The sequence below is a fragment of the Ferdinandcohnia salidurans genome (assembly GCF_042680725.1).
GTDB classification, from domain to species: Bacteria; Bacillota; Bacilli; order Bacillales; family Bacillaceae_L; genus Ferdinandcohnia; species Ferdinandcohnia salidurans.
This window is the reverse complement of sequence record NZ_JBHUEK010000024.1, coordinates 1-49,925: the sequence shown is the minus strand read 5'-3', so window position 1 is coordinate 49,925 and position 49,925 is coordinate 1. Positions and strand designations below refer to the sequence as shown.

38 protein-coding genes, 2 pseudogenes and 2 riboswitches are annotated in these 49,925 nt (G+C 38.2%); of the genes and pseudogenes, 30 read left to right on the top strand and 10 right to left on the bottom strand.

Features of this window, described 5'->3' with window-relative positions:
- Window positions 1–109: 109 nt before the first annotated feature.
- Window positions 110–502: a hypothetical protein gene (locus ACFSFW_RS14605; RefSeq protein WP_388039323.1), complete on the top strand. Its 393-nt coding sequence runs from the start codon at window positions 110–112 to the stop codon at window positions 500–502.
- A 574-nt stretch (window positions 503–1,076) separates the two neighbouring features.
- Window positions 1,077–1,892: a lipid II flippase Amj family protein gene (locus tag ACFSFW_RS14600; RefSeq protein WP_388039321.1), complete on the top strand. Its 816-nt coding sequence runs from the start codon at window positions 1,077–1,079 to the stop codon at window positions 1,890–1,892.
- A 62-nt stretch (window positions 1,893–1,954) separates the two neighbouring features.
- Here ACFSFW_RS14600 and ACFSFW_RS14595 read toward each other — a convergent pair whose 3' ends face one another.
- On the bottom strand, window positions 1,955–2,443 hold the full coding sequence (locus ACFSFW_RS14595; RefSeq protein WP_388039320.1) for a hypothetical protein: 489 nt from the start codon (window positions 2,441–2,443) through the stop codon (window positions 1,955–1,957).
- Window positions 2,444–2,523: 80 nt separating this feature from the next.
- On the opposite strand from ACFSFW_RS14595, the gene ACFSFW_RS14590 reads away from it, so the two are divergent.
- Together ACFSFW_RS14590 and ACFSFW_RS14585 are read left to right on the top strand one after the other, a co-directional pair.
- Window positions 2,524–2,820 carry a DUF6414 family protein gene (locus ACFSFW_RS14590; protein WP_388039318.1) on the top strand — a complete coding sequence of 99 codons (297 nt, stop codon included), beginning with the start codon at window positions 2,524–2,526 and terminating at the stop codon, window positions 2,818–2,820.
- A gap of 5 nt (window positions 2,821–2,825) precedes the next feature.
- Window positions 2,826–3,404 (top strand): annotated as a pseudogene (locus tag ACFSFW_RS14585) (DUF6414 family protein); the annotation flags it as partial.
- Window positions 3,405–4,003: 599 nt separating this feature from the next.
- Here ACFSFW_RS14585 and ACFSFW_RS14580 read toward each other — a convergent pair.
- Window positions 4,004–4,600 carry a DedA family protein gene (locus ACFSFW_RS14580; RefSeq protein ID WP_388039314.1) on the bottom strand — a complete coding sequence of 199 codons (597 nt, stop codon included), beginning with the start codon at window positions 4,598–4,600 and terminating at the stop codon, window positions 4,004–4,006.
- Between the two features lie 167 nt (window positions 4,601–4,767).
- Here ACFSFW_RS14580 and ACFSFW_RS14575 point away from each other — a divergent pair, with 167 nt between their 5' ends.
- On the top strand, window positions 4,768–5,346 hold the full coding sequence (locus ACFSFW_RS14575) for a Crp/Fnr family transcriptional regulator (RefSeq protein WP_388039312.1): 579 nt from the start codon (window positions 4,768–4,770) through the stop codon (window positions 5,344–5,346).
- A gap of 309 nt (window positions 5,347–5,655) precedes the next feature.
- On the opposite strand, the gene ACFSFW_RS14570 is transcribed toward ACFSFW_RS14575, so the two are convergent.
- Window positions 5,656–5,835 carry a hypothetical protein gene (locus ACFSFW_RS14570; protein ID WP_388039310.1) on the bottom strand — a complete coding sequence of 60 codons (180 nt, stop codon included), beginning with the start codon at window positions 5,833–5,835 and terminating at the stop codon, window positions 5,656–5,658.
- Window positions 5,836–6,201: 366 nt separating this feature from the next.
- On the opposite strand from ACFSFW_RS14570, the gene ACFSFW_RS14565 reads away from it, so the two are divergent.
- Complete coding sequence (locus tag ACFSFW_RS14565) at window positions 6,202–7,053, top strand: DegV family protein (RefSeq protein ID WP_388039308.1); 852 nt, start codon at window positions 6,202–6,204, stop codon at window positions 7,051–7,053.
- Between the two features lie 139 nt (window positions 7,054–7,192).
- Here ACFSFW_RS14565 and ACFSFW_RS14560 read toward each other — a convergent pair whose 3' ends face one another.
- A complete protein-coding gene (locus ACFSFW_RS14560; protein ID WP_388039306.1) occupies window positions 7,193–8,056 on the bottom strand; it encodes an AraC family transcriptional regulator in 864 nt (287 codons plus the stop codon).
- Window positions 8,057–8,232: 176 nt separating this feature from the next.
- Here ACFSFW_RS14560 and ACFSFW_RS14555 point away from each other — a divergent pair, with 176 nt between their 5' ends.
- The 4 genes from ACFSFW_RS14555 to ACFSFW_RS14540 all read left to right on the top strand — a co-directional run bounded on the left by ACFSFW_RS14555 (window position 8,233) and on the right by ACFSFW_RS14540 (window position 10,311).
- On the top strand, window positions 8,233–8,790 hold the full coding sequence (locus tag ACFSFW_RS14555) for a DUF3990 domain-containing protein (protein ID WP_388039304.1): 558 nt from the start codon (window positions 8,233–8,235) through the stop codon (window positions 8,788–8,790).
- Entirely contained in the window at window positions 8,787–9,041 is a 255-nt protein-coding gene (locus tag ACFSFW_RS14550; protein ID WP_388039302.1) for a hypothetical protein, read from the top strand. Before ACFSFW_RS14555 ends, ACFSFW_RS14550 begins: the two co-directional genes overlap by 4 nt.
- A gap of 293 nt (window positions 9,042–9,334) precedes the next feature.
- Window positions 9,335–9,544, top strand: a complete 210-nt coding sequence (locus ACFSFW_RS14545) for a hypothetical protein (RefSeq protein WP_388039301.1) — start codon at window positions 9,335–9,337, stop codon at window positions 9,542–9,544.
- A gap of 2 nt (window positions 9,545–9,546) precedes the next feature.
- On the top strand, window positions 9,547–10,311 hold the full coding sequence (locus ACFSFW_RS14540; protein ID WP_388039299.1) for an RQC-minor-1 family DNA-binding protein: 765 nt from the start codon (window positions 9,547–9,549) through the stop codon (window positions 10,309–10,311).
- A gap of 101 nt (window positions 10,312–10,412) precedes the next feature.
- Here the strand turns inward: ACFSFW_RS14540 and ACFSFW_RS14535 are convergent, their stop codons facing one another.
- Window positions 10,413–16,337: a lamin tail domain-containing protein gene (locus ACFSFW_RS14535; protein ID WP_388039297.1), complete on the bottom strand. Its 5,925-nt coding sequence runs from the start codon at window positions 16,335–16,337 to the stop codon at window positions 10,413–10,415.
- A 207-nt stretch (window positions 16,338–16,544) separates the two neighbouring features.
- Between ACFSFW_RS14535 and ACFSFW_RS14530 the strand changes: the two genes are divergently transcribed.
- Together ACFSFW_RS14530 and ACFSFW_RS14525 are read left to right on the top strand one after the other, a co-directional pair.
- The gene (locus ACFSFW_RS14530; RefSeq protein ID WP_388039295.1) at window positions 16,545–18,179 is read left to right on the top strand and encodes a thiamine pyrophosphate-binding protein; all 1,635 of its coding nucleotides are present in this window, start codon (window positions 16,545–16,547) and stop codon (window positions 18,177–18,179) included.
- Window positions 18,180–18,285: 106 nt separating this feature from the next.
- A riboswitch (cyclic di-AMP (ydaO/yuaA leader) is annotated at window positions 18,286–18,440 on the top strand.
- Between the two features lie 110 nt (window positions 18,441–18,550).
- On the top strand, window positions 18,551–19,813 hold the full coding sequence (locus ACFSFW_RS14525; protein WP_388039293.1) for a cation:dicarboxylate symporter family transporter: 1,263 nt from the start codon (window positions 18,551–18,553) through the stop codon (window positions 19,811–19,813).
- An 82-nt stretch (window positions 19,814–19,895) separates the two neighbouring features.
- Here the strand turns inward: ACFSFW_RS14525 and ACFSFW_RS14520 are convergent, their stop codons facing one another.
- On the bottom strand, window positions 19,896–21,284 hold the full coding sequence (locus ACFSFW_RS14520; protein ID WP_388039291.1) for a LysM peptidoglycan-binding domain-containing protein: 1,389 nt from the start codon (window positions 21,282–21,284) through the stop codon (window positions 19,896–19,898).
- 196 nt (window positions 21,285–21,480) lie between these two features.
- On the opposite strand from ACFSFW_RS14520, the gene ACFSFW_RS14515 reads away from it, so the two are divergent.
- The 4 genes from ACFSFW_RS14515 (at window position 21,481) to xylE (ending at window position 27,293) form a co-directional block, all read left to right on the top strand.
- Window positions 21,481–22,491 (top strand): sugar-binding protein, encoded by a 1,011-nt coding sequence (locus ACFSFW_RS14515; RefSeq protein ID WP_388039289.1) that lies wholly within the window; start codon window positions 21,481–21,483, stop codon window positions 22,489–22,491.
- Window positions 22,478–23,857, top strand: a complete 1,380-nt coding sequence (locus ACFSFW_RS14510; protein WP_388039287.1) for a sensor histidine kinase — start codon at window positions 22,478–22,480, stop codon at window positions 23,855–23,857. Before ACFSFW_RS14515 ends, ACFSFW_RS14510 begins: the two co-directional genes overlap by 14 nt.
- A gap of 65 nt (window positions 23,858–23,922) precedes the next feature.
- On the top strand, window positions 23,923–25,488 hold the full coding sequence (locus tag ACFSFW_RS14505) for a response regulator (RefSeq protein WP_388039285.1): 1,566 nt from the start codon (window positions 23,923–23,925) through the stop codon (window positions 25,486–25,488).
- Between the two features lie 368 nt (window positions 25,489–25,856).
- Window positions 25,857–27,293 (top strand): D-xylose transporter XylE, encoded by a 1,437-nt coding sequence (gene xylE / locus ACFSFW_RS14500; protein ID WP_388039284.1) that lies wholly within the window; start codon window positions 25,857–25,859, stop codon window positions 27,291–27,293.
- Window positions 27,294–27,412: 119 nt separating this feature from the next.
- Here xylE and ACFSFW_RS14495 read toward each other — a convergent pair whose 3' ends face one another.
- Window positions 27,413–28,093: a phosphoribosylaminoimidazolesuccinocarboxamide synthase gene (locus ACFSFW_RS14495; protein WP_388039282.1), complete on the bottom strand. Its 681-nt coding sequence runs from the start codon at window positions 28,091–28,093 to the stop codon at window positions 27,413–27,415.
- A 325-nt stretch (window positions 28,094–28,418) separates the two neighbouring features.
- Between ACFSFW_RS14495 and ACFSFW_RS14490 the strand changes: the two genes are divergently transcribed.
- Window positions 28,419–30,140 (top strand): sulfate adenylyltransferase, encoded by a 1,722-nt coding sequence (locus ACFSFW_RS14490; RefSeq protein ID WP_388039280.1) that lies wholly within the window; start codon window positions 28,419–28,421, stop codon window positions 30,138–30,140.
- Window positions 30,141–30,193: 53 nt separating this feature from the next.
- On the opposite strand, the gene ACFSFW_RS14485 is transcribed toward ACFSFW_RS14490, so the two are convergent.
- On the bottom strand, window positions 30,194–31,174 hold the full coding sequence (locus ACFSFW_RS14485; protein ID WP_388039278.1) for a diaminopimelate dehydrogenase: 981 nt from the start codon (window positions 31,172–31,174) through the stop codon (window positions 30,194–30,196).
- A gap of 381 nt (window positions 31,175–31,555) precedes the next feature.
- Here ACFSFW_RS14485 and ACFSFW_RS14480 point away from each other — a divergent pair, with 381 nt between their 5' ends.
- From ACFSFW_RS14480 to ACFSFW_RS14450, 7 genes and pseudogenes are all read left to right on the top strand, one after another.
- On the top strand, window positions 31,556–32,683 hold the full coding sequence (locus tag ACFSFW_RS14480; protein WP_388039276.1) for an NAD(P)/FAD-dependent oxidoreductase: 1,128 nt from the start codon (window positions 31,556–31,558) through the stop codon (window positions 32,681–32,683).
- Window positions 32,684–32,848: 165 nt separating this feature from the next.
- Window positions 32,849–34,228, top strand: a pseudogene (locus tag ACFSFW_RS14475) (MATE family efflux transporter).
- Between the two features lie 320 nt (window positions 34,229–34,548).
- A complete protein-coding gene (gene pqqB / locus ACFSFW_RS14470) occupies window positions 34,549–35,484 on the top strand; it encodes a pyrroloquinoline quinone biosynthesis protein PqqB (RefSeq protein ID WP_388039274.1) in 936 nt (311 codons plus the stop codon).
- Between the two features lie 2 nt (window positions 35,485–35,486).
- Entirely contained in the window at window positions 35,487–36,218 is a 732-nt protein-coding gene (pqqC, locus tag ACFSFW_RS14465) for a pyrroloquinoline-quinone synthase PqqC (protein ID WP_388039272.1), read from the top strand.
- 28 nt (window positions 36,219–36,246) lie between these two features.
- Window positions 36,247–36,549: a pyrroloquinoline quinone biosynthesis peptide chaperone PqqD gene (pqqD, locus tag ACFSFW_RS14460; RefSeq protein WP_388039271.1), complete on the top strand. Its 303-nt coding sequence runs from the start codon at window positions 36,247–36,249 to the stop codon at window positions 36,547–36,549.
- Between the two features lies 1 nt (window position 36,550).
- Window positions 36,551–37,651, top strand: a complete 1,101-nt coding sequence (gene pqqE, locus ACFSFW_RS14455; RefSeq protein WP_388039269.1) for a pyrroloquinoline quinone biosynthesis protein PqqE — start codon at window positions 36,551–36,553, stop codon at window positions 37,649–37,651.
- Window positions 37,652–38,682: 1,031 nt separating this feature from the next.
- Window positions 38,683–39,939, top strand: a complete 1,257-nt coding sequence (locus ACFSFW_RS14450) for an MFS transporter (protein ID WP_388039268.1) — start codon at window positions 38,683–38,685, stop codon at window positions 39,937–39,939.
- Window positions 39,940–39,970: 31 nt separating this feature from the next.
- Here ACFSFW_RS14450 and ACFSFW_RS14445 read toward each other — a convergent pair whose 3' ends face one another.
- Together ACFSFW_RS14445 and ACFSFW_RS14440 are read right to left on the bottom strand one after the other, a co-directional pair.
- Window positions 39,971–41,062 (bottom strand): DUF1648 domain-containing protein, encoded by a 1,092-nt coding sequence (locus ACFSFW_RS14445; RefSeq protein WP_388039266.1) that lies wholly within the window; start codon window positions 41,060–41,062, stop codon window positions 39,971–39,973.
- Window positions 41,063–41,064: 2 nt separating this feature from the next.
- Window positions 41,065–41,457: a GntR family transcriptional regulator gene (locus ACFSFW_RS14440; RefSeq protein ID WP_388039264.1), complete on the bottom strand. Its 393-nt coding sequence runs from the start codon at window positions 41,455–41,457 to the stop codon at window positions 41,065–41,067.
- A gap of 111 nt (window positions 41,458–41,568) precedes the next feature.
- A riboswitch (purine riboswitch) is annotated at window positions 41,569–41,670 on the top strand.
- Window positions 41,671–41,774: 104 nt separating this feature from the next.
- Here ACFSFW_RS14440 and ACFSFW_RS14435 point away from each other — a divergent pair.
- The 6 genes from ACFSFW_RS14435 (at window position 41,775) to ACFSFW_RS14410 (ending at window position 49,808) form a co-directional block, all read left to right on the top strand.
- A complete protein-coding gene (locus tag ACFSFW_RS14435) occupies window positions 41,775–43,067 on the top strand; it encodes an NCS2 family permease (protein WP_388039263.1) in 1,293 nt (430 codons plus the stop codon).
- A 126-nt stretch (window positions 43,068–43,193) separates the two neighbouring features.
- A complete protein-coding gene (locus tag ACFSFW_RS14430) occupies window positions 43,194–43,883 on the top strand; it encodes a response regulator transcription factor (protein ID WP_304214956.1) in 690 nt (229 codons plus the stop codon).
- Between the two features lies 1 nt (window position 43,884).
- Window positions 43,885–44,889, top strand: a complete 1,005-nt coding sequence (locus tag ACFSFW_RS14425; RefSeq protein WP_388039262.1) for a sensor histidine kinase — start codon at window positions 43,885–43,887, stop codon at window positions 44,887–44,889.
- A gap of 104 nt (window positions 44,890–44,993) precedes the next feature.
- Complete coding sequence (locus tag ACFSFW_RS14420) at window positions 44,994–45,677, top strand: ABC transporter ATP-binding protein (protein ID WP_099353244.1); 684 nt, start codon at window positions 44,994–44,996, stop codon at window positions 45,675–45,677.
- Window positions 45,674–48,262: an ABC transporter permease gene (locus ACFSFW_RS14415; protein WP_388039260.1), complete on the top strand. Its 2,589-nt coding sequence runs from the start codon at window positions 45,674–45,676 to the stop codon at window positions 48,260–48,262. The genes ACFSFW_RS14420 and ACFSFW_RS14415 overlap by 4 nt, the downstream gene beginning before the upstream one ends.
- A gap of 277 nt (window positions 48,263–48,539) precedes the next feature.
- Window positions 48,540–49,808, top strand: coding sequence for a mechanosensitive ion channel family protein (locus ACFSFW_RS14410; RefSeq protein ID WP_388039258.1), 1,269 nt, complete (start codon window positions 48,540–48,542; stop codon window positions 49,806–49,808).
- Window positions 49,809–49,925: the final 117 nt, after the last annotated feature.

The window sequence follows — 49,925 nt, the reverse complement described above, 5'->3', positions numbered from 1 at the left end:
TTAATGTAAAATTTTTGAATATATATTATTTTTTTACATTCATGCAAGGCCAGTGGGTCAGGCCCTGCCTCTTCTAACATCGCAATACCACAAATGTAACAGTATTGAGTTGAATATTTATGACAAAGAAGAAGAACGGATTGCAAAAGGTGAAGAAATTCAACCATACGAAGAAAATGTGGTAAGATACGAACTGAGACTGAAAAACAGCCACCTGAATGGCATGAAAAGAAAAGATAAAGGAAAAAGCAGACCAAAGGAATTAAGGAGCTACTTTTCGTACCAGTTATGGAATGAGTACATGGAAAAGCACGTTCTACCAATTGTCCACCGAGGCGACTATTATAAGATCGCTAAAGCAGAAAAAAACATTGAAAACAGTCATTTCTCAAAAAAGAAAAAAGATGACCTTCGAGCATTCCTCGTCCAAATCTCCAATGGCAGTATTGATAAGCCTAAGAAACATATGTCTAAACCCACTTATCGAAAATACCCTTCGTGATCTTGAAAGTATCGGAATATCTCCCATTCTCATTCTAAAAAATCTCTCCACCCAAAACCACTCCACATTCCCAAGTTTCTTGAAAAATCCATTCAAACTTTGAATCGACAAAAAGTATTCCAAATGAAAAATCCCTTTTAGAGTTAGGTTCCGAACAAAATAGAAAAAATCTGTACCTAGGGATTCTTGCTGCTAAATCTAAAAATTGTTCATTGTTTCGGTACAATTAAATAAAATGTACAAGTCAGTTGGAATGGTACGGATTAGGAAGGAAGAAGTATTCTGAATATATGCATGAAGTTCATTACACCCACCCTTTTCAATCTAGGGTGGGATTCACATAAAAAATGTTAAAGAAGTATCCTTTACAACAGGACTTATTCGTGTAAAGGGAAAGAAGCATGTTCGTAACTTACGATATTTTGGTTAAGGTAAAGGATTGTATCATGCACAGTCCCAAAAATAATAAAAAGAAAGTTTAGAAAACTACCATACCAAGGAATTGAATAATAGAGAAAAGTGAATGTTATGGTAAAATTAAGGGAATAAATCATATAAAAAAGAAGGTAACAAAATGGAGTTTTTTAATGAGAAACTTTTGTTTATAGCTTTGTTTATTTTTATCATCCATTCGATAGAAACACTAGCTTATGCAGTGAGATTATCAGGAGCAAGAGTTAAGATGATAGCGTCAGCTTTATCACTCTTTAACATAATGGTGATCGTTTCAAGATTAGCGAACATGATGCAACAACCTTTCACTGGTAGTTTAATTGATACTGCTCCAAAAGAGAATGCTCTTGAGTTTGTAGAGATGCAATTTCGAATTCTTATTGGTGCATCTACAGTTGGAACAGTATTTGGGATTATTCTACTCCCTACATTTATAGCGTTATTTTCAAGAGCTATCATCCATTTGTCAGAAGAAAGAGGCTCTGTTCCTACCTTAATGAAAAGGATATTTTCTTTTCATTATATAAAACGTGGTATTACACATTTTAGTCTTCCAAAGTTTTCATATTTGCAGGATATGAAGGTAAAGGATATACCGATAAATCTATTTTTTGTAAATATGATTATAACGGCAATTTATACAATCGGCGTATTATCTGCACTATACGCTGCATTGTTAGCACCAGAAAGAGCCTCTACAGCAATTATGGCATCAGGATTAATAAATGGTATAGCAACAATACTTTTGGTTATCTTTGTAGACCCAAAATTATCAGTAATAGCTGACGATGTGGTTAATCAACGAGGAAGTTACAATAAACTAAAAAATATGTCGTTAATGATGGTTACTTCAAGGTTGTTTGGGACAATACTTGCTCAATTCTTTTTTATCTGGGGGGCAAAATACATAGCTTGGTTTACAAAATTCATAGTTTAAAAGTCTAATACAAATGAGTGCTAAACAATTAGAAAAAGAGCCTATGGTGGGCTCTTTTCTCTTTACCGACTGTATTTGCATTGAAAATCCATTAGAGATTGGCAAATTAAATCTTGGATTTTGTATTGAGGGTAGTATTCCTCACAGAATTTCTTGAATTCTTCATAAAGCTCTGTGTTCATTTTGAGGCTCTTATTTTCATACTTTGCTACTCTACTGTAAATCCTTTCATCAAGCATCAACAATTTATTGGATTGGTACATTTGGAGCAAACCTTTTAAAGTGTCAAAGTGTTCCTTGATAAAGGCTAGTTCGGCTGATTCATCCTTCTGTTCCACTTTTAACCGCTCGTCTTCTGATCTTACGAATGGGTAATACTGTTTGTCCGATTGGTGGTAAAAGTAATCTCCGGCCCTCATTTCTTTTGTAAATGTGCTGTATGGGATACCGAACATCTCAGCTACTTTCTTTAAATCATACTTTTGTAATAGAAGGTTCACTTCTTCTACTCTTTTTGATGGTTTCGTTGTAAAGAATGTGTCTTTGTCCATGTGAACAACTCCTTTCCTTTTATGAAGATATAGTATTATAGATAGAAAGAGTCTTATTATTCCAACGGGGAGGAAATGCAATGAAAGAAACCGAAAAGGAATTTGTTTTGCCTATTACAACCTATCTTAATCAAAAGATTGTTTTTGATTTGTTGGCGGTAATAGAGGATGGATTTGCACAAGTAACTAATCTAAACATCTCAACAACAAAAGGTAGCAAGACAACTGGTAGTGTTGATGGTGAAGGTGGATTTGGGCTTTATGGAGTAAAAACAAAAATTAAAGCTGCATTTGGAAAGGAAAATAATAGTAGGGATGAGAAGAGAGTGCTAATGAAGAAAGAGTACATACCCCAACGTCATTATTTTCAAAGTTAGTATCATTTTTGAATGAAAAAGAATTAATCAAGGATGTATTAAGCAGTGAGGATCTACAACAACTAAAAACAGGTAGTTTCGTAAGGTTCAATAGTGTTTTGGAAAAAAACCCATTAGTTTCATTATTGGATTCAGTTGAACAAATAGGTGTCATGGCAACGAGTTTTCAAGAAAAAAAGGGTAGTAAAAAGAATAACGATCAGGACATTCTTAAACAGATTAAGGTAATGAAGAAAGGCTTGGTGGAAAACGGTATTTTAGATTTAATTTGTACGATAAATACCTCTGAAAATTTAAAGGCCGTAATTCCTGTCTATATGGATTATTTTGTTCATAATAATTTAAATGAAATCATTGATGGGAATTATACAGTTATTGGAAAGGTCGTTAAGGTGGTTAATGACTCAGATGATAATATTAATCTATTCAGAAATACTGGATTCAATTTGTTCAAACAAAATACACTTGATGGCTTGTTTAGAACAATGAATAACGGAGTTGATGAACAACTTGACTTTCCAGATATTGAATCCAAAATCTCTGCACCTTCTTTGTTGGTAATACCTATAGCTGTTTATTCTTGATTCGTAATTCAAATTAAAGGTGAAATCCACTGCTCAAGAATATTTGCTATGGTTTGTCTACACCTAGCACTCTACGCATGTGGTATACGGAAACATAATCTAAACCTAACATAATAAACGATATCTAAATTAGTGGAAGTTTGAAACGAGTTCCGCCTCTTTTTTATAACAATTACTGTAAAGTACAACGATACTACTGAAAGAGTGGCTATTCTACTTTTGCTTGTAGTTTCACTAACAAAAGCAATGGAATTTCCATTTACTAATAATTTAAGTGCATATTGATGCATTGGGTGGTTAGCCGCTAAAATTCTCATGATATTGCTGTACCCTGAAACAAGTATGTGAATCAATATTTTTCTTGGCGTTACTGTGACGGTATATCATAAAAACGGTGGAAATACTATTTTGACTTTAAAATGTCATGAAAACACTTCTCATTAAAAGAGAAGTGTTTTTATTTTATGTGAAAAGCAGTAATATCTGCAAGAATAGACAGATTTTTAGAATCAGTTTACAGGTTTTATAATATTAAGCCACCTTATTTTTAAAACATTAGAAGGCGGCACTAATTTTCCACAAAACAAAAAGTTCGTCATTCACCGCCCCGATTTTCTCCTACGCCATTTTACAAATAAAAAAATCGCAACCACACACAAAATAAGTAAGATCACCTTCATAGATTGTTCAATCCAAGTGAAAACGAGCTGCCATTGGTTACCGAATATATAACCGATTCCGATGAATAGAGATACCCATAAAACGGAACCTGTATAAGCATAAAGTGCAAAAGTTCGAAATGGTACCCGAATAATTCCTGCAAAATAGCTGTTGAACTGTCTGACACCTGGCAAGAAGAAACCAAATAATAGCATTTTGTTGCCATATTTCTCATAGGTTTTTCGTGTTTTCTTAATATGCTTTGGCTTCAGAAACAACCATTTCCCGTATTTTTCGATTAGTGTCATCCCAAACTTGTTCCCGATCCAATAGGTAGTTGTTATACCTACCAAGGAACCAGAGTATGCGGCAGTAAGAGCTGGCAGAAGATGAAGAACATGCTTGTACGATAAATAACCGGTGTATGCAAGTGTTGAGTTGCCAGGTGGAATCGGAGAAGCAATTAATTCTAAAGGTAGGCCGATTAGCAACACGAAATATCCATATTGAGCAAACAAGCGTTCTACAATTCCCATAATCCTTCCTCATTCCTGACTATGCACGAGTCTAATCAATCCGATAAAATTAGCGTTTGTTAACAACAAAACTTTATACGTGAACGACGTCAAAATCGAGATTTTGTTATGGATAAAATGGTACTATTGTCATGAAGTGCCCATAAAAAGAAAATAGAGGTGTTGTTATGAAAGAAATCCTCACTAAATATATGGCTAAATATACATCGCTAACTGAAGCTGAGCAACAAGCTATCCTTGACGCTTTAATGATAGAGAAGTTTGAAAAGGGGAGCTATCTGATTAAACAGGGAGATTCTCCAACGGAGAGATGTTACTTTGTATTGAAAGGGTGTGTCAGACAATATCAAATGGATCAGGATGGAAAAGAGGTGACTACCCATTTTTTTACGGAAGAACAAGCTATTTTGTTATTCAATATGGAAGAACCAGAACAATTATCCAAATTTTCATTAACATGTCTAGAAGAGAGTCTATTGGTTGTGGGTGATGTACTATCTGAACAAGAAATGTATAAGCAATATACGGAGCTTGAAACCATGACTCGGCGCATGATGGAAACCTACCTTGCCCAGGCGCATAATGAATACGCAACATTTATTCGATCTTCTCCAGAAGAACGCTATAAAAATATCATCCAACATCGACCAGACCTTCTCACACGTGTGCCTCAACATCAATTGGCAAGCTACCTCGGTATGACACCAGAGTCCTTAAGTAAAATTAAAAAGCGAATTCAATCATAAACTATCCCATTTCACATACTTCATAACTTAACCTCCAGTCACAGTGACGCCCCGAAACGGCCCGAAGTTTTGTCGAGAGTTTATATGATAAACTTCAATCAACTTTCAAAACTTGTTTTCACTTCTTCCTCACCGGAATCCAAACCTCACTATCCGCGTAATCTTCTTTGTCTTTATCCATCTTTGTGAACGAAAATGAAGGGAAATTGATGACTTCTTAATCGGAAGAGGGAAGCCATTTTAGAATAGGTTTTTACCATGGTATTTTTGTCTTGCTTTTTTTGGGAAAATAGCAACTCGTGTGGAATTTTAAAGTTGCTGATTAATGAGTTGTTGGAGCTTTCTCTCATGCTGGGCAGTTTTGTTTAATAAAAAGTCTACTGTTTCTTTGTTTTCTGTCAACTCAACACGCATTCCTTCTTGTTTCTTACCTAGCCTGTCCAGTCGCTCATCTACACGGGCAAAACCTAAATTCATTTCTGTGTGCATATTGTCCATCTTGGATTCTAGATCGAGTTTTTAACTTTCCAACTTATCGTCTATTTTCTCAGAAAAAAGTTTGAATGCATGCAAGATTTCTTTTAGCATTGTTTCCTGTTCCATCTTAATTCACCTCCCTCTAAATAAATAGTATAAATGATATTTTCGAGCAATGGAAGGTGATTTTAATAGTATCATTCTACTCATAACGGAAACCATTCTTTAGAACTGATTCTCTTCGTTATTATTTTAAAAAGCCACATTGCTTTATTTCTACTTAAAAAAATCTGTAAAGCGCTTACGTATAATGTATAGTTAGTTTAGGTACGATGGTTAACATCTGACCCTTAATGGGAGATGAGAGGGGAATTATAATTGGGTAGAATTATTTTAACTTCGGAAAGTGGCGCGGATTTACCTTTAGAATGGACAAGCAAACACTCTGTTCAAGTGGTTCCGATGCACGTTATCATGGATGAAAAGGATTATTTAGATGGGGCGTTGCCGGTAGAGGATATATATGATTATTATGAGCGAACCAAGAAAATCCCCTCCACAACTGCAACAAATGTTTATGAATATGAGGAATTCTTTAAACAGATAAAAACGAACTTTCCCGATTGTGTCATTATTCATATAGGTTATACGTCTAAGGCATCTTCTTCCTTCCAAAATGCCATTATTGCAACGGAAGAGTTAAATGATATTTTTCTAATTGATGCATTGAACGTTACGGGAGGACTAGCTGCTATTGTGATGTATGCAGTAGATGTAATAGCAAAAGAACCTACGATTGATCCTGAACAGTTAGTCAAAAAAATCGAAGCGATCGTCCCGAAATCCAGACTGGCTTTTGTTCCTGGCAGTCTAGAGTTTTTAAAAGCGGGTGGAAGAGTCAGTAACCTTGCTTATCTCGGAGGAGCTTTGTTGAAAATTAAGCCATGTATTGAATTAATAGATGGAAAACTCACATCTACTAAAAAGTATCGCGGGAATATGAGTACCGTCACGGAAAAACTGATCCAAGATTATTTAAATCAATACGACATTGATAAAGGTCAAATTTTTTTAGTATACTCCCTTGGCCTAGATGAAAAGATTAAGGAAAGAATGACCGATGTCGCAAAAGAACATGGATTTGAACATATCAGTTGGATACAGGCCGGCGCCATGATTTCCACCCATGCTGGACCAGGCGGATTTGGAATTGCGGGCTTGGAAAGATAGAATAAAGTCACAGTGACACCCCGAAGTTTGTCGAAGGTTAATTAATCGGATGGGTGGCCCCCACCTCCCTACAGAAGAGAGGTGGGGAAAATGATAAAAAGCAATATCTATAGCATTTCAATTAATTTTCAGTTAGTTTTCACTTCTTCCTCACCGGAATCCAAACCTCACTATACGCGTAACCTTCTTTGTCTTTATCCATCTTTGTGAACGAAAACGCAGGGACATTGATGACTTCGTAATCGGAAGAGGGAAGCCATTCTGAATAGGTTTTGGCCATGGTTTCTTGTAAAGTAGAAGGAAATGGTCCTTCATTTGGGAAGATTGCCCATGTACATGCTTCGACTGGCACTTTGTCTAATCTGTCACTTACTTGATTTTCAGTAGTTAACACACCGATCATGTGGGTTAGATCTCCCTCTTCTTTTAAGAAATTCTCGTCCGCGTTATAGGATGCATTCACAATTTCATAAGGTTCTATATTTTGAAGGGCATGCATTTCTGCTTTTTGTTCCTCAGTTATGCTTTTAGCTAGTTTTACAATCTCGTTATTTACCCCTTCAAATTGCATAGGTACTCGTTTACTTACACCGACTAGATTAAATGCAGGTTTGTCTTCAATTCTAAACTCCATGGAAGTTCCTCCTTTTACTGTAATGACGAATGAAAGCTTGGGAAACGACTTGCTTATCCCTGTTTTGATGACATCTGAGGGTAAAAAGCCACTCCATTTTTTAAAGGCTCGCGTAAAGCCGTCTACTGACTGATACATATATTTGAAAGCGACATCCGTTACTTTTTTTCCGTTCAATAAATCCTTATTGGCCTCTGACAATCTTCTGTTTTTGATATATTCACTAAGCGTCAATCCTGACATGTAAAAGAAGATCTTTCTGAAGTGATAGTCGGAAACCCCCGCATATTCAGAAATGCTTTCAAGAGTTAGGTCTTCTGTTAGACTATCTTCTATATAATCGATCACCTGGTTTAACTCCTTTAACAAGTTATCCCTCCTTGTCATGTCTATATCATAGCAAAGCAGCTTTATTCCTACTCGACATTTTTAACATGAAATATATCGAATCGAACGTGTATACAAAATATTGGAGGATTATAAAAGAATTTGTCGAAATAGATTACTAATTATGTAAGATTTATACATATTGTGAGGGGATAAGTATGTATGACTATTTAGACAGATTTAAATTATGTTATCATGGCACAACAAGTAACCATGCACATCATATTGTTGATGCAGGAATTGATGTTAATAAGGGGTATAAAGCAGTGGACTTTGGGCAAGGATTTTATACAACAAGTTCATTTGAACAGGCAAAAAAACATGCCCAAAAGCTTTGGAAGGATGCTAAAAATAACTCAATTTCACCAGCTGTTGTTAGACTTGAACTAGATGTGATAAATTTAAAAAAATCAATAAAAAATCACCAGCTTTCTAGCGGAATATTTGAAGTTGACAATGACGATTTTTATTATTTTGTGTATAATTGTCGTAAAGAAGGCCTCAATGATGATGTTTATCATGACCATGATATTGTGGCCGGTCCACTAGCTGACGGAAAACCGAATACATCAGTAAAAAGGCTTAGCCGTGGCTACTATGAGTGGGAGGATTTTATTAGAGATCTCAAGCCTCATGGACCAAATATGGATCAATTGTCTTTTCACACCGTACGTTCTCTTCAATACATTATTAAGAAGGAGGTTCGTGAACTGTGAATAACAAACCAGGAAATATATCTAATTTTGATAGCGCAGATATTGAATACTTTTTAGAAGTGTATGATCGTCTGCTAAAAAGATTTGATAGTGATATTGCGAAAGAAATTCTATCACAGTCATCATTAATAAATCGTCTTAAAGAAGACGCTGAACATGTACATCATCAAGATCCAGAATACTGGGTAGATCTCTCGATAGAGCAGTACGTTACTAACAACAAACTTAATATGAGTACTTTTGTACGCTGATATTCTAAAGATACCTTACTTAATGAAACCTCCCTAGTTACTATTAGGGAGGTTATATTGATTCTAGGTCACAGTGACGCCCCGAAATGCCTCGAAATTTGTCGAATGACTTCTAATCGGAAGAGAGAAGCCATTCTTAGGTTTTTGCCAAGTTGTCTTGTATTGTAGATGGGAAGATACAGCGCTTGATCCAATTCTTTCATTAGTTTTTGCATGTTTGGGAGACATTGATGTATAGATGTGTTGTTCAATGAAAATAAAAGGTAAAAAGATTACGAAAAGGAATGAAAGAAATGGCAACTAAAAAAATGAAATCCGATTGGGCAGAAGCCAAAAAACGTTGTCGGTTGAATCAGGCGGATATTCAGATGGCAAAAGAATTAGGCATGACACCAAAAAGCTTACTAAAAAATATTCCCGCTCCTAATCAACAATGGAAAGCACCAGTGAAAGAATGGATTCGAGATTTATATGAAAAAAAGTTTGGGAGGGTGCTTGGGTAAAGATGGAGCCGCATAAAAAAGAATTGACGGTAAATGAAAAATTAGCGATTTTAAGGGCCGCTGATGAAATAATTGGACAAGGAGGTAGATCACTCCTAGCTAAAATCTTAAAAGGATCACGTGAAAAAAAGGTTCTGGCACTAGATTTGGACCAATGTCCCGTTTATGGTTATTTCAAATCAGAAACAATAGCTGATATTTTGGAAAAAGTAGATTGGATGATTGATTACGACTTTTTGGATATAGAGTACTCTGGAAAGCTCCCAATCATTGTCTATACGAAACGCGGCTGGACTATTGAGTCCAATCAACGAGCGGATGAATTTTTGCAGGAGTGGGGTAGGTGGATAGAAGAGGAAAAGCCTCTACCAGATATGGAGTATTTAAAAGACCGTAATCGAGAAATGATATTTTTATTTTTAGATAGGATAAAAGAGACTGGGGATCCCAAATATATTCCTTTCCTCCAAGCCTGGGAAAAAATAGATTATAAAAAAGTAAGAGCAGAGATTCAAGTAACGATAAAGGCCATTGAATCAAATAATTCGGTCGAACACGCTACTGTACAAAATAGAAAAGTAGAAATTCAAAAAGCATTAATTGGTTCTGCACCGCAAGACTTAAATCTAAAATGCTGGGATTGTGGCGGTCGTTTTACGTTTACGGTTGGGGAACAACAATTCTATAAGCAAAAAGGCTTTGATTTTCCAAAACGATGTGAAGAATGCAGGGATACTCGAAGGTTTGGAGATTTCGTGGATTATTAGGTCACAGTGACGCCCCGAAGTTTGTCGAGGGTTTATAGGATGAAAATAGAAATTCCAATTATAAAAGGCATGGTTCTTTTTCAGAAACCATGCCTCAACTATTATGCCTGAAGTTTACGTTTTCTTATGACAAGTAGCGATCCACCCGCAACTAATAAGATAAATCCTGCTAGTAGCAAGTTATAGATATTGGTTGCTGTAACGGGTAGAGTGTCACCATTCTGCTTTGGTTGTTTATCAGTCTGGTCGTTATTTACGTCTTCAGCATGCTGTTCATTTTGATCTTTGTTTGGTTCGTTATTAGTTTGATCTTGATTATCGCTCTCTGGTTTTTCAGGTAGCTCTGGTTGTTGCTCCTCATCCATTGGTTGTTCGGGTTGCTCAGTTGGTGGCTCCTCAGGATCATTTTCATCCTCTGAGTCTGAACCAGCTGCTTGTTTTGTGAAGGACCAAATGTCAGACACTGTTTTTCCAGTATGATCGTCTTCAACAACCACATACCATGAGTAGAGGTTTCCGTTTGCTAGGCCTTTCCAAATGGTTTCCGCGATTTCGCCACTTTCTACGTCCTCATCTTTGCCGATTTCTGTATCGCTATACACATTTACAGAGAAATAATCGGTCGCAACTTGTTTTTCAACGGCGCTTAAGTCCAGGTTAATGATGAACTCATCTTTTTCAGGATGGGCATCGGTATCATAGTAGTTATAGTCATCTAAATAAGGTGAATACGTATTTACGATAATGCGATGATTGTCCTGATCAAAATGCAAGAGTCTCATGTAGCCTTGGCCACCTTCAGGGCCAGCCTGATAATCGGCAAGCATTTGATACACGGTACGATCTGGTGTGCCGTCGCCGTTATCATCAATTTCATCAATTAAGGTTTGCGCTTCATGATAATGTCCACTCAATACCGCGATGACATTTTCATTTGGAACGACAATCTCGTTATAAAGCTTTTCACCTAGTGGATGTCTTGTTCCAGTTGCAAGTAAGTACTCATGGAAGTTTAGTATCGCCATTTGATCAGGGTGAGCAGCAAGGACGTCATTTACCCATTGAATTCCTTCATCAGTTACACCCCAACCTAGGTACATCATAATATAGTCATTCCCGCCGGCCGATATTAAATCATAATGCCCACGGTTGTTCAGGTAGGAACCGCCATAATAAGGTTTGTTCTCAAAACGATTCTCACCAAAGTAACGATAATAATCAGTGTAATCATTGTTCACTTGATTCACGTCATGATTACCAGCTAGGACGCCATATGGAATATTGTGCTGGTCTAAAACGCCCATATATTGGTCGGCGTAATTCCACTGGCTTTCGTCTGTCGAGACGTTCACTAAATCTCCAGTATGGAAGATATACTCAATCTTCATTTCGTCTTGATTTTCGGCAATCCATTGTGTTTGACGATCAAAGATATGTGGGAAGCTTTCAGTGTAAAATTGAGTATCTGACATCCATACAAACGAATAGTCATACTCGTCCGGTGTGCTTGGGATTTCATCCTGCACGAGAACATTAATTTTACTGTCTTTTACAAATGTATGAACCTCAACATTTCCTGACAGTTCAAAATCTTCTTCTCCAGCAATGCGATAATCGATTAACTCCCAATCACCCTTTTCATGATTCCACGCGTACATGGAAACCTTTCGTCCTTCTAGTGACTTTCCTTTCCAGTTGAGTTCGACAATGTCATTTTCATCAACAGAAGAATCAACCTTTACATCAAAGCGATGATAAGGAAATTGAGTGTGTGAATTGTTCGTTAAATATTGTCCATCCTGCTGTGCAACAAGGGCAATATCTTCTTCCGTAAAGACTTGTTCTCCTGCTGGAACCTGTGTTTGAGGTGGTTCCGTATCAGAAGCGTTTTTATAGCCTCTAATATGCTCAGTTTGACTCACATCATATTTGTAGCCTTGATAGAATGTAACATCGACTTTATCGTTCGTCGGATCTGTGACTTTTACTTTTAAAACCGGGTCACCATTAACGATTGCTCCATCTGCAGGTGAAGAAGCTTCAGGCATTTCAGGATTTTCATTCACAACTGAGAAGTGAACAATGTGTTCTGTTTGATTTCCAACTTTATCAACCGCAGTCATGATTAGTTTGTGTTCTCCAGGTGCTAATTTGGAGGATGCTGTTTCATATGGAAGTGAAATAACCTCACCATCAAGGGTGGTTACGAATGATTCAACACCCGCAATTTCATCGAATGCACTTCCTTCAATTTTAAACGCACCTTTATACTTTTTGTCTTCAATAAGATTTGTTTCAATCGTTGGAGCGGAATTATCCACAATCACCTTTCGTTCAAGGGTTTCATCAGCATCTTGAACGGTGATCAGATGTTCTCCATCCGATACGGTCGTTGTGTCCCATTTCACGGTTTTAGAGAGTGCGTGATTGTTCGTGATTGTAAAATGAAAATCAACGAATGGGTTACCATCATTCATTTTTAATACTTGATCTGGATTGTTGTAGGTTGGGTCTGTTAATACAGTTCCATCCGAGAGCACAAGGCGGACATTTTTTAAGTCATAATCATCGCGATTTTCACTAGATTCTAAGTCAAACGGTGACGCTTTGTTTCCGGAGCGAACCGTGATGGTATTATTTCCTAGAGTTAAGCGATTAGGCTCAATCGGAATACTAAAGGTTTTCCACTGAGTCAACCAATCTTTATCCATTAGGTAGAGCACTTCTTCTCCCATCGTCACCGCATTTTGGAAGTACGTATTCAAGCCATTTACATCTAATGCAAAATACGCAGTTCGCTCCACAGAATGATACGTATCGCTCGTAAGCTCTGTGCCATCTACCATTAGCGAGACGTTGTCAGGTGCATCATCAGCAGATGTTCCTTTAAGAATCACATCGCCAGTCACGATGTCGTCTTCTTTTACATTCAGACGAAGACTCGATTGATCATGGTCGGTTGTAATGTCGACACGATACGTATCACTTGTTTTTTCATTCCTTCCATCTGAAGCGACAAAGTAATAGTCGACAAAGTCTTTCCCAATTAACTCAGGAGAGTAGATGGTTGAATGAAATAAACCACTCGTAGAATCCTGTTGTAAAATTTTCATTTGGTATTCATCTTGGTCCGAAATTTTATAGAAAAGGCGGACCGATTTCACTTCTTGGTCATCGAGTACATTGGCGGCAATTTCAATATTATCTTTTTCCGCTATTTCAGTAACCTCTGTTTGATTGTCAATCACAGGTGCAATTGTATCTACAGGAATTTGCACAGCTTCTCGTGGAACTTGGTGTGCCTCAACGCTTCCAGGAGTTGCATCTTTGATTTCAAGTTTGATTTGCTGTGTCGTCTGATCGGTTGGATACCCGTAGACAATTCCTTTGTCAGCGTAAGTATCATCCACATTCGGTACATCATTATAATAGGCAAGTGCCACTTCTTTATGAGCATTCGTACCGATCACAATCCCACGCATACTGCCATTCGCCATACCGCCTGTATAAATGCGAACGATATTCTCATTTTCTACTAAATTAGAACCATAGTTTTGGTTAAAATCCGCTACAGTTGAATCGCCATTTTGGTCATTGATGATCCAAAAAACGAGTGTTTTTCCGGCTGGTATGGTGACATCTTCCGGAACCGATGGCCATACAACATCTGTACCTGGGTCCGTGCCGTAGCGGTAGTAAATTTTATAATCTTTAAAATTAATATCTTGATTACTATTATTATAGATTTCAATAAACTCATATCCGTCAGCTGAACCAACATTTGTGGTGTCTGGAACAACTTCTGTAACTAATAAATGTGGGAGCGTACTATAATCAATATCAATCTGTTTCACGTTGATACTGTATTCGCTCGTTTTCTCAGCCTGAACCCCATCTGATGCTTCAATATAATAGATGAGATCTGACGTTACACTCGCAGCTGGAATCTCAGCTGAGTATGTGCTCGTGTTCTCCACACTTGGGTTCATTGAGATGGCTGTGAAATTCTCGGCATCCTTTTCTTTATAATGGAGAGTAACCAATGGGATTGCTAGGTTATCCGTTACGTGTGCCTCAATTTTGACGGGTGTATAGGCATCAACCTTGTCTACCTGAGTATGCTCAATCACAGGTGCTTCCGTATCCGTTGGAATTTCTGGGAGTTGCACAGGAACAGCGGGTGCCTGTTTATCCGTAATCACACCTGGTGATGGAGGGGCCATTCCCTGTAATTTTTTCATTACGGTCCCTTGGTCAGGATACTTGTATTGGATAACAGCGCCAGTATTGTCATTGTCACTTCCTAAATAACTCGCGGAAATAACCTCTGCTCCTTGTAGGTCTTTTAAAACCAATGCACGATTGCCGCCGTTCGCAAAGCCAGGAAATGCATCAGTAAACTCGACGACTTGTTCATTTGTTAGCTCAGTACCAAATTGAGCGTTAAAGTCTTCTAATGGTTTATTGCCGTTATTAAACCAGAAAACTAGTTTTTCCTGTGGCTCAATCGTTGTAGCAGGGATTTGGAAAGGGAGCTCTTTTCCTGTATCCGTATAATGATAAATAAATGAATAATTTGTTAACACCTGCGGCTGGTTTGTATTGTTATAGAGCTCAAAGTACTCATAATAATCTGTGCCGCCACCCTCAGAATTTGGAGAAATCTCCGTAATCAAAATAGGTGGAAGTGAATCATAATCAGGCTCCACGATACCTTCGATTGCCACGTCAAAACCATCTTTTTCAGGAAACGTAACCCGATGATTTGTGTCCGTTACTTCGATGTAATAACGTAATGTTTCATTTGTTAACGATTCTTTAGGAATGGTAGCTTGATAGATTTGGCCATCCATTTGCGTCATAGACAACTTCTTAAACTCACCATCCGGTTCCGTTTGATAATAAACAGAAGCTAAAGAATCTTGATGATCGTCAGTAATGGTTGCTGAGATGACAAGGTCTTCTTTTGCACTCGCAGTTGTGATTTGTTCATGAGTAATAATGGGTGCTTGGTTTTCTTCCGCTACAACTTCTTGTTGGGGAACCTGCTCAGCAACAATGGTACCTGGCGTTGGTTGAGCTTTTGTTTCAAGCTTTTCCATCTCCACGCCGGTTACTGGGTATTGGTATTGAACAACTAGTCCATCTCCAATGTCATCTTTTAAGTAATTGGCGACGAGTAGGTCATTTCCAGCATGGTCTTTAATCACGACTGCTCGATTTCCACTATTGTAAAAATTAGGTGGTCCACCAAATTCGACTACATGGTCTTCAGTTAAACTTGTTTGATATCTTTGATTAAAATCAGCAAGTGTTTTCTGCTTTGAATTATGCCAAAACACCATACTTTCTTTTGGTGCTAATGTGGTTGGGGCAAATTGCATATCCACATCGGGTGTGCCACTTACATCTGTATAGCGCAGACTAAACGTGTAGTGGTCCAATACAATCGGTTGATTCGTGTTATTGTAGACCTCAAAATATTCATAATCGTCAGCCCCTAAATTATTAGGCATGATTTCAGTAATCAAAAGAGGCGGGAGTTGTTGATAATCAATCGGTTCCTCTACTTGCTCAATTGTTTGTTCAGTTTCATTACCAGTTGTGTTCTCATCTGGTTGTTCAGGAATAGAAGTTTGTTCCACTTCCTCTTTGTTGGATGTAGAAGTAGGTTCACTTACTTCTGCTTCCGAGTTTTCTTGCGTTTCTTCTTCGCTAGGCTGACTATCCGTTTCTGTAGTTGGAGAAGCAGGGGCTTCCGTCATTTCAGTGTCAGCTTGGTTTTCGTTCGGGAGAGCTTCTTCAGGGAGAGCAGGGGAATCTTGTACATCAGACTCCTTGTTTCCTGAATCTGAAATGGAATCTTCTTGTTTTTGGACTTGATTTTCTGGTTGAACTTGTGAAATAGGAATTTGTGAAGCTTCTTCTGCCATAGCTGACGGAACGGCTAATCCTAAATTCGATACGAGAATAGCTACTGTGGTTGTTACGGCTAACCCTTTTTTTAGATTTGCTTTTTTCCTCATAATGCCTCCTTAAAAATGTAAAGATTTTATGTATTCCACTACAGACTAACGACAAAGTATTGATTTCATTTATCCGAAATGTAAAAAACATGTAAATATTACGAATTTCGGCAAAAGTTGTCATGTGGCTGTCATATTCTGTCCTTGAATATAAAACTCCACTATTTGGAAAGGTAAGGAAAAACAATCAAAGGAGATTTACCTATCGTGAATATACAATCTGGTCAATCAACAAAGGAAACCGTTGCTACACTTATGCTAAAGCAGCTTGAGATGTGGGGAGTTAAAAGGATCTATGGGGTTGTCGGCGATGCCATTATTGGGTTAATGGATGAACTTGCAAAGCAAAATACCATCCAATTTATTGCGGTGAAACATGAATCGGTTGCCGCCATGATGGCTTCAGCTGAGGCGAAGTTAACAGGGAGGCTTGGTGTTTGTCTTGCAACGATGGGACCTGGTTTAGGAAACCTACTCAATGGTCTTGGCGATGCTTATATGGATAAAGCACCTGTACTCGCAATTACTGGACAAGCTCCGACACAAAAAATCGGGACTGACTACAAGCAGTATCTTGATCAACAAGAATTAATCAAACCACTCGCAGAATATACGACCTTGCTTGCGCACCCAGATGCGATTATCGATGTGTTAACAAAAGCGATGAAAACATCACTTGATAAGGGTGCAGTTACTCATCTATCGATTCCTAAAGATCTTTTTGAGATGAATTCAACTGCAAAAGTTCAGAGAGAACCAAAAATGATACAGACTACCACATCTATAGAAGAAAAAGAAATCACAGAAGTTGTGGAAGTAATGAAAACCGCAAAAAAACCAATGATTTTAGCTGGCCTAGGAGCAATACAGGCTGTAAATGAAATAGAGAAATTAGCAGAACTTTGGGGAGCAGGTATCCTTGTAAGCCTAGGTGCAAAAGGGGTCTTTCATCAATCCTGTACGAACTTTTTAGGAGGAATTGGACAAGGCGGAAACCCTCATGCTAAAGAGCTTTTTCAGGAGTCAGATGTTGTTTTATTAGTAGGGAACTTATGGTGGCCGGAAGGATATGTGCCAAAGCAGGCTAAATTGATTCAAATTGATGTTGAGAATGAGAATATCGGGAAAGGTATACCTGTTAAGTTAGGTATTGTAGGTTCAGCTGAAATGCTGGTCCCATTGTTAACGAAAAGTCTTCATAGCGTTTCACAAAATCAAACATGGGTAACAAACATCCAGAAGATAAAAGAAACGTGGGACACACAAAACGAGCAAGAAGGCTTACAATCTTCCCAACCGCTCCATCCATCAAGAATCGTTAGAGCCATTGAAAATACTGTTCAAGACGATGCGATTATTACTCTAGATACGGGGGATGTAACCGTTTGGTTCAATCGCAATTTCCGCTCAACTAATCAACAAATCATCTTTTCAGGAGAGTGGCGAACAATGGGATTTGGTTTGCCTGCCGCTCTTGCAGCCAAACTGTGCTTTCCAGAGAAGCAAGTGGTTGCTGTAGTTGGAGATGGCGGGATCGAGATGACTTTAGCCGATTTATTAACGGCTATCCGATATAACTTAAATATCACAGTCATCATATTCAATAATCATGCGTTACAAATGGAACGCGATAAAATGATAGCCAGCGGAAGCATTCAAAAGGATGTGGACTTAACGAATCCTGACTTTGTAAAAATTGCCGAAGCTTGCTCATGGAAAGGATATTTAATCACAGATGAGAGTGAATTAGAGGATACCCTTGAAAAAGCACTTTTACATAATGGGCCAGCATTGATAGAGGTTGATACTGCACCAATTTTTCACCCGGAAACAAAAGGCTGACCGTGGAAAGCTAGTGTCCCGCCCCCAATCGTTAATGGGGGTGGGACACTTAACTGGAAATGATTCGATAGTTTACTAGAATAATATTTTAGTATAAAATAATTGTAGAGCATTGTTGCTTAATCTTTATCTAGAGCGGGGGACCCAAATTCTTCATGCGGGATTTTTTCCGCTATTGGTGAATTCTTAAATAGAAGGGGCTTATTGTTTCCCATAGTCCTAACCTGAAAGCTAACCTCGTAAGCAATCGAGAGGAAACAGTATGGTAGAATAGTGAATCGGCAACAGCCGGTTTTTTATTACCTTATCTTTCTATATGTTTTCCTTACCTAAGTAATCAGAATCAAATTATTAAGAAGGTGGGGTAATTTATGAAAAAATTCAAGTTAAGTTTGGCTAGTCAAATTTTGATTGGTCTTATTTTAGGTATTATCGTTGGTGGCATTTTCTATGGAAGTGAAACTGCCCAAAGTGTCCTGCAGCCATTCGGAGATCTTTTCTTACGATTAATTAAAATGATTGTCGTGCCGATCGTTCTTTCAAGTATTATCGTTGCGATAGCTGGTGTTGGTGATTTAAAATCAGTCGGCAAGTTAGGTGCTAAATCCCTAACATATTTTATTGGAATGACCTTGGTTGCGATTGCAATCGGCCTTATTTCTGCAAATTTATTCCAACCTGGTGCTGGACTAGTTATGGACCAGTTAGAGCAAAGTGATATCTCAGGTTATGTAGAAACATCAGAAGCGCAAGAAGGAAAATCCATAACCGATACACTACTTCATATTGTTCCTACAAATCCGCTTCAAGCGATGGTTGAAGGAGATATGCTAGCAACTATTTTCTTTGCAGTTGTTTTCGGTCTTGGAATTGCAGCTATAGGTGAAAAAGGAAAACCGGTTTTACGTTTCTTTGAGGGTATGGCAAATGCGATGTTTTATGTGACAAATTTATTTATGAAATATGCCCCGATCGGTGTATTTGCATTAATTGGTGTAACTATTTCAAAATATGGATTTGAATCACTTATTCCATTAGCCAAGTTAGCCGTTACTGTTTATGGAACAATGATTTTCTTTGTAGTAGTTATTTTAGGCCTATTGGCTAAATTTATCGGTTTAAATATATTTAAATTATTGAAGATGATTAAGGAAGAGTTAATCCTTGCTTTTTCAACATCCAGCTCGGAAACCGTACTTCCGAGGATTATGGATAAAATGGAACAGGCAGGAAGTCCAAAGCATATAGCGACTTTCGTTATACCAACAGGTTATTCTTTTAACTTGGATGGGTCTGTTCTATATCAAGCTATAGCGTCTTTATTTATCGCCCAAATGTATGGTATTCACTTAAGCATTGGGGAACAAATCATGCTAATGTTAATATTGATGGTAACATCCAAAGGTATGGCTGGAGTTCCAGGGGTATCCTTCGTAGTGTTATTAGCTACGTTCAGTACAATGGGTTTACCAGCTGAAGGATTGGCATTCATTGCTGGTATTGACCGTATTCTAGATATGGGACGTACCGCGGTTAACGTAGTAGGTAACTCGTTGGCAGCACTAGTTATAGCTAAATGGGAAGGTCAATATAACCCTCCAACTAAAGTTGAAGCTGTTCAACAAGCATCGTAAATATGTGATATTAGTAAGCACATTCCATCAAATAGGAATGTGCTTGTTTTAGGTTTGGGACAAGGGACCTGTCCCTGTGTCCCTAAAAGGCAAATACGTGGTTGCCTATTGTGGTTGAAACGGTACGACTTCTTAGATAGGAGCTCGATGTTTTATCAGGGTTGTAAAAGAATAATGCGCCATTTGTTGGATCTTCACCACTTAGTGCACGTTTTGCAGCTTCTCTATGTTGGTCGTTAGGAGTTGCTGTATGTAACGCACCATTTTCTGCTGGTGTAAATTGATAGTAACCGTAGCTTTTTTCAAACAAGACATCTTTAATAGTATTAGGGAATAAGGGACTATTTACACGATTCACAATTACAGCTCCAACGGCAATCTGTCCTTCTAAAGATTCACCTCTCGCTTCACTGTGTATCATTTTCGCAAGCCATTCGACTTCTTCCTTGTTCACTACTTTCTGTTGTTCAGCGGCGAATGCTGTTCCGCTTTGAACCGGAGCCGGTGTACTTGTAACACCAGAAGGAATCGTCAACGATTGTCCAATCTGCAAACTATCTGAAGAAAGATTATTCGCCTTTTTGATCCCATCCACAGTAGTGCCGTTACGTGTGGCAATGCTATATAACGTATCACCGGAAACAACCTGATGTGTAGATTTATTGTTTTGTGTAGGAGTAAACGCTCCGTCAGAAGGAATCGTCAACGTTTGTCCAATCTGCAACATATCCGAAGAAAGATTATTCGCGCTTTTTATCCCATCCACGGTAGTGCCGTTCCTTGTTGCAATGCTATATAACGTATCACCGGAAACAACCTGATGTGTAGTTGTATTGGTTTGAGTAGGAGCGGACGCACCGCCAGAAGGAATCGTTAACGTTTGTCCAATCTGCAAAATATCCGAAGAAAGATTATTCGCCTTTTTGATCCCATCAACGGAAGTGCCGTTCCTTGTTGCAATGCTATATAACGTATCACCGGAAACAACCTGATAAGTAGTTACATTGGTTTGAGCCGGAATGGCAGTAATGCCAACAGGAATTGTCAATGTTTGTCCAATCTGTAGAGAATCCGAATAAAGATTATTCGCGTTCTTAATTGCATCCACACTTGTTCCATTAGCTTGAGCAATGCTATATAGTGTATCACCCGCTACTACAGTATGGCATAAAGACTTCGTTTGTGGCTTCTTTCCAGTTGCTTCAGCTGCAGAGGCTTGAGTTGCAGGCAAGGTTCCAAGACCTAAGGCGGATAGTAACACTCTGCCTGCCATAATCTTAACGGTTTTAACCTTCAATGCAGGAAATATTCTTTTTACGAAATTAACAGCTTTTCTTTCCATATCAGACTCTTCCACTGGGGATGAGATTCCTAACTCAGCAGAGTACTCGGTTAAGTTTTCATCAAGGTATAAGATTACTTCAAATCCGTCTTTCGTTTCGTTTAGTTTATATCGTGAAAAACTTTCCACCTATTTCACCATCCATTTGTCCTTTTCTACCCTTTACTATCCCCAAGTTCTATCTTTTTACAAATTTAAATCGTGTAATTGGTGAGGAAATAAGAGCAGTGTGATGTTATAAGAACGGATTGAATGCATGAGAATGTCGAAATGTGCTATTTTAATACATAATGATTCTTAGATCGTCTATATTCAAGGGGGCAGCATGAAGAGGGTACGTATGATTTATAGCTTATTACTTATATTTTTTATAACTGCTTTAGGTTTTACCATTTACTTTTATGAACAGGTGCAAACGATTAATCAAGAAATGGAAGAGGTTTATTCCCCAGAAGCATCTTTACCAAAGTATCATTTTGTATTAATAGTGGAGGAGATGGAACATGAGTATTGGCAATTAATTGGTGAAGGAGCAAAGACTGCTGGACAAAAGTATGGTGTAGTAGTGGAGTATATTGGGCCTGAAAGATCAAATACAGAAGAGCAATTGAAACTCTTTGACAAAGCAATTAAATCAAAAGTGGATGGTATTATCGTCCAAGGCCTTAACGAACATTTTACCGACATGATAAACAAAGCGGAGCGTCAAAACATTCCAGTTGTAACGATTGATACGGACTCTCCCGAAAGTATGCGGCATGCTTACATTGGATCAGATAATTACATGGCTGGCCAATTAGCAGGGAAAGCGTTGGTTGAAGATACTAATGGCGTAGCGAATGTCGGTATCATCACAGGTAGTTTGGACAATCCTCATCACCTAGAACGTGTAGAGGGATTTAAAGATGTTGTGGAGCAAGTAGAAGGCATAGAAATTGTAGCGGTTGAAGAGTCAAAGATTACCAGGGTAGAGGTAGAAGAAAAGGCGTACAACATATTAACGGAACATGAAAATATTACTGCCTTTTTTGGAACGAGTTCCTACAATGGGATTGGAATTGTGTCTGCAGCTAATTCTTTACAAAAGGAAAATGATATGTATGTCATTACTTTTGATACAATCGATGAAAATATGGATTTATTAGAGAACGGGGAAATTGAAGCAATTGTGGAACAGCATCCTTTTGAAATGGGATATTTAAGTGTAGAACGAATGGTAGACATTATGAATGGCAAACAGTTTAAAGAAATTACTCATACCAATTCATCCATTATTAATAAATCTACTTTGGATTTTGAAAAAGAAACAACGGTGGTTCCTTATGATAAAAATTAGAACAAAATTACTGATTTATTTTACAACCATCTTACTTTTAATTGTAATTTTGTTTGTTGTTCGTGAGCAGAGTAATCAAAGCATTATGGAACTTCATAATGAGAATGATGAGTATTTGTTTCTATTAAACGAAATTGCGAAAAAGACAAATCAAACATTTGAAACGTTACAAATATACGTATACGAACCGCTACCTGAGAACCTAATTGATTATCAAGAAAGTAAGGAGCAACTCGTAGAACTGCAACAAAGGTTTAAGGATATGGAAAAGGAAAGTATAACGAAAAAAAATTATGTGAATATCATGACCAGTTTTCTAGAACAAACCGATAAGACAGTCATTGCAGTAGAAAAGAAAGATATTGAGGCCTACTCATTATTTATTAGTGAGGCGAATAAAACATCCACCTATATACATGAAGAAACACTTAGTTTGATAAACAATGAGCTAAGCAATTACCAAGCAATAGCTAAGTTATTAGATGAAAAGATTACTTATATGAAAAAGATGGCGATATCGATTCTAATTGTCATTATCCTATTAAGTATCTTATTTGCATTATGGTTTTCCAATGGGATAACTAGCACCATAGAAAGACTTTCTCTAGCAGCTAAAGAAATATCTGCTAGACGCTTTATGGGAGAGGATGTTGTTGTTTCGACAAAGGACGAACTTTGGTTTTTAACAAAGACGTTTAATGAAATGAAGAGGAATATTCTTGAATCAATGAGTGAGATAGAAGAAAAGGCTAAGATGGGGCAATTACTAAAGGAAATGGAATTAAAAAGCTTACAAAACCAAATTAATCCCCACTTTCTTTTTAATACATTAAACACCATTTCTAAAACATCTCTCATCGAAGGAGCGGAGAGAACAAGTGAACTCATTTCTTCAATCTCGACGTTACTCCGATATAATATAAGTAGTCTTGATCGTAAAACAATATTGAAAGATGAAGTTAAAATTGTAAAAGAATATTTTTTCATTCAAAAGACGCGGTTTGGAGATCGAGTGGATTTTATCGAAAACATTGATCCAAATTGCCTTGCAATTCCAATACCTTGTCTTACGCTTCAACCGATTGTGGAAAACGCATTTATTCATGGAATTGAGGATATGGCGGAGGGAGCCAAGATTGAATTACATATTTATGAAGAAGATAATCTGGTGTGCATAGAAGTTAAGGACAATGGGGTAGGAATGGATGAAGCGACACTACAAAGCTTGATGGATCCAAACGACAGCAACGAAGTAACTATGATAAAAGAAGGTACTGGTCATTCAACTGGAATTGGCATGAGAAATGTAATTAACCGTCTTGCGTTGTTTAAAAAAGAGAGTAAAGTTGAGGTGTTTCAAGTATAGGAGAAGGGACTACAGTACGAATTATATTAGTCAAAACGTAAAGAAGAATAAGTGAGGATTTTTTTATGATAAAGGTCATGTTAGTGGATGATGAACAGATTGAAAGAGATGGATTAAAAATAATGCTTAGTAAAAAGCGGGTAAATTTCGAAATTATTGCTGAGGCTAAGAATGGAAAACAAGCAGTTGATTTAGCTATCTTACATAAGCCAGATTTAGTCTTCATGGATATAAAGATGCCTGAGTTTGATGGCTTAGAAGCTATTAAGAGAATCGTTTCTGTTCTTCCGCAAACAAAATTTATTATGGTCTCAGCTTTTGATACATTTGATTATGCTCGAGAAGCAATGAAATTTGGGATTAAAGAGTATTTATTAAAACCTAGTAAAATATCTGAAGTAATCGAGGCTTTTGATCGGATGGTCGAAGAAATCGAAAGTGAGAAGCAAAAAGAAAATGAAACAAAACAAATAAATCGACGACTTGAAAGAGCAAGTTCCTTTATTGAAATAGAATTTATTGTTTCCTTCATTATGGATCACGTTCATGAGTTTAATGAGGAAGATTGGGAAGAATGGCTAGATCTTGAGCATAAACAAGGTTTTGTTGCTGTTTTTACATTCGAATCAGATCATCTGCATGCTAGTCGAGAAGAGAAAAGCCACTGGTATCGAGTGTTGAAAGTAACAATTCATGACGAGTATTCCCATTGTCTTGTCGGTCCTTTGACAGGCTTTCAAGTACCTGTTTTGAGGCTATTAACGGACGAGGATTATAAAAATCATAAAATAAGAGAAGAGTTTGCTCGATCGGTTATCCATCAAGTTCAACATTCGCTTAACGAATGCCACTTATATGTAGGGATAGGGAGTATTATTTCTGATGTTAATCAGTTTTCTATTTCTTATAAGGAAGCAATCGATGCTTTAGAGCTAGCCTATACGCAACCTAGTGCAGCCTATATGGTATTTAATGAGCGGATTAAACAAAGGCGCAAAGAATTAGTTCCTTTTGAAATTGAGAGGGAACTGGTTGATGCTGTGAAAAAAGGTGATAGCCAAAAAGGCTTACACATGTTTGAACTTTATTTTCAGTCTATTCAACAGGCCTCAGACTATCAGGTTAGACCGATCCATAAGGCGATGGAGAACTTTTTTATTGTATTATCGCGTGCCTTAAAAGAGCAAGGATTTGAAGAAGATATAGTGACAGGCTTAGGTCAGTTCGCTACAGCAATGCAGATTAAGGAAGCAGCCAAATCACACCTCCTCATGATTATCGAAAGTTTAGCAGAATATCGTTCGAATGGTGTACAAACATTACTACTAAAAGCTAAAGAATACTTAGACAAAAATTATGCTAAATCAATTTCTCTCGAATCAATTGCTGTAGAAATTGGAATTAGTTCTTATTATTTAAGTAAGTTATTCAAAGAGCGGTTTCATCTTACAGTTATAGAGTATTTGACAGCTACGAGATTAGAAAAGGCAAAAGAGCTATTATTAACACGTATGTCATTAAAAGAAATTGCACTAAGTATAGGTTATAAAGATCCAAATTATTTTAGTAGAGTATTTAAAAAGGAACTCGGAGTGTCTCCAAGTGAGTATCGAACGAAATATCAACCGTAAAAACAACGATAAAAGTCGTTGTTTTTTCTTTTTTAGGCAGGAGAGATTTAGATGAGGGACAGGTTAAAGGTTTTGATAGGTCCAACATAATGTTCAAAAAAACAAGATAGTCTAGAAGTTTACAAGATAGTGAAGATGAAAGCGAAAACATTAATGCGCTTACATGATATTTTATATACATAGAAATCAAATGCTACCTACTTCAAGGTTTATGAAAGCGAAATCATGTTGAGTTTTAGTTCTTCGTTAGGAGGATAGTGATTTGATTGAGGTAGGTTCCTTTTTAAAGAAAGTGTAAGGGTTACCAAAATAGTAATCCTTTCAAGGATGAGAGGGGGAAGAAAGAGGGTAGTCTCTTTCAAAAGGATATGAAAAAAAATAGTAATTTTTCGATTGTTTTAATTACATTAGTAGCCACTCTTGGTGGTTTGTTATTTGGTTATGATACAGCGGTAATTTCAGGAGCTGAAGGAGCGCTGCAAGCTTATTTTACAGACAGTCTCGGGCTGAGTTCACTTGTCCATGGGATCACCGTATCAAGTGCTTTAATTGGCTGCATTATTGGTGGTCTTGTATCCGGTTACTTTGCATCGAATATTGGACGAAAATATTCGCTTGTTGTAGCAGCGGTCTTGTTTATCGTTTCAGCACTTGGATCAGCATATCCTGAATTTTTATTCTTCACAAAAGGTGAGCCTTCGATCGAATTATTGATTACATTTAACATCTATCGAATTATCGGTGGAATAGGCGTTGGTCTTGCTTCAGCTGTTGCACCCATGTATATAGGGGAAATTGCACCACCCAAAATTCGTGGTACATTAGTATCGTTAAATCAGTTCGCCATTATTTTCGGTATGCTGGTTGTGTATTTTGTAAACTGGGGGATTGCGAAAGGACAATCCATCGTATGGATAAATGATATCGGATGGCGCTATATGTTCCTTTCGGAGGTAATACCAGCAGCTATATTTCTTGGGCTATTATTTACTGTACCTGAAACACCTCGATATCTTATTCAAAAGAATCAGGATGAGAAGGCGATGTCTGTTCTTACTAAGTTGTACGAAAAAGCTGTCGCTAAATCAACTTTAATCGAAATTAAGTCATCTTTTGATGACAATAAATTAAAATCAAACCTATTTTCATTTGGGAAAACAATTGTTGTTGTCGGAATTCTGTTATCCGTTTTCCAGCAGTTCGTGGGGATTAATGTGGCACTCTACTATGCACCACGTATCTTTGAAAGCATGGGAGCGGCAAAAGATGCTTCGATGTTCCAGACGATTATTATGGGCTTAGTCAACGTTGTATTCACACTTATCGCGATTTTCACTGTTGACAAATTTGGACGTAAACCGCTCTTAATTATTGGTTCAATCGGTATGACAATTGGGATGTTTGGTGTGGCTGGCATGGCTTTCACAAACGTAATTGGAATAGGTACACTAATTTTCATTATCATTTATACAGCATCATTTATGATGTCCTGGGGACCAGTCGTTTGGGTACTTCTTTCAGAAATCTTCCCTAACAAAATTAGAGGTCAAGCCATGGCGATTGCTGTGGCTGCACAGTGGGCGGCAAACTATTTTATTTCATCGACTTACCCAGCAATGATGGAGTTTAGTGGAGGATTAACATACTCCTTCTACGGAATTATGAGTCTTCTTTCAGCGGTTTTCGTATGGAAGTTTATTCCTGAAACAAAAGGACAATCACTGGAACAGTTAGAGAATTTGTGGAGTAAATCTAAAAAGACAGTAAGAGAAGGAGCTATTCAAAGCAAAAAAAGAGTAGTGTAAAGCTACGAAGTGGAAGTGAAATATCTTATTTTAGTAAAGAAGCCAATCATGATGTATTGGCTTCTTTTTTATATGATAAATTATCGATTTTGGGACAATGGACCTGTCCCTATGTCCCATTAAAGAAACATCTTTTCTAATTCTAATGGTTCAATGTATTCTCCGTCTTTGAATGCGCGCATGTTTCCACCGGAGATTTCATCGATAAGGACAATTTGTCTGTCATCGCCAGTGCGTCCGAATTCGAATTTAATATCATATAATTCGATTCCTTTATTAGCAAGCTCGTCTTTAACGATACCACCGATTTGTTGTGTAAGTTTTTTTAATACCTGATATTCCTCTTTAGACAGGATACCGAGCATGTCCAAAGCGTCTTCACTGATGGGAGGATCTTCACGACCGTCATCTTTTAAGGTTACCTCAACAAAAGCATCGAGGGCTTGCCCTTCTTCTGCATATAAGCCGTATCGGCGAAGAAAACTTCCAACAGCACGATATCTGCAAATAACTTCAAGACCTTTTCCGAATACTTCAGCCGGTTTTACTGTCATGGTTGCTTGTTCGATATCAGCATCAATATAGTGAGTTGGAATTTCTCTTTCATTTAATATTTCGAAAAAGTACTTAGTTAATTTTAATCCAGCACGACCTGCACCTTCAATTGTTAAACCAACAGTATTTGCACCTGGATCAAAAACACCATCAACGCCTGTTACATCGTCTTTAAATTGAAGTAAGTAATTTCCGTCCTGCAATTCATAGACATCTTTTGTTTTACCTGTGTATTTAAGCTTCATGTCAATCCCCCTATGCGAAATTCAATAACATAATAATCATAAAGATAAAATGGTGTTTGTACAAGAGTAAATACGAAATATTTTAGTATAAATACATATGAATGTTAAGATTTTGGTGGGATTTAAGGGAATAATGATAAAAAATATAAAATTCCTGCGGATTTAAAGCGAAAATCTATTCTATTTAACTATCATTCATAGACGAGTTTTCCATCCAAGCTATTAAAATAACTTGAGTTTAACTGAATTTTCTAAAAAATATTCAGTTTAGGAAGGATATAAAGTATATCAATAGAATATAAGTGGTAATAGGAGGGTGATATGATTGAATCAGTTTACTGATGTGTTGGATGAAAAGACATTAGCAAGCTATCCACAACAGCCACATGGTGGCAAATTGGTGAATCGTGTTCTTACCGGGAAAGCACAAGAGGAAGCAATGGAAAGAGCAAAGCAATTGCCAATGATTATGGTAGATTTGGAGGCCGTCATTACTCTTGAAATGATCGCAACAGGAGTGTTGTCGCCTAATGAAGGTTTTATGGATGAAGAGGATTACAAGTCTGTACTTACGAAAGGCCGCTTGAAAAATGGAGTGGTTTGGCCTGTGCCGCTAAGTTTCGCGCCAATTGGTGACCGAAATCAGCAGGTGATTAAGACTTTATCCGTCGGGGATGAGGTCGCTCTTGCGGATGAAACAAGAGAACCCGTCGCTATTCTAAAATTGAATGATATCTTCGACTATGATCGTGAATTCCGTGCAACCCATCTTTTTGGCACAACTGACCGCAACCACCCTGGAGTTGATTCGATCTACCGTCGAATGGGAGATACCGCTTTGGCCGGCCCCATACAATTGCTTCGACGAGTCCATTGGGGGCCATTTGAAGATATAAGAATGGAGCCGAAAGAAACATGGAAGCTTTTTTATGAGAAAAAGAAGTTTAAATCTGTAGGTGGATTTATTACAGGAGCAAATCCTCTACACCGCGGACATGAGTATATTCATAGAAATGCTTTAGAAGAGTTAGAAGGTCTATTTGTTCAGCCCCTAGTAGAAATGGCAAAGCGTGAATATACGCGACACGAGTTTCGAATGTTGTCATACCGCAGTGTGCTGGATACATACTATCCAAAAGAAAGAACGATTCTTGCACCATTACGAGTTACCTATATATTTGCTGGTCCACGTGAAGCGGTCCTCCATGCTTTGATCATGAAAAACTATGGGTGTACCCACGCTTTAATCGGACGAGATCATGCAGGTATTGGTGATTTCTATGAAAAGTATGCAAGTCATACGATATTCGATGAATTTACACCGGATGAATTAGGAATCGATATCCGCTTGTTCCATGAAGTGTTCTACTGTACGCGCTGCAGTACGCAAGCAACTGATCAAACATGCCCACATGATGAGCAATATCGTATTAATATTTCTGGGACTGGGATTCGTGAGTTGTTGCGGTATGGGGTATTACCACCTAAAGAAATAGTAAGACCAGAGTCTGCCCGGATTGCGATGCAAGGTGTGCAGCCAAAGGGTGTGGATGAGAACGATATGGCCATTTCACCTGTCGGTAAAACGATAAAGAGTATTTTCCCATATTATTTAACGAGGTCAAGAATTGGTGGTCCAAAACGAAGAAGGCCGCTTCAGGTTGAGGAACTTACCATAGAAGATTTGGAAAATGTTATCATGGATGCACGTGATAATGCCGATAAGATCTATAGAGATATTTTCGAAGAGTTCAGCTATGTATCTGACACGCTTCGTACCGCCCAGCCAGATTGGGTGGCATCAGCCAGAGAGTCTATCCATAAACAACAAGAAATGGTGGTTGAGTATTTAGAAGAAAAGGTAAATAAAGCATTGGAAAAAGCCTCCGATGAATTTATGTATCAGGATAAGTCCGAGGCAGAACGCGAACTAGAAGTGGCACGAAAAATCTTTGATGATATTCCTTCACCACTTCGTTCGGAAGACTTAAAATATCGAGTTTGGAACCCACTGCCATACAAGCGATACAGAGGCAGTGATGAATAAGTAAGAAAAAATCACTCACAAATTGTTGTGAGTGATTTTTTTGAAAAAGTTTCTTATAAGTAATCTTTTCTTAGTTCTTCTGGAGAACGTGGTGTAATATAGCTTGGAGCTACATCGAATACCGTTTTTGCACCAAATTGCTTTTCTTGGTTTAAGCGGTATGCTGCTCTTGCATATGCAACTAATACAGCAGACGTAAATTCTGGATTGCTGTCTAATTTTAGAGAGAATTCATATACTTGTGTAGTGTCTTCACTAGTTTTTCCACCACGAATGACAAATCCACCATGTGGTGCTTTGGAGTGCTCACGGTTTAATTCTTCTTCTGATATAAAATTCACTTCTGTATCATAATCAGCGAAATAGTTTGGCATTGTTTTAATTTCATTTTCGATAGCTGCTTTGTCTGCACCTTCTTCAGCAACGATATAGCAGACGCGGCGATGCTTTTCAGCAGTTGTTAGTTCTGGATTTGAACCACTGCGAACCTTTTCCATTGCATCCTCAGATGGAATCGTATATTGTACACCATTTTTAACACCATCTACTCTTCTTATTGCATCAGAATGTCCTTGGCTTAGGCCTTTACCCCAGAATGTATAATTTTCACCATTTGGTAAAATCGCATCCGCCATAACACGATTAATTGAGAATAAACCTGGATCCCAACCTACTGAAATAATAGCAGTTGTATTTTTCGCAGCTTCGTTAACAGCTGCAAAGAATTCAGGGATTTTTGCATGGGTATCAAAACTATCTACAGTATTGAACATGCTAGCAATTTGCGGAGTTTGTTCAGGTAGGTCTGTAGCAGATCCCCCACAAAGTAGCATAACATCAATTTTACCTTGATAATCACTTGCATTTGAAATATGCTCAGCTTTTACATTTGGCTCATCAAGAACGAGAGTTTCTGGATCTCTTCTCGTAAAAACTGCTACTAATTCCATATCAGGAGATTGTTTAATAGCTTTAATTGCGCCTTTTCCAAGATTACCGTAACCTACGATACCTAGTCTAATTTTGTTGCTCATATACATTTCTCCTTTACTTCTAAATACTATCAAAAAAATTATGTCAAAGTTTAAATTGCCCAGTTAGCTTTCTAAGTAAACTTATTTGGGATCATTCGATTTCCTAACTTTTTTGATAATACTTATAATAATAGAATAAGCTCTCACTGCCAATGATTTTCTTCGATAATCGAAAAGTTTTTTATACAAACGCATTGGAAATTGGATATAGGACCCACATACTAAAAAGTTATAATCATACATATTAATACATCAAAGGCAGTTAAAATTCATAGATAGATTTATCGCAAAAGTATCCAATCATTTAAAACGTTTGATGCAAAAGTAGTTGGGGTAAAGTCCAAGAGAAATAAATACACTAGAATTAGAAGGAGTGAGTACATGAAAGTAATTGTAATCGGAACAGGAATTGTAGGTGCAAGTGCAGCGTATCAATTAGCCAAAAATAATCTAGATGTCATCATGATTGATAAACAACAAAAAGGTAAGGCAACTTCTGCTGGAGCGGGGATTGTCTGTCCCTGGATTAAAGAGGTTGAAAATGAAACTTGGTATAATCTTGCTAAGGAAAGTTTTGTTTTCTATCAAGATTTAATTTCTGCCTTGCAAAAAGAGGGCGAAGATGAAGTAGGTTATAAAAAGGTTGGGGCATTATGTGTCTCGTCAGATCCTGGTATATTGGATGAAATTGAAAAGAGAGCGAAAACCAAACGGAAAGGTGCGCCTGAAATAGGAGATATACTGCGTCTTAATGCAGAGCAGGCCCGAGAGGTCTTCCCCCCACTTAACCAAAATATGGAGGCTTTGTTTGTATCAGGAGGAGCAAGAGTAGATGGTGCTTTACTACGTGATGCACTAAACCGCGCTGCACAACGTCATGGTGCTGAGTTTGTAGAAGGAGAAGCACAATTAGTACATGAGAATAGAAAAGTAATTGGTGTTAAGGTTGGAAATAAAACAGTTTTTGCCGATAAAGTCCTTATTACTACAGGGGCTTGGGCTCCCGAATTATTGGAACCGTTTGGTATCCATTTAAATGTCAAACCACAGCGTGGGCAGATTGCTCATATCAAATTACCTGGAAAGGACAGTTCTGATTGGCCAATTATTATTCCTCAGTCAACCCACTATTTGGTTCCATTTGATGATGGTAGAATCGTAGCAGGTGCGACTAGAGAAACTGGGTCTGGATTTGACTATCGATTGACTGCTGGAGGGGTGAACGAGGTCCTGACAGAAGCGTTAGAGGTTGCGCCTGGTCTAGAAGATGGAACTTTGGAAGAGGTTCGAATCGGATTTCGTCCAATGGGTCCAGATGTTTTACCAATTCTAGGAACTGTGGATACACTTGAAGGCGTTTTACTTGCGACTGGATTAGGACCATCCGGGCTTACAATGGGTCCATATATTGGTAGTTTAGCAGCTTCAATGATTCAAGATGAAGAGATTAAACTGGATCTTACACCTTGCCGACCTGGTCGTGCAATTGAGATTAAGAAGCATGTGTAAGGTGATTGATTCTATGGAAGAGGTTATTTAATAAAATATATTCTGGAAAAACAATAGAGGAAACTCCTTTATTGTTTTTTTAGTTATGTAAAATTATTTACTCATTTCTGGAAGTAAAGGAATCAGACAGCACAGAGAAGGTGTGGTATCCTATAAAACATAAGAATGGAAAAAATAAGGAGTGCTAATGTTTTGACGCAACAGGATTTCACGCAAGGCTCAATCCGCAAGCAATTAATTACCTTTGCTGGACCCATAATGTTAACCAATCTGCTTCAGGTTTCCTATCAATTTATCGATAGTTTGTGGGTAGGAAATTTACTAGGTGCAAATGCACTCGGGGCGATTACAATTTCATCTACAATTGTTGTTACGGTATTGGCGTTCATTATTGGAATTAACAACGCCACATTGACAATTCTCTCCTAACAAAAAGGGATGAATGATGAGCAAGGATTAAAAAAGTATGTGAATGCTTTTGTTGTAATATTATCAACACTTTCGATTGTAGTTGGCCTATTTGGTTACTTTTCTTCAGAATTCCTATTATCATTTTTAAATACACCGGCGGAAATGCTCAATGAGGCAAAGGCATACCTAGAAATAAATTTTATCGGTATCTTGTTTATTATGGGATATAACTTTATTGGCACTGTACTTAGGGCATTGGGTGACAGTAAAACTCCGTTACGCTTTGTGTTTATAGCAGTTGTGTTAAATGCCGTTTTGGACCCATTATTCATTTCCTATTTTGATTGGGGAATCCATGGAGCTGCATGGGCAACTGTGTTTGCCCAAGGAATTTCATTTTTGTTGGCATTAGCGTATACGTTTCGACGCAATCTTGTTCCATATTCGATACCCCATTTACCAAGTAAAGAGGATACTTGGTTAATTTTAAAATTAGGAATTCCTGCGGGGCTGCAAATGATGGTGATTTTCGCTGGGGTTACGGCGATTTTATCAGTGGTAAATTCATTCGATGGGGCTGTGGTAGCTGGCTTCGGTGCTTCACAACGAATTGATAGTTTAATAACCATTCCGGCGATGGCATTAGGCACAGCTGTGAATAGCATGGCAGGTCAAAATATTGGAGCCAATCAATGGGAGCGAGTTCGTCAGATTGCCGTGTACGGTACCATTTTCAATGTGATTATTACGGTGACAATTGCATTAGGCGTATTCTTGTTTGCCGAAGGACTCACGAAGTTGTTTATTCAGGAAAAAGAAGCGGTCACTTTTGGAACGGACTATTTGAAAATTGTCGCTTTCTTTTATCCATTCATTGGCATTAACTTTATTTTGAATGGTGTCGTAAGAGGAGCGGGTGCCATGTATCAAGTATTGATGCTAAACATCCTATCTTTCTGGCTGCTCCGATATCCACTTACCTATTTCTGCTCGAGTCTAATTGGGCAGAACGGAATTGCACTAGGGATTGGGATTAGTTTTATCATTAGCAGCATTTTTTCATTTTCCTATTTTAAATGGGGTGGATGGAAAAAGAAGGAGTTATTCAGTTCGAATGCCGTATTAAAACAATAATGATTGATCAACAATGCTCTAGAGTTATTTCAGGGCGTTGTTTTTTTTACCCATGTATAGGTTCGTCCCGTTCAATTTGGCAAATTGGACAACTTTATGTCGAAATTCATGGTTATTTTGCGCCTGTTTTTATCATAAGAATAGCTTGAAAGGGCGAATTTCAATCATTTTCTATATACATTTATCCTTTTGAAGGGGGTGAAAAGCATGTGGGTCATTCCTGAGTATGAAGTGATTAATACAGCCGCTGAGGTGACAATGTATTCCTACATCCGTGAGTAGTACCACTAAACTTGCCTTACATGCTTTAATATGTCTGTTTGAAAGGATGGAGTAAAATTCGAATCAGGGTCTTAGGAGTAGCAGCGGGAGGAGGCTTTCCACAATGGAATTGTGCATGTCCTAACTGTAGCGGTGTTCGCGACGGGGACATAAAGTTAAAACCGATGTTACAATCCTCCCTTGCGATAAGTGCAAATGATAAAGACTGGTATCTCATTAATGCAGGACCGGATGTGAGTAGACAGATTGAAACCTTTTCTGAACTTCATGCGGGACCTGGTATTAGGGAAACACCACTTGCTGGTGTGATTTTAACCGATGCAGAGCTTGATCACTCAATCGGTTTATTGTCGTTACGAGAAGGCTCCCATTTAACGATATATGGGACGGAAACGATAAGAAAATGTTTACACACAGCCTTTCCTGTTATCCCAATGCTAAAAAATTATTGTTCTTGGGAATGGCAGTCACTTAATCCAGAATGTAAGGAACGAATTGGAGATACAAGTGAGGATACGCTCCTGATTGAGACAATTCCAGTTTCAAGAAAACCACCTCTATATGCTCAGTCAAATCATGACAGTTCCGAAGCAATATGGGAGGTTGGTCTACTTTTACAAAATGAAAGGTCTGGAAAATGTGTGGCTTATTTTCCGACTTTAGATACGATGACAGCTGAAATTGAGTCTGCTTTACATAGAGCAGATATTTTGTTAGTAGATGGAACATTTTGGTCTGAAGATGAATTGGTTGCATTGGGTGCGACGAAACGGAATGCAAGGGATATGGGCCATCTCCCAATTAGTGGTGCTTCAGGAATCATTGAGAATTTAGCATCATTTTCAGCAGAACGAAAAATTTTAATCCACATTAACAATAGCAATCCGATTTTGAAAAAAGGTTCGAAGGAAGCAGATATGTTGGAGCAACACGGTATTGAGATTGCCTATGAAGGTATGGAATTGGAGGTTTGAATATGCCACAACAAGGAGGGTTAGCAAGGGTGTCTCATGAAGCTGGAAAGCCATGGTCTCGGGAGGATTTGAAAGAACGATTAATCAATGTCGGGAAGTCCTCCTATCATGATAAACACCCCTTTCATGTGGCGATGCACGAGGGTACTCTAAGTCGAGAGCAAATCCGAGGTTGGGTAGCCAATCGCTATTATTATCAAAAATCGGTTCCGATCAAGGATGCGGTTATTTTATCAAAACTTCCAACAAGGGAGTTTAGACGTGAATGGATCCAGCGGATTATTGACCATGATGGCAACCATGAACAAGAGGGCGGAATTGAAGCGTGGTTAAGGCTTGGGGAAGTAGTGGGACTTTCACGGGAAGAGGTCTTAAGTGAAGAACATGTGGTTCCTGCTGTTCGTTTTTCGGTTGACGCTTATGTGAACTTTGCGAAAGAAAAGCCATGGCTAGAGGCCGTTGCTTCTTCATTAACTGAACTTTTTTCACCCATTCTTATTTCAGAGCGGATTAAAATCCTTGAACGATTGTATCCGTGGATTGACCGGTCCGGACTTGGGTATTTCCGAAATCGCTTAACACAAGCACCGCGTGATACAGAATTTGCCCTGAATGTAGTACTGGATTATTGCAAGACATTAAAAGAACAGCAGCTTGCAGTTGAGGCTTTACAATTTAAGTGTGATGTACTTTGGGCACAGCTTGATGCGATTGAAAAAGCTTTTCCAAATTAAGTTATAAGGAAATGGTGGTGGGGAAATTTTGACTACTAGTTTTCCAAGACTCGCACAAAAGGGGCGACTCAAGTTTGATAAGGTAAGAGAAAAACATCTTCTTTTGTTACCTGAAAAGGTTGTGGTTCTGAACGAAACTGCCGCGTCCATTCTTGCTCTATGCGACGGAAATGAATCAGTTCACACCATCACCGAAAAAATGAGAAGTTCCCTAGAGTCTGAGAATTTGCCTGATTTCGATGTCATGCAGGCGGATATCACAAAGTTTATCTTACAAATGGTGGACGAAGGATGGGTGGTGATGCAAGATTCTAGAATCAAAGAATTATAGAGTGCAACCGCCCTTTTCGTTGCTTGCAGAGTTAACGCATCGTTGTCCTTTACATTGTCCATACTGTTCAAATCCAATCGAAATGACACGAAAGGATTTGGAAATATCAACAAAGGATTGGAAGCGGGTATTATCAGAAGCTGCCGATCTTGGAGTTGTTGAGATTCATTTTTCAGGCGGAGAGCCACTTTTAAAGCAGGATCTAGATGAACTGATCCAACATGCGAATTCATTAGAAATGTATACGAATCTAATAACAAGTGGGATTGGCTTAACTGAAGAAAAGGCAATGCGGTTTATGGAATCCGGGTTGGCCAATGTCCAAATTAGCTTTCAAGCTGGAGAAGAAAAGCTTTCGGATAAGATTGGGAGATTTAAGGCGTTTGAAAAGAAACGGAAGGCTGTTGAAGCAGTCAAGAGGACGGAGATGCATTTATCTTTAAATGTGGTGTTGCATCGGTTGAACATAGATACATTGGACGAAATTATTACGTTTGCCCATGAAGTGGGCGCAGAACGGCTGGAATTAGCCAATACCCAGTTTTATAACTGGGCTCTACTCAACAGGGATCAGCTCATGCCAAGTCGAGAGCAGATTGAGCGGGCGAGTGAGGTTTTTGAGGCAGCAAGAGTACGCCTTGGGAGAGAAATGGAAATTATCTGGGTTATTCCTGATTATTATGAATCAACTCCAAAGCCATGCATGGGCGGTTGGGGAGCGGTCGCACTAACAGTGGCCCCCAACGGAGACGTGTTACCATGCCCAACGGCTGGGATGATAGAAGGTATTACCTTTGAAAATGTACGTGAGCGGTCATTGCAAAAAATTTGGTATGAATCGAATTCGTTTAATCGATTTCGAGGGTATGAGTGGCTACCAGAAACTTGTCGTTCTTGCGATTTGGTAGGGAAAGATGGTGGTGGGTGTCGATGTCAGGCATATGCCTTAACTGGGGATGCTCATGCAACAGACCCGGTGTGTCACCTGGCACCAGATCATCATATCGTTGAAAAAGCAGTACAAGAAGCAAATAGTACGCGAGTGGGCGAGGCATCACCATTGATTTACCGTAAAATCACAACATCAAAAATTAGATCATGAAATAGATGCTAGGGGCGATTTGTAAAATTAAATTGCCTTTGGCATCTATTTTGTTGTGGAAGTAAATACTATGGTTTTGAAGAGGTTTGTCTATTTTAGTGATGAAGGACGGAGTGGAGCCTAGGTCTCTGTGTAAAGTCCTTCATCGGGGTGATGAAGGACCGAACGCAGTCTAGGCCATGGTGTAAAGTCCTTCATCGAGGTGATGAAGGACCGAGAGCAGCCAGAGTATCGGTGTAAAGTCCTTCATCGGGGTGATGAAGGACCGAACGCAGTCTGGGCCTCGGTGTAAAGTCCTTCATCGGGATGATGAAGGACCGAGAGCAGCTAGGGCCTTGCTGTAAAGTCCTTCATCGGAAATATGAACGGGAAAACGAGAGCATCCCCACCTCCCAATCCTCTTCATCGCGGTTATGAAGGGGAAAAGGAGAGTTCCTCCGTCTCCAAATCCTCTTCATCGAGTTATGAAGAGGAAAACGCTAGCCTCCCCGCCTCCCAATCCTCTTCATCGCAGTTATGAAGAGGAAAACGCTAGCCTCCCCGCCTCCCAATCCTCTTCATCGCAGCTATGAAGGGGAAAACGCTAGCCTCCCCGCCTCCCAATCCTCTTCATCGAGGTTATGAAGAGGAAAACGCGAGTCCCCCCGTCCTCGAATCCTCTTCATCGAGGTTATGAAGAGGAAAACGCGAGTCCCCCCGTCCCCCAATCCTCTTCATCGAGGTTATGAAGAGGAAAACGAAAGTAGCCCAAGCACCCAATCCTCTTCATCGGAGCTATGATGAGCAAAACGAGGGTCCCCCAACGCACTGAATCCCCTTCATCAGAGCTATGAGCGGAAACGAGAGCAACCCCAGCTCTGATTATCAAAGAAAATCAGCCAGAAATCAGAAAATCCAGTAATAAAACTATCCCTCTGAATAATTGCCACCTCACTTTGGAAGGCTTTTAAATAGGACTATTCAAATTACCTATTTTATCCAAGTCCAATTCAATGTCACAATCCAATGTCTCAATCCAAAGTGGTGAAAATATGCTAGTCAGAGAAGACAACACAGATAGAATACATCCCGTTGTCAAAAAGCTAATGTTAGTTAATCTGATACGAAGTATTGGACAAGGTATGATGGTTGTTGTGCTAGCACTGTATCTTGATGCTTTAGGGTGGAGTTCTGTTAAAATCGGAACGGTTCTTGCTGCCGGTGGATTGCTTAGTGTTTTCCTTGCTCCGTTAGTTGGTATATTCAGTGATCGCGTAGGTAGGAAACCCTTTGTTCTGCTTTCGGAGCTTTCGACAGCAGGGTGTGCGTTGATCGGAATTCTCTCTATCAATCCGGTTCTATTGTTTATCGCGATTACTTTTTCAGGTTTTGGAAAAGCAGATGCTGGTTCAGCAAGCCCGTTTGCTCCGGCAGAACAGGCATGGCTCGCTTCCTTTATCAAACCCTCGGAACGAGGAAAAATATATAGTCTCAATAATGCGCTAAGCTTTTTCGGAATGGCGACAGGGGCGATGCTGGTCGGTACGTTGAGTTTTGGCAACCTCTCACTTGGAATCTCTGTCTACCATCTCGCCTTTTATTCTACATTTGCATTTTCAATTGCTACAGCTGCAATTGTAGTAACAGTTAGTGGAGAACCTTTTAACCGAAAAGAAAAACCAATGGAAAAGATGACCCAGATCGAAGAAGTGAAAATTACAAAAGAAGAAAATACAGCGATTTTAAAGTTAGCAGGTATCAATGTGTTGAATGGAATCGCAATTGGATTGACGGGGCCGATGATGGCATACTGGTTTTCTGTGAAATTTGGTGTAAGCAGTGCGCAAATTGGTGGTACGTTAGCTCTTACCTTTTTTGCGACCGGAATTATATCAACTTTTCAAGCTGGAATTTCAAAAAAATATGGTACAGTTCAATCGATTGTAATGGTACGTTACATTGCATGTCTTCTTCTAGTATTGATGCCACTGTTGTCCTCATATGCACTTGTATCCATTCTTTATATACTAAGAACGGCATTAAATCGAGGGTCCCAAGGTGCTGCGCAGGCACTAAGTGTTAGCTTAACGCGTGGAAAAAGAAGTGGATTTGCATCAAGTATTAATCTTTTATCAATGCGTCTACCAATTTCAATTGGTCCGTATATTACTGGCTACCTTTTCGGGTTAGGGGCTTTGGCTTTACCTTTTTATCTTGCGGCTGGTTTACAAGGTAGTTTTGCCTATTTGTATGGCAAGGCTTTCCGAGCCTACGATACAAAAATAAAACTAAATCCATCGTCCGGATGAAAAAAATCGACAAGCAGCGCTTGTCGATTTTTTAAAGAAAGCTAAACAGGATGATGAGTGCAAGTGGTATTAAAATAATAAAATACCCGATTGGGTTACCGAAGTTGATCGTCCAGCCAACACCAAAGCGTTTTTCAACAAAGATGGATGGATCACTTTTGTTGACATAAAAGAGGCCACCAACCCAATGCCTGTCATCGTCATAATCTGTTATTCCTGCAGTTGCTTCATCAATAGATTGTTTATCTGAACGTCCAACTTTTAGAGCGAATGCAATCGTAGATCCTAAAGTAATAATTAGGAAAATAATGGGTATGGCCATTACAATTTTTCCGTCCACGATATCAGGATGGATCGTTCTTAATTGAAAGAAACTAAACATTCCCGTTAATAAAATAGACGTTAAAAATAGTAACCAGCTTGTATATTTACGTAATGTTAATTGTCGTAATCGTGAAGCATTGGTTGCAGTTACACTCAATTTGATCCCAGACTTTTTTGTGCTTACGATAATCGCTAGAAACATTGCCTGCATCACTAGCAACATGAGTGGTGAGGAAATGGCTGAAACGGGTGTTTTCTCAGTAAATGCATCAGCTTCTCCGTTAATTCCCCAGTGAGTTGGAATCTGGTCTGGAAGAAGATTGTATTGAGAAATGGTATAACCGATTACACCAACTGTGATGAGTATTGGTACTAAAAAGACATACCATGGCAGCATTTCATCCTTAGCGCGTGCTGACAGATCCGCGATTTGGATTTGTTTTGTATTTTCTCCCCATTTCATTTCCTTCTTTAACTGAATTGTTTTTCCGTGAAAATAAAAATATAGGGTAAAGCTAAGCAAAATAATCGAAAATTGAATAATGGTTCCAATCAGAACAATATGTTCTTCTGAGGCATTGCTTGACTGTACCCATATTGCGTAACTTGCCAAAGCGATAATAGATAAAAGGGATACAAGTAGGGAATATTTCTTTTTAAAAGAAGAAAGTTTTTCATTTTTAATGTGTTTTTCGGGAACTGTAATCCCGAAGATAACTGTGCGTTTCACAAGAAAAGGAACTGCAGTTTGAATCCCGGCTAGAATAACGGCGATTATGAGAAAGATAGCTAACGTCATAATTATGCCTCCTTATTTGATGAGCGTTTTAAATAATTAATCGTAGAAGAAGCTAATTCTTGAATTTGTTCATCGGACATACCGACAACGATTGATTCCGCGATGAGTAATTTATAGTTTTCCTTTAACCTGTCAAAGGTAGAATCGTTGAAATCCTGTGGGGAAGAGATCACTGCTCCAGACTTCGGAACAATTCGGATAATTCCTTTTTTCTCAAGTTGGTGATAGCTTTTGTTAACGGTGTGCATGTTAATGCCAAGGTCCGCGGCAAACGTTCTCACGGAAGGTAGGGAATCACCTGGCTGAATCGACTTTATAGCAATTCCTTCGATGATTTGATTGGTGATTTGTTGGTAAATGGGAATATCGGATTCAGATTCAATTCGAATCAACATTTTCGATCCCTCCAATCTGTTCTATGTATAGTATAACACATCTGTTATACTAAAACTATAACAAATAAGAAAAAAACTTGACGAAATCTAAAATCACTGATAGATTTTTAAAGTTATATGAATAAAGTAATTTGTATATGTTCGGGGATATGGCCCGATTGTTTCTACCAAGCTACCGTAAAAGGCTTGACTACAAATGGTTTATAAGGTATCTTGTCCTTTTTACTCCTATTTGTACGTGCTTTGGTAGGTTTACACTATCAAGGCTTTTTTTATTTTTAAAAAATAAATCACATCAAAATGGGGAATATAGAAATATGAAAAATTATTTTGACTTCAATACACGCCAAACTTCATATAAGCAGGAATTTATTGGTGGACTAACAACCTTTCTATCGATGGCCTACATCCTTGTGGTCAATCCTATCGTTTTAGGTGAATCAGGGATGGATAAAGGTGCCGTTTTTACGGCAACCGCGATAACCATTATTCTTGGCTCGCTGCTTATCGGGATACTCTCTAATTATCCAATCGGGATTGCCCCTAGTATGGGTCTAAATTCATTTTTTACATATTCAGTTGTGATCGGGATGGGAATTCCATGGCAGACAGCATTAACGGGTGTTTTCGTCGCAGGTATTTTATTTGTCCTTTTAAGTGTGTTAAAAATCCGCGAAAAAATTATTAATGTGATACCACAGGATTTGAAGTATGCGATTGCGGGTGGGATTGGTTTTTTTGTCGCTTTTATTGGACTAAAAAATGCGAAAATAATTGTCGGGAACGAGGCTACATTTGTTTCGCTCGGAGACTTTACATCTGGTGCGACTGTACTTGCCTTATTCGGATTTATCATTACCTCAGTAATGCTCGTTCGGGGAATTCGTGGTGGTATATTTTACGGCATGGTTATTTCATCAATTGTTGGGATGATCTTCGGGATTATTGAGAAGCCAGCAGGTATCATAGGTAAAATACCAAGTCTTGAACCAACATTTGGGGTTGTTTTTACTGAGCTTCCAAATGTATTTACACCAGATTTAATTATTGTCATTTTTACCTTTTTATTTGTTGGATTTTTCGATACAGCAGGCACATTGATTGCTGTTGCGAGTCAGGCTGGAATCTTAAAGGAAAATAAAATTCCAAACGCGGGGCCAGCATTATTATCAGATGCTTCCGCAACTGTTATCGGTTCTGTTTTAGGGACGTCTCCGACTGCTTCCTTGATTGAATCCACTGCAGGTATTGCTGCAGGTGCACGAACTGGTTTTTCATCAGTTGTCATCTCAGGCTTTTTCTTTTTAGCCCTCTTTTTCTCGCCATTGTTAGCGGTGGTTACGTCTGAAATAACAGCTCCAGCCCTCATTATCGTGGGAGCAATGATGGTGGCAGAAGTTAGACATATTGACTGGACGAAGCTCGATATTGCCATACCGGCATTTACGACAATTATTATGATGCCATTGACATTTAGCGTTGCAACAGGGATTGCTTTAGGATTCATTATGTATCCTATTACAATGCTTGCATTGGGAAGACATAAAGAAGTACATCCAATCATGTATGTTCTTTTTGTTACGTTTATTGTCTATTTTATCTATGTTTAAAGGAAAATCCCCTGGAGATGTACAATCAACATGTCCAGGGGATTTTCTTTTTGATAAAATAACCTAGAACAGACTAAGACGATGGGGAGGGTTGGGACAAGGGACCTGTCCCTGTGACCCACTATGATGAAGATATTGGTTGTTGAGGATGATAGGACGATTGCTTCTGGGTTGGATTATACGTTGAAGCAGGAAGATTATGAGACGATTGTTTGTCATAATGTTGAGGATGCTAAGAAGGTTATTTCAGATAGTTGGAATAGTATTGATTTGTTTTTATTTGATTTATCATTACCAGACGGAAGTGGATATGAGTTATGTGAGTTAGTAAAGAAGCAAGGTGATAAACCGGTTATTTTTTTAACGGCTTTGGATGATGAAGTGAATGTTGTGATGGGGTTGGACATGGGTGCGGATGACTATATTACAAAGCCATTTCGGATTCGTGAGTTACTGTCACGGATCAAATCGGTACTTCGTCGATATAATAGACAATCAACGGCACAAACCAAGAACATCATTGATATAGAAAATATTCGTGTTAATACGTTAGAAGGTAAGGTTTATAAAAATGGAGAGGAGGTACTTCTGACTTCTTTAGAGTACCGTCTATTCCTAATATTCGCGAACCATATTGGTCAAGTTCTTACTCGAACACAATTACTTGATCGAATTTGGGATGTAGCGGGTGATTTTGTGAATGATAACACATTAACCGTTTACATCAAGAGATTACGAGAGAAGCTTGAAGATGAGCCACAAAGCCCGAAGATTATTAAGACCGTCCGTGGAATGGGCTATAAGGTTGGTGATTAATATGTTGCGTAACCGGGAAATCCAGTTCTTACTTCTGGCTCTTTTTATTATAACGTTACTTGCATCCATGTTAGCCTATATACTGATTTCGGGGCTGGCTGCACTCTTCGTTCTTTTCACATCCGTTCTATTGAGTGGATGTAGTTTGGGATTTACGAAGTGGAGATATCGTGAAATTGAAAAACTTTCTGGATATTTACGTAAGATAACGAGTGGTGATTATAGTTTAGATGTAAGAGACAATCATGAGGGCGAACTTAGCATCTTAAAGAGTGATATTTATAAAGTGACATTAAAGCTATCTGAGCATAGCGCTCTTTTGCAACAGGACAAATTAAAACTTACGAATGCTATTTCGGATATTTCGCATCAGTTAAAAACACCACTTACCTCTATGATGGTCATGGCTGATTTATTGGGGGATGCGAAACTAGATGATGCAAAACGGGTTGAATTTACAAATAACATCCGCATTCAGTTAGAAAGAATCGAGTGGCTCGTGTCATCGTTATTGAAACTTTCAAAGATTGATGCTGGAACAGTTTCTTTTAAGAAGGATAGAGTCTATGTTTCAGAGTTGATCGAACGTGCAATCCAACCTGTTTTAGTTCCAATGGATATTAAACAGCAAAACCTGCATATTGAAGGGAATAAAGAGGTATCCTTTATCGGAGATTTCAACTGGACGGCAGAAGCTCTGATAAATATTTTTAAAAATTGTGTTGAACATACGCCGGAGGGCGGTAAAATATCGATTTCATTTTCTGAGAATGCATTATATACAGAGATTCGTATTTCAGATAATGGAAATGGCATAGCAAAAGAGGATATCCCATATATCTTTAAACGTTTTTACAAGGGCAAGAATGCAGGCGAAGATAGTGTTGGAATTGGTCTAGCAATGGCCCATAGTATTATAAATAGTCAACAAGGTGATATTGAAGTGAAGAGCGGTAGGGGAGAAGGGACACAGTTCATTATAAAACTTTACAAACAAGTGATTTAGCGGCATTTCCATCGAAAGTGAATAAAATGTCACTTTAGTAGTCACTTTAGAGTCATCTTAGACAGATATACTAAACTCAACATCGAAAATATGGAGGTTTACGGATGAATATTTTACAAATCGAAAATCTGTCTAAGGTATATGGAAAAGGTGAAACAGCAGTTAAGGCACTTGATAATGTTTCATTTTCAGTAAAAAAGGGAGAATTTGTGGCCATTATCGGCCCCTCTGGGTCAGGTAAATCAACACTCTTGCATCTGCTTGGTGGTGTGGACCGACCATCTAGCGGTAAGGTTCTAATTGATAACACAGATATTTATGAACTAAATGAAACACAACTCGCGATTTTTAGAAGAAGACAAATTGGGTTAATCTATCAGTTTTATAACTTAATTCCGATCTTAACGGTAGAAGAAAATATTACATTACCCATGCTCTTAGATGAACATAAAGTTGACCCGAAGCAGTTTGCTGATATTGTAAAAATTCTCGGTCTAGAACAACGCTTAAATCATTTGCCAAATCAGCTTTCAGGAGGTCAGCAGCAGCGGGTTTCGATCGGTCGAGCCCTTATTAGTAATCCAGCCATTATGCTAGCAGATGAACCGACTGGAAATCTAGATAGTAAGAATAGCGGCGAAATCATTGAGCTTTTAAAGATGTTCAATAAAACCTATAATCAAACTCTGCTTGTCATTACCCATGATGAGCGAATTGCCCTTCAAGCTGACCGTGTCATTTCAATAGAGGATGGCAGGATCGCTAAGGACGAGGTGATTCGTCCATGAACATCATTAACAAACTGACTATTCGGCATTTGAAGGAAAATAAACGAAGAACTCTCGTCACAATCATTGGTGTTATCATTTCTGTTGCGATGATAACAGCTGTAGCAACACTGGGTGTCTCTTTTTTAAACCTAATGATTCGAGATAACATTGCTGACAACGGGGAATGGCACGTCAAATATAATGATGTTAATGTGGAACAAATCCAGGCGATTGAAAAGGATAGTCAAACGAAAAAATTGGTCCTATCAAATGACCTAGGCTATGCAAAGCTTGAGGGTTCGGAAAACAAAAGTAAACCTTATCTGTTTATTAAAGAGTACAACACAGCAGGGTTTCAACAATTTCCAATTGAGTTAGCTGAGGGACGTTTACCTTTAAAGGATGATGAAATTGTTATTTCTGAAGCAATTGCCGATAATGCTAAAGTTGAATATAACATCGGTGACAAACTGTCGGTGGAAGTCGGAAAAAGACTAGCAGTCGGGGAAGAGGAACCGCTGGGTCAGAATTATTCTTTGCAATCCGATGAAAATGGGGTTACAGAAAAACTTAAGATTGAGTCTAGTGAAACTTTTACTATTGTTGGGACCATTAAACGACCAACATGGGAACCAACATGGTCGCCAGGATACACGGTGATTAAATACGTAGACAAAAATACTTTGGGTAATACTCATACAGCAGATGCAGTCGTGGTATTAGAAAAAGTGAAGGGTTCATTATATAAACATTCAGAAACCATTGCTAAAGAAAATGGGATCAACTCTGTTTCCTATAATAAAGAATTATTGCGCTTTTATGGAGTCACAGACAATGATAGTCTGCGTCTGACCTTATTTTCTGTGGCAGGTATTATCATGGCGGTTATTATTATTGGTTCAGTCGCATTAATCTACAATGCTTTTGCAATTAGTGTATCTGAACGGTCCAGACATTTAGGAATGCTATCAAGTGTAGGAGCGACAAAAAAACAGAAGCGAAATTCCGTCTTCTTTGAGGGCGCAGTGATTGGTGCAATTAGTATTCCAATAGGTATCCTTTCGGGTCTAGGTGGAATTGGGGTAACCTTTTCGTTTATTAACACTTATCTTGAGGGAGCATTAAATGTTGCTGAAAAGCTATATGTAATTATTACACCAGCTTCACTCTTAATAGCCTGTGTGATTTCAATTGTAACGATTTTTATCTCAACTTATATTCCAGCGATGAGAGCGTCAAAGGTTTCAGCGATTGATGCGATACGACAAACACAGGATATCAAATTATCAAGAAAAACAGTTAAGACATCAAAACTTGTACGTAAACTTTTTGGAATTGAAGCTGAAATTGGCTTGAAAAATTTGAAACGAAATAAGAAAAGATATCAAGCAACTGTGTTCTCGCTTGTCATCAGTATCGTCCTCTTTTTGACAGTGTCATACTTCACAGAGGACCTAAAAAAGTCGTTAGAACTATCTGTAGATAATATAAATTATGATATTCAAGTGATTAATGATCAGATGGGCAAAGAAGATCTATTGCCGTTTACGAAACTTGATTATGTAACGAATTCAAGTATTGTTCAAACCAGCTATTTAACTACATTAATAGAGAAGGATCAACTTCCAAACGAGTTATTAAAATCTGTCGAAAATGACCCCTCCATTTTACAAGATGGTAAATTTATTTATTACGTAAGATTACATGGTTTAGACCATGACAGCTTCAGGGCCTATGCTGCAAAAGTAGGAACGGATTCTGCGAAATTCGAAAATACAAATGAACTTAATGCTATCATAATCGATAACATCAACTATCAAGATTATGAGACGGGGAAATTTGTTGAAACAAAATCAATTCATACTAACGTAGGGGATAAGTTAGCACTTAATTTAATGAACTATGAGACTGAAGAACAACAATTTCTAGCTAATATAGAAGTTGTAGCATTGAGCGACCAGTTACCAATGGGGATCTCAACTTCTAGTCTTGGTGGATTAGATATTATTGTTTCAGAGGATATATTAACAAAGATTGTTGCAGGAAATGAAAAGGCAAGAAGTGAAATCCAAACTGAATTATACATGAATAGTTCAGATCCATTGGCAACACAGGATGAGTTGGATAAAATCACAGACTCTGGTACGCATGTCTATAACGTCTATCAAAGAAGACAAGAACAAGAGCAAGTGATCGTACTTATGTCTATTTTTACCTATGGCTTTATCGCCCTGATTTCCTTAATCTCCATTGCAAATATATTTAATACAATTTCAACGGGTATCTCGCTTCGAAAACGTGAATTTGCAATGCTTAGATCAGTAGGGATGACGCCAAAAGGCTTTAATAAAATGATCAATTATGAGAGTATATTTTACGGTGTGAAGGCTTTGCTCTATGGACTTCCAATCAGCTTTGTCATCATGTATTTAATTTATTGGTCACTTAGAAATACGTTTGAATATGGATTTAATCTCCCGTGGATGAGTATCTTATTTGTTGTGATCATCATCTTTATTATTGTAGGGGCAGCCATGCTGTATTCAATCCAAAAAGTGAAAAAAGAAAATATAATCGATGGGCTGAAGCAGGAAAGTATTTAATGAGGATACTCCGTTTCCCTTTTGATCCAAAAGGACTTGGCTACTATATTTTGTGGCCAGGTCTTTTTTTTCGGGGAGCACCATTTAATTGTATGTAGACGTAATTTATTGTTTCTATTCGAATGATTTTGTATGGAGACTAGTTCTTCGAGATCTAATGAGTGTTTATGAAGGATTGGGAGAAATTATTTGATATAATAGTAAGCATCTCACAACACGTGGTGAACTTCATACAACTTAGAGGATTACAGAAATATACATACCATGGAGGAGACATATGACATTAATTCGGGAATTTCTTTTAGATTATGAATTGGACCCAACAGTAGTTAAATATCTTTCAACGATAATCATGATTCTCTTTATCACGATTCTTTGTATTATCGCCAATTTTATTACAAAAAAGGTGATCATTAGGATTATCACAAAAATCGTGAATAACACAAAATTCACATGGGATAATATGCTTTTAGAGAGGAAGGTTTTCCGTAGGCTGTCGCATATTGTTCCAGCGATTATCATTCATTACTTCGCTTCAACCTTTCAGCCGTATGATGACCTAATTAGAATGGGTGCTAATGTCTATATCACCATTGTGGCATTAATGGTTATTAATAGTATTTTAAATGCAATAAATGATATTTATCAAACGTATGAAATATCAAAGACTAGGCCTATAAAAGGGTATATTCAAGTTGTGAAAATTATTGTTATAACATTAGGAATCATTTTGGTTATTGCAAACCTAATGGGGAAGAGTCCACTTTTACTTTTGAGTGGAATAGGTGCTCTCTCGGCTGTATTCATGTTAGTTTTTAAAGATTCATTATTAGGTCTTGTTGCAGGTATCCAATTGACATCCAATGATATGGTTCGCGTTGGAGACTGGATTGAAATGCCGAAGTATGGGGCTGATGGAGATATTATTGATATATCTCTAGTAACAGTTAAGGTGCAAAATTTTGATAAGACGATAACAACACTCCCTAGTTATGCTCTTATCTCCGATTCATTCATCAATTGGAGAGGAATGCAAACCTCTGGTGGACGTAGGATTAAGCGTTCATTGTTTATTGATTCAACAAGTATTTCATTTTGTACGGAAGAGATGATTGAGAGATTTAAAAACATCCAGTATTTAACGGATTATATTACAAGAAGAGAACATGAAATCGAAGAATACAACATGAAGCATGACATTAATCGTAGTAATCCGGTAAATGGAAGAGCTCTGACAAATGTCGGTGTATTTAGGGCGTATATTAGCAATTATCTTCAAAAACATCCCGGTATCAATCAGGATATGACATTGATGGTTCGGCAATTGGCACCTACAGAGAACGGATTGCCACTAGAGATATATGCTTTTACAAATGATGTAAGATGGGACGTGTACGAAACGACCCAGGCTGATATCTTTGACCATCTTTTTGCAGTTGCTCCAGAATTCGGACTGCGCTTATTCCAAAATCCATCTGGACACGATTTCAAGTCGATTGTGGCTGAAAATGGAGAGGATATCATGCATAGAGAACGGGAAAATTGATATAGTACAAGAGGTATAGTTATTAAAGGTGATATCCTATGGGGTATTGCCTTTTTATTAGTCTTTTTAAACCACACGCTCTGCGTGTGTGCAAACGAAACTTATAGAGTCGTACCA

Coding starts and splice junctions, on each gene's coding strand:
- ACFSFW_RS14600 (WP_388039321.1), top strand. CDS start 1,077: ATGGAGTTTTTTAATGAGAAACTTTTGTTTATAGCTTTGTTTATTTTT.
- ACFSFW_RS14595 (WP_388039320.1), bottom strand. CDS start 2,443: ATGGACAAAGACACATTCTTTACAACGAAACCATCAAAAAGAGTAGAA.
- ACFSFW_RS14590 (WP_388039318.1), top strand. CDS start 2,524: ATGAAAGAAACCGAAAAGGAATTTGTTTTGCCTATTACAACCTATCTT.
- ACFSFW_RS14580 (WP_388039314.1), bottom strand. CDS start 4,600: ATGGGAATTGTAGAACGCTTGTTTGCTCAATATGGATATTTCGTGTTG.
- ACFSFW_RS14575 (WP_388039312.1), top strand. CDS start 4,768: ATGAAAGAAATCCTCACTAAATATATGGCTAAATATACATCGCTAACT.
- ACFSFW_RS14570 (WP_388039310.1), bottom strand. CDS start 5,835: ATGCACACAGAAATGAATTTAGGTTTTGCCCGTGTAGATGAGCGACTG.
- ACFSFW_RS14555 (WP_388039304.1), top strand. CDS start 8,233: ATGTATGACTATTTAGACAGATTTAAATTATGTTATCATGGCACAACA.
- ACFSFW_RS14545 (WP_388039301.1), top strand. CDS start 9,335: ATGGCAACTAAAAAAATGAAATCCGATTGGGCAGAAGCCAAAAAACGT.
- ACFSFW_RS14540 (WP_388039299.1), top strand. CDS start 9,547: ATGGAGCCGCATAAAAAAGAATTGACGGTAAATGAAAAATTAGCGATT.
- ACFSFW_RS14535 (WP_388039297.1), bottom strand. CDS start 16,337: ATGAGGAAAAAAGCAAATCTAAAAAAAGGGTTAGCCGTAACAACCACA.
- ACFSFW_RS14525 (WP_388039293.1), top strand. CDS start 18,551: ATGAAAAAATTCAAGTTAAGTTTGGCTAGTCAAATTTTGATTGGTCTT.
- ACFSFW_RS14515 (WP_388039289.1), top strand. CDS start 21,481: ATGAAGAGGGTACGTATGATTTATAGCTTATTACTTATATTTTTTATA.
- ACFSFW_RS14510 (WP_388039287.1), top strand. CDS start 22,478: ATGATAAAAATTAGAACAAAATTACTGATTTATTTTACAACCATCTTA.
- ACFSFW_RS14505 (WP_388039285.1), top strand. CDS start 23,923: ATGATAAAGGTCATGTTAGTGGATGATGAACAGATTGAAAGAGATGGA.
- xylE (WP_388039284.1), top strand. CDS start 25,857: ATGAAAAAAAATAGTAATTTTTCGATTGTTTTAATTACATTAGTAGCC.
- ACFSFW_RS14495 (WP_388039282.1), bottom strand. CDS start 28,093: ATGAAGCTTAAATACACAGGTAAAACAAAAGATGTCTATGAATTGCAG.
- ACFSFW_RS14485 (WP_388039278.1), bottom strand. CDS start 31,174: ATGAGCAACAAAATTAGACTAGGTATCGTAGGTTACGGTAATCTTGGA.
- ACFSFW_RS14480 (WP_388039276.1), top strand. CDS start 31,556: ATGAAAGTAATTGTAATCGGAACAGGAATTGTAGGTGCAAGTGCAGCG.
- pqqC (WP_388039272.1), top strand. CDS start 35,487: ATGCCACAACAAGGAGGGTTAGCAAGGGTGTCTCATGAAGCTGGAAAG.
- ACFSFW_RS14450 (WP_388039268.1), top strand. CDS start 38,683: ATGCTAGTCAGAGAAGACAACACAGATAGAATACATCCCGTTGTCAAA.
- ACFSFW_RS14445 (WP_388039266.1), bottom strand. CDS start 41,062: ATGACGTTAGCTATCTTTCTCATAATCGCCGTTATTCTAGCCGGGATT.
- ACFSFW_RS14440 (WP_388039264.1), bottom strand. CDS start 41,457: ATGTTGATTCGAATTGAATCTGAATCCGATATTCCCATTTACCAACAA.
- ACFSFW_RS14435 (WP_388039263.1), top strand. CDS start 41,775: ATGAAAAATTATTTTGACTTCAATACACGCCAAACTTCATATAAGCAG.
- ACFSFW_RS14430 (WP_304214956.1), top strand. CDS start 43,194: ATGAAGATATTGGTTGTTGAGGATGATAGGACGATTGCTTCTGGGTTG.
- ACFSFW_RS14425 (WP_388039262.1), top strand. CDS start 43,885: ATGTTGCGTAACCGGGAAATCCAGTTCTTACTTCTGGCTCTTTTTATT.
- ACFSFW_RS14420 (WP_099353244.1), top strand. CDS start 44,994: ATGAATATTTTACAAATCGAAAATCTGTCTAAGGTATATGGAAAAGGT.
- ACFSFW_RS14415 (WP_388039260.1), top strand. CDS start 45,674: ATGAACATCATTAACAAACTGACTATTCGGCATTTGAAGGAAAATAAA.
- ACFSFW_RS14410 (WP_388039258.1), top strand. CDS start 48,540: ATGACATTAATTCGGGAATTTCTTTTAGATTATGAATTGGACCCAACA.